The organism is Streptomyces sp. DT190 (assembly GCF_049846985.1).
In the GTDB taxonomy this organism is placed as follows: domain Bacteria; phylum Actinomycetota; class Actinomycetes; order Streptomycetales; family Streptomycetaceae; genus Streptomyces.
On the sequence record NZ_JBNCNM010000012.1, the window covers coordinates 1 to 55,051 of the forward strand.

Below are 55,051 nucleotides of genomic sequence, written 5' to 3' on the forward strand. Positions count from 1 at the left end.
GGACGCGCCCACCCCCCGGCACGGCCCCGACCCACACTCGGCGTCGGGCGCTACGACACCAGCCACGCGTCCACCCCGCCGCGCAGGCGAGGACGCGCCCACCCCCCGGCACGGCCCCGACCCACACTCGGCGTCGGGCGCTACGACACCAGCCACGCGTCCACCCCCGCCGCGCAGGCGAGGACGCGCCCACCCCCCGGCGCGGCCCCGACCCACACTCGGCGTCGGGCGCTACGACACCAGCCACGCGTCCACCCCCGCCAGCAGCTTCTCCTTCACCCCCTCCGGTGCCGCCGACCCCCGGACCGACTGCCGGGCCAGCTCCGCCAGTTCCGCGTCCGTGAACGCGTGATGGACCCGCGCGATCTCGTACTGCGCCGCCAGCCGGGACCCGAACAGCAGCGGGTCGTCCGCGCCCAGGGCCAGCGGAACCCCCGCCTCGAACAGCGTCCGCAGCGGCACGTCCTCCGGCTTCTCGTACACCCCCAGCGCCACGTTCGACGCCGGGCACACCTCGCACGTCACCTGCCGGTCCGCCAGCCGCTTCATCAGCCGGGGATCCTCCGCCGCCCGCACGCCGTGCCCCAGCCGGTTCGCGCCCAGGTCGTCCAGACAGTCCCGCACCGACGCCGGCCCGTTCAGCTCGCCCCCGTGCGGCGCCGACAGCAGCCCCGCCTCACGCGCGATCGCGAACGCCCGGTCGAAGTCCCGGGCCATGCCCCGCCGCTCGTCGTTGGACAGCCCGAACCCCACCACGCCCCGGTCCGCGTACCGCACCGCCAGCCGCGCCAGCGTCCGCGCGTCCAGCGGATGCTTCATCCGGTTCGCCGCGACCAGCACCCGCATCCCGAGCCCGGTCTCCCGTGACGTCGTCTCCACCGCGTCCAGGATGATCTCCAGCGCCGGGATCAGCCCGCCCAGCCGCGGCGCGTACGACGTCGGGTCGACCTGGATCTCCAGCCACCCCGAGCCGTCCCGCAGATCCTCCTCCGCGGCCTCCCGCACCAGCCGCTGTATGTCCTCCGGCTCCCGCAGGCACGAGCGCGCGGCGTCGTACAGCCGCTGGAAGCGGAACCAGCCGCGCTCGTCGGTGGCCCGCAGGCTCGGTGGTTCCCCGCTGGTCAGCGCCTCGCTCAGCGCGTCGGGCAGCCGGACGCCGTACTTGTCGGCCAGTTCCAGCACGGTCGAGGGCCGCATCGACCCGGTGAAGTGCAGGTGCAGATGGGCTTTCGGCAGCTCAGAGACATCACGTACACGCTCCATCCCAGGATCCTGCCGCACGCCTCAGCCGTCCCGGTAGCTGTTTCCCCGAACGTGGTCTTGCTCGCACGGGCACACGAAGAAGCGGGCCGCTCCCCGCAAGGGGAACGGCCCGCCACCGCCTCGCGTGAGGCACAGGTCAGTCCCTGGCCTCCGCCAGCAGCTTCTGGATCCGGCTCACGCCCTCCACGAGGTCCTCGTCACCCAGCGCGTACGACAGCCGCAGGTACCCCGGCGTGCCGAACGCCTCACCCGGGACGACCGCGACCTCGACCTCCTCCAGGATCAGCGCGGCCAGCTCGACCGTGTCCTTGGGCCGCTTGCCCCGGATCTCCTTGCCGACCAGCGCCTTCACCGACGGGTAGGCGTAGAACGCGCCCTCCGGCTCCGGGCACACCACGCCGTCGATCTCGTTCAGCATCCGCACGATCGTCCTGCGGCGCCGGTCGAACGCCTCGCGCATCGTCGCCACGGCGTCCAGGTCACCGGAGACGGCGGCCAGCGCCGCGGCCTGGGCGACGTTGGAGACGTTGGACGTGGCGTGCGACTGCAGGTTCGTCGCGGCCTTGACCACGTCCTTCGGGCCGATGATCCACCCCACGCGCCAGCCGGTCATCGCGTACGTCTTCGCGACACCGTTCACCACGATGCACTTGTCGCGCAGCTCGGGCAGCACCGCCGGCAGCGACACCGCGGAGGCGTCGCCGTAGACGAGGTGCTCGTAGATCTCGTCGGTCAGCACCCACAGGCCGTGCTCGACGGCCCAGCGGCCGATCGCCTCGGTCTCCTGCTCGCTGTAGACCGCGCCGGTCGGGTTCGACGGGGAGACGAAGAGCACGACCTTCGTCTTCTCCGTACGGGCCGCCTCCAGCTGCTCGACGGTCACCCGGTAGCCGGTGGTCTCGTCCGCGACGACCTCCACCGGGACACCCCCGGCCAGCCGGATCGACTCCGGGTACGTCGTCCAGTACGGCGCGGGCACGATGACCTCGTCGCCCGGGTCGAGGATCGCGGCGAAGGCCTCGTAGATGGCCTGCTTGCCGCCGTTGGTGACGAGGATCTGCGAGGCGTCGACCTCGTAGCCGGAGTCGCGCAGCGTCTTCGCGGCGATGGCGGCCTTCAGCTCGGGCAGGCCGCCGGCCGGCGTGTAGCGGTGGAACTTCGGGTTCTTGCAGGCCTCGATCGCGGCCTCGACGATGTAGTCCGGGGTCGGGAAGTCGGGTTCACCGGCGCCGAAGCCGATCACCGGCCGCCCGGCGGCCTTGAGGGCCTTGGCCTTGGCGTCCACGGCGAGGGTGGCGGACTCGGAGATCGCGCCGACTCGGGCGGAGACCCGGCGCTCGGTGGGAGGGGTTGCAGCGCTCATGGGCCCCATCGTTTCAGACCGGAAACGTGCGCGGCACGGGGGTTTCACAGACTGAACAACGCCGGGCAAAGCCCTGAACAACAGTGCGGACCCCCCGCGCGGCCTGGGCGATCTTCGGCCGGGGGCCCCGCGCCCGGACCCCCGCGAACCGGCGATCTTCCGCCAACCAGCCCGTTGTGCGGCCCTATCTGTTCGACGCCCGGCCCCGGACCACGTACACTCTCACCTCGTTGGCCTCCCGCAGGCCGCGCCCGCCCGGTGCACACCAAGCATCCGGATGGATGCGGTACGTTGGGGGACACACAAAGGGTCGTAGCTCAATTGGTAGAGCACTGGTCTCCAAAACCAGCGGTTGGGGGTTCAAGTCCCTCCGGCCCTGCTACACACACCTTCGCCAGGATGTGTGCGCATGTACGTACAGCAATGCACCGCCGTGCGGCTCAGACCGGGCGCGGCACGGCCACGACCCGGAATCAGGTGAGGACGAGTGACGGACGCCGTGGGCTCCATCGACATGCCTGATGCCCAGGACGAGGCGCCGGAGTCCAAGAAGGGCCGCAAGGGCGGCAAGCGCGGCAAGAAGGGCCCGCTGAAGCGGCTCGCCCTCTTCTACCGCCAGATCGTCGCGGAGCTGCGCAAGGTCGTCTGGCCGAGCCGCAACCAGCTCACGACGTACACGACCGTGGTGATCATCTTCGTCGTCATCATGATCGGCCTGGTCACCGTGATTGACTATGGGCTCAGCCACGCCGCCAAGTACGTGTTCGGCTGAGCAGTCCGCGAAGAGCGCCGAGGTACCCGGCGCTCCTTTCGCATGTTCCACCCCTATGTATCCAGGAAGAAGCAGCCACCGTGTCTGACCCGAACGTGAACGACGCCATCGAGCCTGTCGAGTCCGTCGAGGACGAGCTCGACACCGTCGAGGGCGCGGACAGCGAGGACACCGAGACCTCCGCCGAGGTCGAGGCTGCCGACGCCGTCGCGGACGACGAAGCCGCCGAGGCGGAGACCGAGGCCGGCGAAGAGGCCGAAGACGTCGCGGACGAGGCCGAGGAAGAGCCCGAGGACGACCGCGACCCGATCGAGAAGCTCCGCGAGGAGCTGCGGGTCCTGCCGGGCGAGTGGTACGTCATCCACACCTACGCCGGCTACGAGAACCGCGTGAAGACCAACCTGGAGCAGCGCGCCGTCTCGCTGAACGTCGAGGACTACATCTTCCAGGCCGAGGTGCCGCAGGAAGAGGTCGTCCAGATCAAGAACGGCGACCGCAAGACGATCAAGCAGAACAAGCTCCCGGGTTACGTCCTGGTCCGCATGGACCTGACGAACGAGTCCTGGGGCGTCGTCCGCAACACCCCCGGCGTGACCGGCTTCGTGGGCAACGCCTACGACCCGTACCCGCTGACGCTGGACGAGATCGTCAAGATGCTCGCCCCGGAGGCCGAGGAGAAGGCCGCCCGCGAGGCCGCCGAGGCCGAGGGCAAGCCGGCTCCGCAGCGCAAGGTCGAGGTCCAGGTGCTGGACTTCGAGGTCGGCGACTCGGTCACCGTCACCGACGGCCCGTTCGCCACGCTGCAGGCGACCATCAACGAGATCAACCCGGACTCCAAGAAGGTCAAGGGCCTCGTCGAGATCTTCGGCCGTGAGACGCCGGTCGAGCTCTCCTTCGACCAGATCCAGAAGAACTAGTTTTCTTCCGGACCCACCGCTTCCGCGCAGGTCAGGCGATCGCTCCGGCGCTTGCCTGACCTGCGCGGTTTTTGGCCGCGCATCCATACCCGTTATCGTTGTGCGGTATGCCTGCATCCGGGTGGTCCCCGGGGGTGGGCAGGACCCGAATCGAAAGGACCCGGAGAGCTATGCCTCCCAAGAAGAAGAAGGTCACGGGGCTCATCAAGCTCCAGATCCAGGCCGGTGCCGCCAACCCGGCCCCGCCGGTCGGCCCCGCGCTGGGTCAGCACGGCGTCAACATCATGGAGTTCTGCAAGGCCTACAACGCCGCGACCGAGTCGCAGCGTGGCTGGGTCATCCCGGTGGAGATCACGGTCTACGAGGACCGCTCCTTCACCTTCATCACGAAGACCCCGCCGGCCGCGAAGATGATCCTCAAGGCCGCGGGCGTGGAGAAGGGCTCCGGCGAGCCGCACAAGACCAAGGTCGCCAAGATCACCCAGGCGCAGGTCCGCGAGATCGCCGAGACCAAGATGCCCGACCTCAACGCCAACGACCTGGACGCCGCGTCGAAGATCATCGCCGGCACCGCCCGTTCCATGGGCATCACGGTCGAGGGCTGAGAACCCACCTCGTAGACACGCAGTAGTGGCAGGGCCTGCTCGGCCCGGACCACAACTCCTAAGAATCCCCAGGAGCAGTAGTGAGCAAGCGCAGCAAGTCCCTTCGCGCTGCGGACGCCAAGGTCGACCGGGAGAAGCTCTACGCCCCGCTCGAGGCCGTCCGTCTCGCCAAGGAGACCTCCACGACCAAGTTCGACGGCACCGTCGAGGTCGCCTTCCGTCTGGGTGTCGACCCGCGCAAGGCCGACCAGATGGTCCGTGGCACCGTGAACCTCCCGCACGGCACCGGCAAGACCGCCCGGGTCCTGGTCTTCGCGACCGGTGACCGTGCCGAGGCCGCGCGTGCCGCGGGCGCCGACATCGTCGGCGCCGACGAGCTGATCGACGAGGTGTCGAAGGGCCGTCTGGACTTCGACGCCGTCGTCGCCACCCCGGACCTCATGGGCAAGGTCGGCCGCCTCGGCCGCGTGCTCGGTCCGCGTGGTCTGATGCCGAACCCGAAGACCGGCACCGTCACCCCCGACACCGCCAAGGCCGTCACCGAGATCAAGGGCGGCAAGATCGAGTTCCGCGTCGACAAGCACTCGAACCTGCACTTCATCATCGGCAAGACGTCGTTCGACGACAGCAAGCTGGTGGAGAACTACGGCGCCGCGCTGGAGGAGATCCTCCGTCTGAAGCCGTCCGCCGCCAAGGGTCGCTACATCAAGAAGGCCGCCATCACCACCACGATGGGCCCCGGCATTCCGGTCGACCCGAACCGCACCCGCAACCTCCTCGTCGAGGAGGACCCGGCCGCGGTCTGAGCCTGACGGCTCACGCAACCGGTCACGGGCCCCGCACCTCTTCCAGGTGCGGGGCCCGTTCCCTTTTCCGGTACGCGCGTCCCCTGCCTGGGTTAACGTGCGGGAACCGGACGGGAACGGGGGACGTATGCAGGGCACGACCGTGCGCCGAGCGGGCCGGGTGCTCGCGGCGGCGACCGCGCTGGCGGCGCTGTCCGCCTGCACCTCCCCGGGCCCCGCGCACCGCCCCGGCGACGACGACCGCGCCCCGCGCGGCAGCACCCTGGCCGCCCTGCGCGCAGCCGAGCGCGCCACCGAGCGGGCCGGATCCGCCCGCGTCGAGTCCACGACGACCATGGGCTCGCTGATGTCCATGACCGCCGACGGCACCCTCGGGTGGCGCGACGGCATCACCGGCACCCTGACCATCACCTACACCGGCGGCACCATCGCCGACACCATGCGCCGGCTCGGCACCCCCTCCATGGAGGCCCGCTACCTGCCCGACGCCTACTACGCGCGCATGGGCGACCAGTTCGCCGAGAAGACCGGCGGCAGACACTGGATCCGGTACGGCTACGACGACCTCGAAGCCCTCGCCGGCGGCTCCGGCGCCCACCTGGGCGACCAGATGCGCTCCACCACGCCGAACCGGTCCGTCGGGCTGCTGCTGTCCTCGGGGGACGTCCGCAAGGCCGGGCGGGAGACCGTGCGCGGCCGGACCGCCACCCACTGGTCGGGCACCGTGGACACGGCCGACGTCGCGGACGCCGGCCTGAGGAAGCAGCTGACCGAGGCCGGAGTCACCTCCGAGACCGTCGACATCTGGGTCGACGAGCGCGACCTCCTGGTCAAGAAGGTGGAGAAGGCGCGGACGGCCGACGGCCCGATGACCCAGACCGCGCACTACGGCGACTACGGCGTGGCGGTCCGCGCCGAGCGGCCCCCGCGGTCCGACACCGGGGACTTCGAGGACCTCGTGGGGCGGCGGACCGGCAGGCCCTGAGGCCCCGAATCCGGATAGATCACTTGTGCCCCTCTGGGATAGGCTCGCGGCCTTGCTGTGCAGCAAGCATGCATTCCTTGGGGGGAATCAATGAACAAGTCCATACCTGCCGCCGGTCTCGGTGTCCTGCTGCTCGCCGCCGGCGCGGTCGGCTGCGGATCCGAGGAGGCCTCGCCGGAGATGACCCCGGCGGCCGCCGTCGCCAAGGCGGCGAAGAACACGGAGGACATCACGTCCCTCCACTACCGCATGAGCGGTACGGCGCCGGAGTCCGGCAAGGTCAAGGGCGAGGCGTCCATGCGCCTGAAGCCCACGATCGCCATGAGCATGAAGGTCACGGCGTCCGGCCAGGCGGCCGCCGCCGGGGAGACGGAGATCCGCCTCGTCGACAAGGCCATGTACATCGGTGGGGGAGCCGAGATGGCCAAGGAGATGGACGGCAAGACCTGGATGAAGTTCGACCTGTCCGGTTCCGACGCCGGCAAGGAGCTGGACCAGCTGGGCTCCCCCGGCCAGGCCGAGCAGAACCCGGCGGCGGAGTCCACCTTCCTCACGGGCGCCAAGGACGTGAAGAAGGTCGGCACCGAGAAGGTCGACGGCGTCGAGACGACCCACTACTCGGGCACGGTCACCCTCGCCGACCTGCGCGCCTCCCTCAAGAAGGAGGACGCGGAGACCCGCGAGCGCCGCGAGAAGAGCATCAAGCAGTACGAGAAGATGGGCGTCGACAAGCTCACGATGGACATGTGGATCGACGGTGACGACCACACCAAGCAGTTCCGCACCAAGGGCGACACCGACAAGGGCCCGCTCGACATGACCATCACCTTCCTCGACTACAACGAGCCGGTGGAGATCAAGGCCCCGCCCGCCAAGGACGTCGCCGACCTCGCCGACCTGTTCAAGGACCTCGACGCGAGCTGACCCGTCCGGTCCGCTGATCCGTCGTACGGGCGGATTTGCTTGACAGCGACCCGTTCCCGTACGCTCCTACAGAAGCCAAAGACCGCTGGTCGTTACCGCGCGCTCGTATGAGGGCGCGGTGGCCGAAGGATCCGCTGAACGGCGGACGACCCGCGCAGGTGACACTGGAGAAGCTCCCGGAGTCCGCCGCCCCGTGCGTGTGTGAATCCGGTCGAGCTACGCCCCGTGCGCTTGCGCCGGGGCGTTTCGTTTTCCCCAGTCCTCCTTCGGGTCCGCGCGGTCCGAATCACCCGGAAGGAGGCCGAGGCTCTATGGCGAGGCCCGACAAGGCTGCCGCGGTTGCCGAGCTGACGGACAAGTTCCGCAGCTCCAACGCCGCTGTGCTGACCGAGTACCGCGGTCTCACCGTGGCGCAGCTCAAGACGCTGCGTCGTTCGCTCGGTGAGAACGCCCAGTACGCCGTGGTGAAGAACACGCTGACCAAGATTGCGGCCAACGAGGCCGGGATCACGCTCGACGACCAGCTCTTCGCTGGTCCGACGGCCGTCGCCTTCGTCACCGGTGACCCGGTGGAGTCGGCGAAGGGTCTTCGTGACTTCGCCAAGGACAACCCGAATCTCGTCATCAAGGGCGGTGTCCTTGACGGCAAGGCGCTGTCCGCCGACGAGATCAAGAAGCTTGCGGACCTCGAGTCCCGCGAGGTTCTGCTCTCCAAGCTGGCCGGTGCCATGAAGGGCAAGCAGTCCCAGGCTGCCTCTGTCTTCCAGGCGCTGCCGTCGAAGCTCGTCCGCACCGTGGACGCGCTCCGTGCCAAGCAGGACGAGCAGGGCGGTGCCGAGTAACTCGGCTCGCATCCCGGTTGCCGCTGCCTGAACGCGGCGACCGTAGCGGGCCAGTAGTACGCCCGCCTCACATGTACATCCGGCACCTGCCGATTTAGTGGAAGGACCGCCATCATGGCGAAGCTCAGCCAGGAAGACCTGCTCGCGCAGTTCGAGGAGATGACCCTCATCGAGCTCTCCGAGTTCGTGAAGGCGTTCGAGGAGAAGTTCGACGTCACCGCCGCCGCGGCCGCCCCGGTCGTCGTCGCCGGTGGTGCCGCTGGTGGCGCCGCCGCCGAGGCCGCCGAGGAGAAGGACGAGTTCGACGTCATCCTCACGGGTGCCGGCGACAAGAAGATCCAGGTCATCAAGGTCGTGCGCGAGCTCACCTCCCTGGGCCTGAAGGAGGCCAAGGACCTGGTCGACGGTGCGCCGAAGCCGGTTCTGGAGAAGGTCAACAAGGAGGCCGCCGACAAGGCCAAGGAGTCCCTCGAGGGCGCCGGTGCCTCCGTCGAGGTCAAGTAAGACCTCCCGGATCCGCCAGGATCCACAACGCGTCCGTCAGGACGTGTAACGCGTAAGCGCCGAGGAGCGATCATCCATCCGGGTGGTCGCTCTTCGGCGTTCCGGGGGTGCGGCCACGGTTGCCTTGCAGCCTCCGTGGCGGGGGGTATGGTGATCTTCGTCGTGTCCCTGGGCGGCCCCAGGTTCGGCCAAGGGGGGCCTTGACGAACCGCACGCAGCGCGCAATTCTCAGGACGCGTCGTCACAAGGATCCGAATCCGAGGCATGGATCGGCGACGAAGAGGGCAGTATCAACGTGCGTTGAGGGCAGCGCCGTGTCGCAGGAGTGGAACAACGAGGGTGAACACGGGTTCCAGAACCCGCACTGGACATCAGTGTGCCAAGTGGCTACACTGACCCTTTGCGCTGCCTGTTAGCTGTCCCCTGCCCGTCACCAGGGGTCTGCCCTCGCCCGAGCATCGACGACAAGATATGCCTGACCTGGCCTTTCGGCCCAGTGGGCACAGCTTGTCTCCGTGTACGGGAGAGGGGCCGGTACGCGCGTAGTGAGTCCGAGCCCTCGGAAGGACCCCCTCTTGGCCGCCTCGCGCAACGCCTCGACCGCGAATACGAACAACGCCGCCAGCACTGCCCCGCTGCGCATCTCTTTTGCAAAGATCAAGGAGCCTCTCGAGGTTCCGAACCTGCTCGCGCTGCAGACCGAGAGCTTCGACTGGCTGCTCGGCAACACCGCCTGGCAGAGTCGGGTCGAGGAGGCTCTCGAGAACGGTCAGGACGTCCCCACCAAGTCCGGGCTCGAGGAGATCTTCGAGGAGATCTCCCCGATCGAGGACTTCAGCGGGTCGATGTCGCTGACCTTCCGCGACCACCGCTTCGAGCCGCCGAAGAACTCCATCGACGAGTGCAAGGAGCGCGACTTCACGTACGCGGCCCCGCTCTTCGTCACCGCCGAGTTCACCAACAACGAGACCGGCGAGATCAAGTCCCAGACGGTCTTCATGGGCGACTTCCCGCTCATGACGAACAAGGGCACCTTCGTCATCAACGGCACCGAGCGTGTCGTGGTGTCGCAGCTCGTCCGTTCCCCCGGTGTCTACTTCGACTCCTCCATCGACAAGACGTCCGACAAGGACATCTTCTCCGCCAAGATCATCCCGTCCCGGGGTGCCTGGCTGGAGATGGAGATCGACAAGCGCGACATGGTCGGTGTCCGCATCGACCGCAAGCGCAAGCAGTCCGTCACCGTCCTCCTGAAGGCGCTCGGCTGGACCACCGAGCAGATCCTCGAGGAGTTCGGCGAGTACGAGTCCATGCGCGCCACCCTGGAGAAGGACCACACCCAGGGCCAGGACGACGCGCTGCTCGACATCTACCGCAAGCTGCGTCCGGGCGAGCCCCCCACGCGTGAGGCCGCGCAGACGCTGCTCGAGAACCTCTACTTCAACCCCAAGCGCTACGACCTGGCCAAGGTCGGCCGCTACAAGGTCAACAAGAAGCTGGGCACGGACACCCCGCTGGACGCCGGGATCCTGACCGTCGAGGACATCATCGCGACGATCAAGTACCTGGTGAAGCTGCACGCCGGCGAGACCGAGACGGTCGGTGACAACGGCACCTCCGTGGTCGTCGAGACCGACGACATCGACCACTTCGGCAACCGCCGCCTGCGCAGCGTCGGCGAGCTCATCCAGAACCAGGTCCGCACGGGTCTGGCGCGTATGGAGCGAGTCGTCCGCGAGCGGATGACGACCCAGGACGTCGAGGCGATCACGCCGCAGACCCTGATCAACATCCGGCCGGTCGTCGCCTCCATCAAGGAGTTCTTCGGCACCAGCCAGCTGTCGCAGTTCATGGACCAGAACAACCCGCTGTCGGGTCTGACGCACAAGCGGCGTCTTTCCGCGCTCGGCCCGGGTGGTCTGTCCCGTGAGCGGGCCGGCTTCGAGGTCCGTGACGTGCACCCCTCGCACTACGGCCGCATGTGCCCGATCGAGACGCCGGAAGGCCCGAACATCGGCCTGATCGGCTCGCTCGCCTCCTACGGCCGGGTCAACGCGTTCGGTTTCGTGGAGACCCCGTACCGCAAGGTGTTCGAGGGCCAGGTCACCGACGAGGTCGACTACCTGACCGCCGACGAGGAGGACCGCTTCGTCATCGCGCAGGCCAACGCGCAGCTGACGGACGACCTCCGCTTCGCCGAGGCCCGGGTGCTGGTCCGCCGTAAGGGCGGCGAGGTCGACTACGTCACCGGCGAGGACGTCGACTACATGGACGTCTCGCCGCGCCAGATGGTGTCGGTCGCGACGGCCATGATCCCCTTCCTGGAGCACGACGACGCCAACCGTGCCCTCATGGGCGCGAACATGATGCGTCAGGCCGTGCCGCTGATTAAGTCCGAGGCACCGCTCGTCGGCACCGGCATGGAGTACCGCTCCGCGGTCGACGCCGGCGACGTGGTCAAGGCCGAGAAGCCCGGTGTGGTCCAGGAGGTCTCCGCGGACTACATCACCACCGCCAACGACGACGGCACGTACATCACGTACCGCCTGGCCAAGTTCGCCCGCTCCAACCAGGGCACCTCGGTCAACCAGAAGGTCATCGTCAACGAGGGCGACCGGATCATCGAGGGCCAGGTCCTGGCCGACGGTCCGGCCACCCAGAACGGCGAGATGGCGCTGGGCAAGAACCTGCTCGTGGCGTTCATGCCGTGGGAGGGTCACAACTACGAGGACGCGATCATCCTGTCGCAGCGCCTCGTGCAGGACGACGTCCTCTCCTCGATCCACATCGAGGAGCACGAGGTCGACGCCCGTGACACCAAGCTCGGCCCCGAGGAGATCACCCGGGACATCCCGAACGTCTCCGAGGAGGTCCTCGCCGACCTCGACGAGCGCGGCATCATCCGGATCGGTGCCGAGGTCATCGCCGGCGACATCCTCGTCGGCAAGGTGACCCCCAAGGGTGAGACCGAGCTGACCCCCGAGGAGCGCCTGCTGCGCGCGATCTTCGGTGAGAAGGCCCGTGAGGTCCGTGACACCTCGCTGAAGGTGCCGCACGGCGAGACCGGCAAGGTCATCGGCGTCCGCGTCTTCGACCGCGAGGAGGGCGACGAGCTTCCCCCCGGTGTGAACCAGCTGGTGCGCGTCTACGTCGCGCAGAAGCGCAAGATCACCGACGGTGACAAGCTCGCCGGCCGTCACGGCAACAAGGGCGTCATCTCGAAGATCCTGCCGATCGAGGACATGCCGTTCCTGGAGGACGGCACCCCGGTCGACATCATCCTCAACCCGCTGGGTGTGCCGTCCCGAATGAACCCGGGACAGGTCCTGGAGATCCACCTCGGCTGGCTCGCCAGCCGCGGCTGGGACGTCTCCGGCCTCGCGGAGGAGTGGGCGCAGCGTCTGCAGGCCATCGGCGCCGACCAGGTCGCGCCCGGCACCAACGTCGCGACCCCGGTCTTCGACGGTGCCCGCGAGGACGAGCTGGCCGGTCTGCTGAACCACACCATCCCGAACCGGGACGGCGAGCGCATGGTGCTCCCGACCGGTAAGGCGCGACTGTTCGACGGCCGCTCCGGTGAGCCGTTCCCGGACCCGATCTCGGTCGGGTACATGTACATCCTCAAGCTGCACCACCTGGTCGACGACAAGCTGCACGCCCGCTCGACCGGTCCGTACTCGATGATCACCCAGCAGCCGCTGGGTGGTAAGGCCCAGTTCGGTGGCCAGCGGTTCGGCGAGATGGAGGTGTGGGCACTCGAGGCGTACGGCGCCGCCTACGCGCTCCAGGAGCTGCTGACCATCAAGTCCGACGACGTGACCGGCCGCGTGAAGGTCTACGAGGCCATCGTCAAGGGCGAGAACATCCCCGAGCCCGGCATCCCCGAGTCCTTCAAGGTGCTCATCAAGGAGATGCAGTCCCTGTGCCTCAACGTGGAGGTGCTGTCCTCGGACGGCATGTCCATCGAGATGCGCGACACCGACGAGGACGTCTTCCGCGCTGCGGAGGAGCTTGGCATCGACCTGTCCCGGCGTGAGCCGAGCAGCGTCGAAGAGGTCTGACGGGAGTTCGGAGGCCTTCGTCATGAAGGCCTCCGGCCCCAGGACCCCCGTATCAGACCCCATGACTTACAACCCTGAGAGGGATTGACGCATAGTGCTCGACGTCAACTTCTTCGACGAGCTCCGGATCGGTCTGGCTACCGCTGACGACATCCGTCAGTGGAGCCACGGCGAGGTCAAGAAGCCCGAGACCATCAACTACCGCACCCTCAAGCCCGAAAAGGACGGACTCTTCTGCGAGAAGATCTTCGGTCCGACCCGGGACTGGGAGTGCTACTGCGGCAAGTACAAGCGCGTCCGCTTCAAGGGCATCATCTGTGAGCGCTGCGGCGTCGAGGTCACTCGCGCCAAGGTGCGCCGTGAGCGGATGGGCCACATCGAGCTGGCCGCCCCGGTCACGCACATCTGGTACTTCAAGGGTGTTCCGTCGCGGCTGGGCTACCTGCTCGACCTGGCGCCAAAGGACCTCGAGAAGGTCATCTACTTCGCTGCGTACATGATCACGTACGTCGACGAGGAGCGCCGCACCCGCGACCTGCCCTCGCTGGAGGCCCACGTCTCCGTCGAGCGCCAGCAGATCGAGCAGCGCCGCGACGCCGACCTGGAGGCCCGCGCCAAGAAGCTCGAGACCGACCTGGCCGAGCTGGAGGCCGAGGGCGCCAAGGCCGACGTGCGCCGCAAGGTGCGCGAGGGTGCCGAGCGTGAGATGAAGCAGCTGCGCGACCGCGCGCAGCGCGAGATCGACCGTCTCGACGAGGTGTGGAACCGGTTCAAGAACCTCAAGGTCCAGGACCTGGAGGGCGACGAGCTGCTCTACCGCGAGCTGCGCGACCGCTTCGGCACGTACTTCGACGGCTCGATGGGTGCCGCGGCGCTGCAGAAGCGCCTGGAGTCCTTCGACCTCGAGGAGGAGGCCGAGAAGCTCCGCGAGATCATCCGCACCGGCAAGGGCCAGAAGAAGACCCGTGCGCTCAAGCGCCTGAAGGTCGTCTCCGCGTTCCTGCAGACCAGCAACAGCCCCAAGGGCATGGTGCTGGACTGCGTGCCGGTCATCCCGCCGGACCTGCGTCCGATGGTGCAGCTGGACGGTGGCCGCTTCGCGACCTCCGACCTGAACGACCTGTACCGCCGTGTGATCAACCGCAACAACCGCCTGAAGCGCCTTCTCGACCTCGGTGCGCCCGAGATCATCGTGAACAACGAGAAGCGCATGCTCCAGGAGGCCGTGGACGCGCTGTTCGACAACGGCCGTCGCGGCCGCCCGGTCACCGGCCCCGGCAACCGCCCGCTGAAGTCCCTCAGCGACATGCTGAAGGGCAAGCAGGGCCGCTTCCGCCAGAACCTGCTCGGCAAGCGCGTGGACTACTCCGCGCGTTCCGTGATCGTCGTCGGTCCGCAGCTGAAGCTGCACCAGTGCGGTCTGCCCAAGGCGATGGCGCTGGAGCTGTTCAAGCCGTTCGTGATGAAGCGCCTGGTCGACCTGAACCACGCGCAGAACATCAAGAGCGCCAAGCGCATGGTCGAGCGCGGCCGCACGGTCGTGTACGACGTGCTGGAGGAGGTCATCGCGGAGCACCCGGTTCTGCTGAACCGTGCGCCCACGCTGCACCGCCTCGGTATCCAGGCCTTCGAGCCGCAGCTGGTCGAGGGCAAGGCCATCCAGATCCACCCGCTCGTGTGCACCGCGTTCAACGCGGACTTCGACGGTGACCAGATGGCCGTGCACCTGCCGCTCTCCGCGGAGGCGCAGGCCGAGGCCCGCATCCTGATGCTGTCCTCGAACAACATCCTCAAGCCGGCCGACGGCCGCCCGGTGACGATGCCGACCCAGGACATGGTCCTCGGTCTGTTCTTCCTCACCACCGACGGCGAGATGCGCGAGCTCAAGGGCGAGGGCCGTTCCTTCGCCTCCGTCGCCGAGGCGATCATGGCCTTCGACGCGGGCGAGCTGTCGCTCCAGTCGAGGATCGACGTCCGCTTCCCGGTCGGCACCATCCCGCCGCGCGGCTGGACCCCGCCGGCGCGCGAGGAGGGTGAGCCCGAGTGGCAGCAGGGTGACAGCTTCCGGCTGAACACCACCCTGGGCCGCGCGCTCTTCAACGAGCTGCTGCCCGAGGACTACCCGTTCGTCGACTACGAGGTCGGCAAGAAGCAGCTCTCCGAGATCGTCAACGACCTCGCCGAGCGCTACCCGAAGGTCATCGTGGCGGCGACGCTCGACAACCTGAAGGCGTCCGGCTTCTACTGGGCCACCCGTTCCGGCGTGACCGTGGCCATCTCCGACGTCGTCGTTCCCGAGGCGAAGAAGGAGATCGTCAAGGGCTACGAGGCGCAGGACGAGAAGGTCCAGAAGCAGTACGAGCGCGGTCTGATCACCAAGGACGAGCGCACGCAGGAGCTCATCGCGATCTGGACCAAGGCGACCAACGAGGTCGCCGAGGCGATGAACGACAACTTCCCGAAGACCAACCCGATCTTCATGATGGTGAACTCGGGTGCACGAGGCAACATGATGCAGATGCGTCAGATCGCCGGTATGCGTGGTCTGGTGTCGAACGCGAAGAACGAGACGATCCCGCGTCCGATCAAGGCGTCGTTCCGTGAGGGCCTGTCCGTGCTGGAGTACTTCATCTCCACGCACGGTGCCCGTAAGGGTCTGGCGGACACCGCTCTGCGTACCGCCGACTCGGGTTACCTCACGCGTCGTCTGGTCGACGTCTCCCAGGACGTCATCATCCGCGAGGAGGACTGCGGCACCGAGCGCGGTCTGCGTCTGAAGATCGCCGACCGGAACGCCGAGGGCACGCTGATCAAGGCGGAGGACGTCGAGACGTCCGTGTACGCGCGCTGCCTGGCCGAGGACATCGTGGTCGACGGGCAGGTGCTGGCCCCGGCCGGTACCGACCTGGGCGACGTCCTCATCGAGGAGCTCGTCTCCCGCGGCGTCGAGGAGGTCAAGACCCGCTCGGTCCTGACCTGCGAGTCCGCCGTCGGCACCTGCGCGATGTGCTACGGCCGTTCGCTGGCCACCGGCAAGCTGGTCGACATCGGTGAGGCGGTCGGCATCATCGCCGCCCAGTCCATCGGTGAGCCCGGCACCCAGCTGACGATGCGTACCTTCCACACCGGTGGTGTGGCCGGTGACGACATCACCCAGGGTCTGCCGCGTGTCGTCGAGCTCTTCGAGGCCCGTACCCCGAAGGGTGTCGCCCCGATCTCCGAGGCCTCCGGCCGCGTGCGGATCGAGGAGACCGAGAAGACCAAGAAGATCGTCATCACGCCGGACGACGGCAGCGACGAGACGGCGTACCCGATCTCGAAGCGCGCCCGTCTCCTGGTCAGCGAGGGCGAGCACGTCGAGGTGGGCCAGAAGCTCACCGTGGGTGCCACCAACCCGCACGACGTGCTGCGCATCCTGGGCCAGCGTGCCGTCCAGGTCCACTTGGTCGGCGAGGTCCAGAAGGTCTACAACTCGCAGGGTGTGTCGATCCACGACAAGCACATCGAGATCATCATCCGGCAGATGCTGCGCCGCGTGACGATCATCGAGTCCGGCGACGCCGAGCTGCTGCCCGGCGAGCTGGTCGAGCGCTCGAAGTTCGAGCACGAGAACCGTCGTGTGGTCCAGGAGGGCGGTCACCCGGCCTCCGGTCGTCCGCAGCTGATGGGTATCACCAAGGCCTCGCTGGCGACGGAATCCTGGCTGTCGGCCGCCTCCTTCCAGGAGACGACCCGAGTCCTGACGGACGCGGCGATCAACGCCAAGTCCGACAGCCTCATCGGCCTCAAGGAGAACGTCATCATCGGTAAGCTCATCCCGGCCGGTACGGGTCTGTCCCGCTACCGCAACATCCGGGTCGAGCCGACCGAGGAGGCCAAGGCCGCGATGTACTCGGCCGTCGGCTACGACGACATCGACTACTCGCCGTTCGGCACGGGCTCCGGCCAGGCCGTTCCGCTGGAGGACTACGACTACGGTCCGTACAACCAGTAAGCGAGTCGCTTGAACGGAGGGCGGTCATCCTTGGGGGTGGCCGCCCTCCGGCGTGTCCACGGGGGGTGGGGCGCGGCCCCTGAGCCCTCTGGAGGGGCCGTGGGAGCCCTCCCGGGCGCCGGCCGCCCTGGCCGACACGCCGGGCCCGTTCGGGACGCCCCGGTGCCGGAAAGCGTGCTTCGGCGCATCATGGAAGGACTCCGGCTCCGGGGAGGTGCTCCGTGTCGCAGCCGCCCTATCCGTCCTGGCAACCCTGGCAGGGTCACAGCGTTCCGTCGATGCTGGCCTCGCACGCCGATCGGGAACGTGCCGTCGACGTGCTCAGAGCGGGGTACGGGGAGGGACGGATGGAGCACGGGGAGTTCGAGAAGCGGGTGGCGCGGGCGTACGCGGCGCGGACCGTGGGGGAGCTGGCGCTGCTCGTCGCCGATCTGCCGCAGGGGCCGGTGCCGCACTCCGTGCCGGCCGTGGCCGTGCCGCCGGCGTTCCTGCCGGTGCCGCGGCCGCAGACCAACGGCAAGGCGGTCGCCGCCGCCGTGTGCGGGCTGCTGTGCGTGCCGACGATGGGGCTGACCGGCATTCCGGCCGTCGTGCTGGGCCACATCGCGCGCTCTGAGATCCGCAGCCGGGGCGATCTGGGGGACGGGCTGGCCCTGACCGGGCTCGTGCTCGGGTGGCTGTCCACGGCCGGCTGGGCACTCGTGCTGGTGCTGCTGACCCTGGTGTCGATCGCCGCCGGGTGACGCCCGGCCGCTGCCGCCGGGTAATGTAGGCAAATCGGACAGCTTCCGCTGAAATGAAGATCGACGACGCCCGAGGGTCTTGACATGTCCCGCATACCGATGCGGGCGGTGCCCATTTGTTTTGACCGCAGCGAATGCGATAGGTACGCTCAGACCTTGTGCCTGGGGTGTGCCCTGGCTCTCGTGCGTGCCATCAACCGCACGTCGAGCCGTAAGCGGCCACCGCAATCTGCGCTTAATTCTGCCTGGCGGCGGGAGTCCGCGGGATTCGACACACCCGACCGCGTGGGTCGGCGATGTTCCAGGTTAGCTGTACCCATCGGCACACAGAAACCGGAGAAGTAGTGCCTACGATCCAGCAGCTGGTCCGCAAGGGCCGGCAGGACAAGGTCGAGAAGAACAAGACGCCCGCACTCGAGGGTTCGCCCCAGCGTCGTGGCGTCTGCACGCGTGTGTTCACGACCACCCCGAAGAAGCCGAACTCGGCCCTCCGTAAGGTCGCGCGTGTGCGTCTGACCAGCGGCATCGAGGTCACGGCCTACATTCCGGGTGAGGGACACAACCTGCAGGAGCACTCGATCGTGCTCGTGCGCGGCGGCCGTGTGAAGGACCTGCCGGGTGTTCGCTACAAGATCATCCGCGGTTCCCTCGACACCCAGGGTGTCAAGAACCGCAAGCAGGCTCGCAGCCGTTACGGCGCCAAGAAGGAGAAGTAAGAATGCCTCGTAAGGGCCCCGCCCCGAAGCGCCCGGTCATCATCGACCCGGTCTACGGTTCTCCTCTGGTGACCTCCCTGATCAACAAGGTGCTGCTGAACGGCAAGCGCTCCACCGCCGAGCGCATCGTCTACGGCGCCATGGAGGGCCTGCGCGAGAAGACCGGCAACGACCCGGTCATCACGCTGAAGCGCGCTCTCGAGAACATCAAGCCGACCCTCGAGGTCAAGTCCCGCCGTGTCGGTGGTGCCACCTACCAGGTCCCGGTCGAGGTCAAGCCCGGCCGTGCCAACACCCTGGCGCTGCGCTGGCTCGTCGGTTACTCCCGCGCCCGTCGCGAGAAGACCATGACCGAGCGTCTGCTCAACGAGCTCCTCGACGCCAGCAACGGCCTGGGTGCCGCTGTGAAGAAGCGCGAGGACACGCACAAGATGGCCGAGTCCAACAAGGCCTTCGCGCACTACCGCTGGTAGTCGCAGACCCCATCGAGACCGAGAGAAGACTGAAGCCTTATGGCTACCACTTCGCTTGACCTGGCCAGGGTCCGCAACATCGGGATCATGGCCCACATCGACGCGGGCAAGACGACCACCACCGAGCGGATCCTGTTCTACACCGGCGTTTCGTACAAGATCGGTGAGGTCCACGACGGCGCTGCCACCATGGACTGGATGGAGCAGGAGCAGGAGCGTGGCATCACGATCACCTCTGCTGCCACCACCTGCCACTGGCCGCTGGAGGACGTCGACCACACCATCAACATCATCGACACGCCGGGCCACGTCGACTTCACCGTCGAGGTGGAGCGTTCCCTGCGCGTGCTCGACGGTGCCGTGACGGTGTTCGACGGCGTCGCCGGTGTCGAGCCGCAGTCCGAGACGGTGTGGCGTCAGGCGGACCGCTACGGCGTTCCGCGTATCTGCTTCGTCAACAAGCTGGACCGGACCGGTGCCGAGTTCCACCGCTGCGTGGACATGATCTCGGACCGCCTGGGCGCGCAGCCGCTGGTCATGCAGCTGCCGATCGGTGCCGAGGCGGACTTCAAGGGTGTCATCGACCTCGTGACGATGAAGGCCCTGGTCTGGTCGGCCGAGGCGACCAAGGGTGAGATGTACGACACCGTCGACATCCCGGACACCCACCTCGAGGCTGCCGAGGAGTACCGCGGCAAGCTGCTCGAGGCCGTCGCCGAGAACGACGAAGAGCTGATGGAGCTGTACCTGGAGGGCACCGAGCCCACCGTGGAGCAGCTCTACGCCGCGATCCGTCGCATCACCATCGCGTCCGGCAAGGGCGGCGGCACCACCGTCACCCCCGTGTTCTGCGGCACCGCGTTCAAGAACAAGGGCGTGCAGCCTCTGCTCGACGCCGTCGTGCGCTACCTGCCGTCGCCGGTCGACATCGAGGCCATCGAGGGCCACGACGTCAAGGACCCGGAGAAGGTCATCGCGCGGAAGCCGTCGGACGAGGAGCCCCTCGCCGCGCTGGCGTTCAAGATCATGAGCGACCCGCACCTCGGCAAGCTCACCTTCGTCCGGGTCTACTCGGGCCGCCTGGAGTCCGGCACCTCGGTGCTCAACTCCGTCAAGGGCAAGAAGGAGCGCATCGGCAAGATCTACCGCATGCACGCGAACAAGCGTGAGGAGATCGACTCGGTGGGCGCCGGCGACATCGTCGCCGTCATGGGCCTGAAGCAGACCACCACCGGTGAGACGCTGTCCGACGACAAGAACCCGGTCATCCTGGAGTCCATGGACTTCCCGGCGCCGGTCATCCAGGTCGCCATCGAGCCCAAGTCGAAGGGCGACCAGGAGAAGCTCGGCGTCGCGATCCAGCGCCTGGCCGAGGAGGACCCGTCCTTCCAGGTCCACTCGGACGAGGAGACGGGCCAGACCATCATCGGTGGTATGGGCGAGCTGCACCTCGAGGTGCTGGTCGACCGTATGCGCCGTGAGTTCAAGGTCGAGGCCAACGTCGGCAAGCCGCAGGTCGCCTACCGCGAGACGATCCGCAAGGCCGTCGAGAAGGTCGAGTTCACCCACAAGAAGCAGACGGGTGGTACCGGCCAGTTCGCCCGCGTCATCATCGCGATCGAGCCGATCGAGGGCGGCGACGCCTCGTACGAGTTCATCAACAAGGTGACCGGTGGCCGTGTGCCGAAGGAGTACATCCCTTCGGTGGACGCCGGCGCGCAGGAGGCCATGCAGTTCGGCATCCTCGCCGGTTACGAGATGACCGGTGTCCGCGTGACGCTGCTCGACGGTGCCTACCACGAGGTCGACTCCTCCGAGCTCGCGTTCAAGATCGCCGGTTCGCAGGCCTTCAAGGAGGCCGCGCGCAAGGCCAGCCCCGTACTCCTTGAGCCGATGATGGCCGTCGAGGTCACCACGCCCGAGGACTACATGGGTGAGGTCATCGGTGACATCAACTCCCGCCGTGGCCAGATCCAGGCCATGGAGGAGCGGGCCGGTGCCCGCGTCGTGAAGGGCCTCGTGCCCCTCTCGGAGATGTTCGGCTACGTCGGCGACCTGCGCAGCAAGACGTCCGGCCGTGCGAGCTACTCCATGCAGTTCGACTCCTACGCCGAGGTTCCGCGGAACGTCGCCGAGGAGATCATCGCGAAGGCCAAGGGCGAGTAACGCACCGCGTCTACACGCCGTAGGCTTGACTCCGGAGCCTTGAGGGGCATTCCACCGCAATCGTGGTGAGAGTGCCCCGGGGCCCGGGCTTTCCAGCAAAGATCACCTGGCGCCGATGAAGTAAGGCGTACCAGAACCACTCCCAGGAGGACCCCAGTGGCGAAGGCGAAGTTCGAGCGGACTAAGCCGCACGTCAACATCGGCACCATCGGTCACATCGACCACGGTAAGACGACCCTCACGGCCGCCATTACCAAGGTGCTGCACGACGCGTACCCGGACATCAACGAGGCCTCGGCCTTCGACCAGATCGACAAGGCTCCTGAGGAGCGCCAGCGCGGTATCACCATCTCCATCGCGCACGTCGAGTACCAGACCGAGACGCGTCACTACGCCCACGTCGACTGCCCCGGTCACGCGGACTACATCAAGAACATGATCACGGGTGCGGCGCAGATGGACGGCGCCATCCTCGTGGTCGCCGCCACCGACGGCCCGATGCCGCAGACCAAGGAGCACGTGCTCCTGGCCCGCCAGGTCGGCGTTCCGTACATCGTCGTCGCGCTGAACAAGGCCGACATGGTGGACGACGAGGAGATCCTGGAGCTCGTCGAGCTCGAGGTCCGTGAGCTCCTCTCCGAGTACGAGTTCCCGGGCGACGACGTTCCCGTCGTCAAGGTCTCCGCTCTGAAGGCCCTCGAGGGCGACAAGGAGTGGGGCAACTCCGTCCTCGAGCTCATGAACGCCGTCGACACCGCGATCCCGGAGCCGGAGCGCGACGTCGACAAGCCGTTCCTCATGCCGATCGAGGACGTCTTCACGATCACCGGTCGCGGTACGGTCGTCACCGGCCGTATCGAGCGTGGTGTCCTGAAGGTCAACGAGACCGTCGACATCATCGGCATCAAGACCGAGAAGACCACCACCACGGTCACCGGCATCGAGATGTTCCGGAAGCTCCTCGACGAGGGCCAGGCCGGTGAGAACGTCGGTCTGCTCCTCCGTGGCATCAAGCGCGAGGACGTCGAGCGCGGCCAGGTCATCATCAAGCCGGGCTCGGTCACGCCGCACACGGAGTTCGAGGCGCAGGCCTACATCCTGTCCAAGGACGAGGGTGGCCGCCACACGCCGTTCTTCAACAACTACCGCCCGCAGTTCTACTTCCGTACGACGGACGTGACCGGCGTGGTGACCCTCCCCGAGGGCACCGAGATGGTCATGCCGGGTGACAACACCGAGATGAAGGTGGAGCTCATCCAGCCCGTCGCCATGGAGGAGGGCCTGAAGTTCGCCATCCGTGAGGGTGGCCGGACCGTGGGCGCCGGCCAGGTCACCAAGATCACCAAGTGAGTCCTCGGACTGGCTTGACGGTCGATTGACCTGAGTGGCTCGAAGGGGCCCGTACGACTTCGGTCGTACGGGCCCCTTTGCCGTGTCCGGCGGTGTCGGCGCGTCAGGAGGTCAGCCGAGCGTCCACTTCTGGTTGGCCGCGCCGGTGCACGTCCAGATCTGCAGCGGGGTGCCGTCGGCGGAGGAGTTGCCCTTGGCGTCCAGGCACTTGTCCGCGCCGACGTTGACCAGGTCGCGGGCCGCGGTGTGCACCCACTGCTGGGCCCTGGTGCCGTTGCAGGTGTAGAGCTGCACCGCTGCTCCGTCGGCGGTGGACCCGCCGCGCACGTCCAGGCACTTGCCGAGGGCGCGTACGGTGCCGTCGGCGCCGAGCGTCCACTTCTGGGCGTCGACACCCGTGCAGTTGTGCAGCTGGATGGGCGTGCCGTCGGCCGTCGAGGCGCCGGCGACGTCGGCGCACATGCCGCCGATGCCCTTGATGGCGCCGGTGGTGCCGCCGGAGCCGCCGCCGTCGGTGGTGGAGACGCGGACGTAGTCCACGGTCATCGTCTGCGGGAACCGCGTGTTCCCGTCCGGGCTGCCGGGCCAGTTGCCGCCCACGGCGAGGTTGAGGATCAGGAAGAAGGGGTGGTCGTAGACCCACTTCCTGCCGCCCAGGTCGGCCGGGGTGCGGGTCTGGTACGTCTGCCCGTCGACGGACCAGGTGATCTTCTCGGGGGTCCAGTCGACGGCGAAGACGTGGAAGTCGTCGGCGAAGGCCCGGCCGCCGGAGAGGGTGTAGGCCGCGCCGATGCCGCCGCTGCCGGAGTAGCCGGGGCCGTGCAGGGTGCCGTGGACGGTGCCGGGCTCGTAGCCGACGTTCTCCATGATGTCGATCTCGCCGCTGTTGGGCCATCCGACGCTGCCCAGGTCGTTGCCGAGCATCCAGAACGCGGGCCACATGCCCTGGCCGCGCGGCACCTTGATCCGGGCCTCGAAGTGGCCGTACGCCTGCGTGAACGTCCGGGCCGTGTTGAGCCGGGCGGAGGTGTACTGGCAGGTGCCGTACCAGCACTGGAGGCCCGGGTCGGTGTTCTTGCGGGCGGTGATGACCAGGTTGCCGTTGCCGTCGAGGGCAACGTTGTCTCTGCTGTTCGTGTAGTACTGCAGCTCGTTGTTGCCGTTGCCGGAACCGCCGGTCTCCACGGTCCACTTGGCCGGGTCCGGGGCGGTGCCGGCGGCGCCGTCGAACTCGTCGGACCAGGTCGCGGCGGCGGCGGTGGTGCCGGCGGTGTTCGCCTGTGCGGTGGCGTCGGCCTGTGCGGCGGACGGGCCGAGGGCGGTCAGGGTGAGCGCGGCGGCGGCGGAGGCGCAGACCAGCGGGACGAGTCTGCCGAGTGTCCGTCGGCGTGTGCGATGAGCAGCCATGGCTGTACACACCTTGTCTGTGGGGGATGGGGGGAGTGGGCCGACGCTGGTCGGCCGTGGGGGGATGGTACGAACGGTTCACCACGCAACCAACTGCCCGATTGGTCCGTCAACCCCTCTTGAAATGCGCTGAGTTGGAGCCGACCGGCTGACCTCCACTTCGCTTAAAGCCCGCTTAAGGCGGCGTTAAGGAGGGGCGGAGCCGAGGCCGGCCTCAGAGGTCGATCTCGGCCCAGACGGTCTTGCGGGGCGAAAGGCCCCGGGTGACGCCCCAGCGGTCGGCGAGCGCGTCGACGAGCAGCAGGCCGCGGCCGGACTCGGCGTCGGGGGAGGGGCACCGGGGGGCCGGGTGCCGGTCGTCGCGGGTGTCGGTCACCTCGATGCGCAGGGTGCCGCCGACCACGTAGAGGAGCAGGCGGAAGTCGCGGCCCGGGACGCGGCCGTGGGTGACGGCGTTGGCGGACAGTTCCGCCACGACCTGGGCCGCCCGGTCCGACGGCAGCCCCCAGGAACGCAGTTGCTCGACGACGAGGAGCCGGGCGAGGCGGGCGCCGCGGGCGGTGGGGGAGAGCCGGACGCTGAAGTTGCGGACCCGGAGGGCGGGTTCGGGTCCGGTCTCGGTGGGGGAGTTCTGCTTCACGTCACCCAGCGTGGCTGGGTGCGCCTACCGTGAACAGTGACTCAGCGAGTGCGTACGGTGACTGTCCGGAGCTTGTCCGGTCGTGTCCGGGCTGTCGGTGCCGGGCGTACGGGTAGGGCGCTGAGGCAGGGGCGTACGACGGAAGGGTGCGGGATGACGGCCGAGGCGGCGGAGACGGGACGGCTCAGGAGCGAGGCGGACGAGCCGGGGTGGGAGGTGGACCCCGACGACGAGTGGGGTGTCGCCGTCATCGCGACGGTGGGGCGGCAGCTGAAGCTGCGGCGGGAGGCGGTGGGGCTGCGGGCCGCGGAGTTCGGGACGGCGGTGGGGTACGGGGAGGACCTGGTCTACAAGATCGAGGGCGGGAAGCGGATTCCCCGCCAGGAGTACCTCGCGGCGGCGGACCGGGTGCTGGGGGCGGGTGGGCTCATCGCGGCGACGTGGGAGGACGTGAAGAGGGTCCGCTATCCCAAGAAGGTGCGGGAACTCGCCCAGTTGGAGGGGCGGGCGGTGGAGATCGGGGTGTACGAGTGCAACAGCGTGCATGGGCTGTTGCAGACTCCGGCGCATGCGCGGGCGTTGTTCGAGTCATGGCAGCCGGCCTACTCGCCGGACGAGGTCGACCAGCTCGTGGCCGCGCGCATGGCTCGCCGGTCCGTCTTCGAGCGGTCGCCTGCTCCTTCGCTCAGTTTCGTCCAGGAGGAGGCCACGCTGCGGCGCCCGGTCGGGGGCACAATGGTCTGGCGTCAGCAGCTTGAGCGCCTGCTGGAGGTGGGCCGGTTGCGCAACGTCAGGCTCCAGGTGATGCCGACGAGCAGTGAGGCCCATCCCGGTCTGAACGGGAGGATCGAGGTGCTGAAGTTCGGGGACGGCACCGCGGTGGGCCGGTCCGACGGCGCCTTCAGCGGCCGGCCGACCACCGACCCGAAGCAGATCCAGATCCTCGAACTGCGGTATGGCACCATCCGGGCTCAGGCCCTCCCCCCACGGGAGTCGCTGACCTACATCGAGGAACTGCGGGGAGAGACATGATCCGCAACGCTGAACTGACGTGGTTCAAAAGCAGCTACAGCAGTGGCCCGGACGGCAACTCCTGCGTCGAGATCGCGATAGCCCCGGACACCGCGACGGTCCACGTCCGGGACTCCAAGCAGACACAGGGCGCTCGGCTGGCGGTGTCGCCCGGGGCGTGGGCAGGCTTCGTATCCGGGCTTCCCGCTGCCTAGTGGCACGATGTGCGCACGGAACAAGGATCGATTGATCGTCTGAACGTGCGAACGGGGAGGCCGGCGTCATGGCCCGCTACATGGAGGCAGTGACCGTCGAGCGGGGCGGTTTCCGGATCAAGGTGCCGGAGTCGTGGTGGGAGTTCGACGTCCGGCCGGAGTCGCGGGACGACTCGATCCGTCGGATGGTGACCGAGCGGGTGCGGCAGCGGCCGGAGCTGGAGCAGTACCGGGACACGTACGTCGACTTCCTGCGCAAGGCCGCGGCGGACGCCTGGAAGTCGGGCGCGCTGTACTGCGGCTGCATGGCGGAGAACTTCGGCGGCGACACCCCCATCACGGGGTCCGTGACCGTCTCCCTGGTCGGCGGCCGCGACGAGCGCGGTGAGCCGCTGTCGAACGACCCGGCGGCCGTCGCGGGCCAGCTCGCGGTGAAGGAGGCCAGGCGGGAGGGCGACTCCTGGCGCAAGGTGACCACGGTCGACATCCCGGGCGCCGGCCCGGCGGCGCGCACGTACGGCGTCGAGGACATCGCCGTACCGGGCGATGAGCTCAACCGCACGGTCCGGGCCGTGCTGATGCAGACGTACATCCCGGTGCCGGGCCAGGAGGGCAAGGTCGCCCTGGTCGCGGGCAGCAGCCAGGTCCTGGACCTCGCGGACTCGTTCTTCGACATCTTCGACGCGATCACGTCGACGTTCCGGTTCACGGCCTGATGCCTCCCGGGTGGGACTGGGCGAGTGGGCAGGGCTTGCTGGGCCTGGACGACCCGGAGGAGTGGGACGCGGCGTTCGAGCGGGGCGAGGCCGGTCTCGGGACGGCCGTGATCGGTCTGGCCTTCCACTGCACGCCGGCGGAGGTGTCGCCGCGGATCATCAGGGCGATGCGCTTGCCGGACGCCGGCCAGCGGGGGTTCGCCTTCACGGCGGCGGGCCACGCGGCGCGGCTGAACGGGGAGTTGACCCCGGAGCTGTACGCGGCCCTGCGCGCCGAGGGCCCCGGCGGCGTCGCCGAGCACCCCATCAGGGATGTCCTGACCTTCGTACCGCTGCGGAGGCTGCCGTGGTGGTTCAGGTGGCGGTGGGCGTACGCGGCGGTGCGGGACGGGCTGGAAGCCTGGTGGATCCGGCTCGTGCACGCCGTCGAGGATGCCTGGCGGATCGTGCGATAAGTTCACTCCCGCATACGGCTGTTGACGTAGGTGCGGGCGTGACGGGGGTTGCGGTATGGCGGGTCACAGGCCGACGGACTGGCATGTCCTGGATCTGGACAAGGACCCGACCCCGGGCGATCCGCAGCGCGTGCGCACACTCGCGAAGCAACTGCACGACTTCGCCGACGACGTCTCCGACGCGCTGCGTCTGGTCAAGGGCATGGCGGGCGAGGGGACGCTGCTGGAGTGGGCGGGCAAGTCGGCGGACGTCTTCAAGGAGGACTTCGCCGACGTCCCGAAGAACCTCAGGAAGCTGAAGAAGTCCTAGGAGATGTGCGGGGACGCGCTGGCGGACTTCTGGCCGAAGCTGGAGCGCGCGCAGTCCCTGGCGGACAAGGCCCTGCGCAAGGGCCGGGAGGCCCGCGACAACCTCTCCTCCGCGCAGTCCCGCCTCGCCTCCGCCGACTCGTGGGTGACGCGGGCCGGCAAGGAGGCGGACAAGTACAAGGACGACCCGACCGGCAGCACGTCCGACGCGGACAAGCCGGACGAGGCGAAGGTGCGGGCCGCGACGCGGGACGTGCAGCACGCGAAGTCCGCCCAGACCAGGGCCCAGTCGGACGTCTCCGACGCGCAGGACGCGCTCGCCGCGGCGAAGAAGATGGCCGAGGACGCCCGCAGGATGCGCGAGGAGGCCGCGCGGGAGGCCAAGTCGAAGATCGACGAGGCCTCGGACGCCGGCATCCGGAACCGGTCCTGGTGGGAGGAGGTCGGCGACTGGTTCGTCGACAACTGGGACACCATCGTCGCGGTGTGCAAGGTCGTCGTGGCCGTGGTCGGCATCGTCGCGATGATCATCGGTGGGCCGATCCTGGGCGCGATCGTGCTGATCGCGGCGGCGGTCGTGCTCGCCGACACGCTCTACAAATACAGCAAGGGCCGAGCGTCCCTGTGGGACGTGGGGCTGGCGGCTCTGGACTGCATCCCGGGCATGAAGGGCCTGACGACCCTCGGAGGGTTGGCCAAGGGCATGAAGGCCTTCGGGAAGGTCGGCCTCAAGGGCATGGCGCAGGGCGTCAAGGGGCTGGGCAGGTCCTTGAGGGGCGGTGCGGGCGACCTCGTCAAACGGGCCAAGGCGCTTGCCGGGCGCTGCCCCGGCGGTGACCCCATCGACATGGTCACCGGCGAGATGCTGATGTACGACACCGATGTCGAGCTTCCCGGGATCCTGTCGCTGGTGCTGAAGCGCACGCACATCTCCACGTACCGGGAGGGACGGTGGTTCGGCCGGTCGTGGGCGTCCACGCTGGACGAGCGGGTGGAACTCGACGGGCAGGGGGTGCTGTTCGCAGCGGAGGACGGCATGATCCTCGCCTATCCCGTGCCTCGCCCCGGCGAGCCGACCATGCCGCTGGAAGGCCCGCGATGGCCGCTGGAATGGGACGGACCGCAACACGGCACCCTGCGCATCCACGACCCGGCCCTCGGCGTCACCCGTCACTTCACGGCGGTCGCCCAACCGCTGCCGGACATGCCGTACACCCTGGCGCTCACCGCGATCACCGACCGGAACGACAACCGCATCGACATCGACAGGGACCCGGATGGCGCGCCGGGCACGATCCGGCACTCGGGCGGCTACCACATCGAGGTCGAGACGACGGACGGCCTGGTGACGTGCCTGCGTCTGAGGGACACAGCCGCTGACGACGGCGCCACGACGCTGCTGCGCTACGGGTACTCGTCCGACCGCAACCTCGCAGAGATCTACAACTCCTCCGGCCTGCCCTTCCGGCTCGAGTACGACGACCGCGCGCGCATCGTCTCCTGGACCGATCGCAACGGCAGCTGGTACCGGTTCACCTACGACGGCGATGACCGCTGCGTAGCGGGACGGGGCGCCGACGGGTTCCTGGACTGCGTCATCGACCACGACCCCGGGCAGCGTCGCACGACGTACACGAACTCCCTCGGCCACTCCCTCCGGTACGAGTACAACCAGCTCCTGCAGCTCGTCCGGGTGACCGACCCCCTCGGGCGGCAGGAATCGCTCTCATGGGACCGCCACGGACGATTGCTCAAGCAGATCGACCCACTGGGACGTGAGACGGCGTACACGTACGACGAAGCCGGCAACGTCACGTCGATCACGGGTCCCGACGGCCGCCGGGCCACCGCCGAGTACAACCAGTGGCATCTCCCCGTCCGGACCGTCGGTGGTGACGGAGCCGTGCGGACCTACCGCTACGACGAGCGCGGCAACCGTACGTCGGTGGTGGAACCGCAGGGCGCGGAGACCCGCTTCGGTTACGGCCCCGGCGGGGCCCTCACCACGATCACCGACGCCCTGGGTGCGACCGTGTCGATGGTCACCGACGCCGCGGGGCTTCCGGTGCGTGTCACGAGCGCCACGGGTGCGGTCGTCGAGTACTCCCGGGACGCCTTCGGCCGCATCGAGACCGTGACGGACCCGCTGGGGGGAGTCACCCGGATCCTCTGGACGACGGAGGGCCAAAGAAGCAAGAGGATCGCAGCCGACGGCAGCACGGAGTCCTGGACCTGGGACGCAGAGGGGAACCTCCTCGCGTACACGGACCCCGCGGGGGCGACGACCCTGTCGACGTACACGCACTTCGACCTGCTGGCGAGCAGGACCGACCCCGTCGGCGGGACTCTCCGCTTCGACCGCGACACCGAGCTGCGGCTCACCACCGTCACCAACCCCTTGGGGCTGACCTGGAACTACACCTATTGACGCGGCGGGCCGACTCGTCGCCGAGGAGGACTTCGACGGACGTTCGCTGACGTACGTCCACGACGAGGTGGGGCGTCTGGTCCGGCAGGTCAACGGCGCCGGCGAAACCATCGAGTTCGTACGCGACGTGGTCGGCAACGTCCTGGAGAAACGGGTCGGAGACACGACCACCGTCTTCCGCTATGACGATGCCGGGCTGCTGAAGGAAGCGCTGGCGCCCGGGACCCGCCTTGCCTACCGCCATGACGAGTACGGCCGTGTCACGGAGGAGACCGTCAACGGCCGGACCAGCACCTTCCGCTACGACCTGGCCGGTCGGCGCACCACCCGACTGACCCCCTCCGGAGCAGCCAGCCACTGGTCCTACACCCCGGACGGGCTGCCTGAGGAACTGGCGGCCTTCGACCACTCCCTGCGCTTCGCGCATGACGCCGCGGGCAGGGAGACGGAGGTGCGGCTGGACGAAGCCCTGTCGGTGCGGCAGGAGTGGGACGCGATGCACCGGCTGCGCAGGCAGACGGTTCTCCCGGTCGGCACGGCGGACCACGCCGTCCCGGAGGCAGCCTTCGCGGACCGCCGGTACGTCCATTCCGCGCGCGGCCCCGTCGAGACCGTCGACGCCCGGACCGGCGGGAAGCGCTACGAGCTGGACGCGAAGGGCCGGGCCACCGGTGTCCGCGCGCAGTCCTGGACCGAGGGCTACGCGTACGACTCCGGGGGACGGCTGATCTCCTCCCGGCGGGAGCAGGGCGACGGCACCGGGGACACACCTGCCCAGCGGTACACGTACACCGGAAACCGCCTGACGAGAGCCGGCCGCACCCGCTACGCGTACGACGCCCAGGGCAGGGTGGTCCGGCGGACGCGGAGATCCCTCTCAGGCGTCCGCAAGACCTGGACCTACACGTGGAACGCCGAGGACCGGCTGATCGGTCTCGTCACCCCGGACGGGACGACCTGGCGCTACACCTACGATCCGCTGGGACGCCGCATATCCAAGGAACGCCTGGACTCCGCCGGCGAAACAGCCGAGGCCGTGTATTTCGTCTGGGACGGCACACGCCTGGCGGAGGAGATACGCGACTCGGGGTCCGGCAACCGCACCACCCTCACCTATGAGTACGCGCCCGACAGCCACCGTGCGATAGCCCAGAGCCGTCGCGAGTGGCTTCGGGATGCGCCGCAGGACGAGGTCGACCGCAGGTTCCGGCTCATCGTGAGCGATCTCGCGGGAAGCCCGCTGGAACTGCTCTCGCCGCACGGCAGGACCACGTGGAAAAGCAGAGCAGGTCTGTGGGGTGCACAAGAAGGCGTGCGCCCGGCGGAGGAAGACTTCCGCCTTCGGTTTCCCGGTCAATACTTCGACGCGGAGAGTGAGCTCCACTACAACTGCTTCCGCTATTACGACGCGCACTCGGCCCGATACATCTCACCCGACCCGCTGGGTCTCGCGGCCGGACCCGACCACTACGCGTACGTGGTCAACCCGATGGTCTGGTCGGACCCGCTGGGGCTCCAGTCCTGCCCCACCTTCAAGGGACTCGCCTGGATGACCGACAAGATGCTGAAGCGTCCTTCGTTCAGGTACCAGCGTGTCGTGTCCGGCGTGGACTACGAACAGATCTGGAAGCTCTCCGACGGCCGGGCGGTGCACATGGACGGCGGCCCGACCAACGGCTGGATCATGGAAGCGAAGTTCACCGGGGGCCGGGAAAGCGAATGGGCCAAGTCCGCCTATAATCCCGAGAGCTCGCTCTACAACGAGAAGAAAATCACCGACCAGGCCGCCAAGCTATTGCAGATGAACGAGGAGCTGGGTGGAAAGGGGGTGCGCTATGCCATTTCGAACCAGGCGGGCGCGGCTCATTTCCGAGAGGTGCTCGGCACTCATTTCCCGGAAGCAATGGCGAATGGTACGCTGGCGGTCTTTCATGTGCCCGGCAATGGTATGAGTGGAATGAGTAAATGGTTGACGTAAGTTTCGAATTGGGTCAGCTGTCCGAACTCGACGAACTCACGGGCCCGGCGGCGGCCGCCGTTCTCGACGCCACCGGCTGGGACGGCGAACGCCGGAATCCCGCAAAGGCCTGGGCCACGACCTGGCGCCGGGGCGACGCGCGCGCCTGGATCCAGGGCGACGGTCCGGTGGAGGTGGAGTTCACGCTCTGGTACCGGGAGGTCGAGGACGAACGGCCGGACCCGGACACCTACATCGACGACCTGTACGACGCCGCTTCCGCCGAACTTCCCACTGTGGTGGCCCAGTTGGAGTCCGGAGCGCTCGGCGGGCGGCTGGAGGCCGCCGACGAGGACCTCACCGGCGGGGTGGACTACGTCGACCACACCGCGTGGCGGCTCGCGGACAAGGTGGTCCTGGCCGGCGTCAGGCACGACGACACCGAGGCGCCCGTCCAGCTGGTGGTCGTGATCCGCGACCACGGCGCCGGCGAGCAGGACGACGAGGGGGAGTGGCTCTGACGCCCGGCGGGGGTGTTGCTGCCCGGCGACGGCCCCGCGCGCCCCTGGTTTGACCTTCGTCACCCCCGGGGTATTCTCTCCGGCTCGATTGGCGTCGAGGATGCCCCGTATGGCAGACTGTCCGAGTTGCTCGGTCGAGTGTTGATGCTGCGCGCCTCCCGCCGGGAGGACCGGAAGCGAGTCCCACAGTACTCGTCGTCCTAACTGCCACACGGCAGCGCTGGGGCGGACGTACGGGAATCTTTCGGGAAGCAAGGTGCGGCACCGGCCAGGCACCCGGTGGGCCTTCCGCCCCCGGCTCGCGGTTCCGGAAGGGCCGTGTGCAATCCCGCAGGGATGTTCGAACAAGGGACATCTGTGTCAGCGGGAGCGCGACACGCCCGACCGCGTGGGTCGGAGGAACGAAGGCAGCAGAAGGAATCCACCGGGTTCCAGAGCGTAAGAGAGACAGGACTACTGAGTAGCCATGGCGGGACAGAAGATCCGCATCCGGCTCAAGGCCTACGACCACGAGGTCATCGACAGCTCGGCGAAGAAGATCGTCGAGACGGTGACGCGTACTGGTGCGTCGGTCGCGGGCCCGGTGCCGCTGCCCACTGAGAAGAACGTGTACTGCGTCATCAAGTCGCCGCACAAGTACAAGGACTCGCGCGAGCACTTCGAGATGCGCACGCACAAGCGCCTGATCGACATCCTCGACCCCACCCCCAAGACCGTTGACTCTCTGATGCGACTCGACCTCCCGGCCGGTGTCGACATCGAGATCAAGCTCTGAGGCCGGTGATCTGAGAGATGGCTAAGCAGATCAAGGGCATCCTGGGCGAGAAGCTCGGCATGACGCAGGTGTGGGACGCGAACAACCGCGTCGTCCCGGTCACCGTCGTCAAGGCCGGCCCCAACGTCGTCACCCAGGTCCGCACGAACGATGTCGACGGCTACGAGTCCGTCCAGATCGCCTTCGGCGAGATCGACCCGCGCAAGGTGAACAAGCCCCTCAAGGGCCACTTCGCCAAGGCCGACGTCACTCCCCGTCGCCACCTCGTCGAGATCCGCACCGCGGACGCCTCCGAGTACACGCTGGGCCAGGAGATCACCGCTGAGGTGTTCGAGGCCGGCGTGAAGGTCGACGTGACCGGCAAGAGCAAGGGCAAGGGCTTCGCCGGTGTCATGAAGCGCCACAACTTCCGTGGCCTCGGCGCCGGACACGGCACCCAGCGCAAGCACCGCTCTCCCGGTTCCATCGGTGGCTGCGCCACCCCGGGCCGTGTGTTCAAGGGCCTCCGCATGGCGGGTCGCATGGGCAACGAGCGGGTCACCACCCAGAACCTGACCGTCCACGCCGTTGACGCGGAGAAGGGTCTGCTGCTCATCAAGGGCGCGGTTCCCGGTCCGAACGGCGGCCTCGTCCTGGTCCGCACCGCGGCCAAGGGGGCCTGAGGTAATGAGCACTGTTGACATCCTTTCGCCGGCGGGCGACAAGGCCGGTTCCGTCGAGCTCCCCGCGGAGATCTTCGGCGTTGAGAAGGTCAGCATCCCGCTGATCCACCAGGTCGTCGTCGCGCAGCTGGCCGCGGCCCGTCAGGGCACGCACAAGACCAAGACCCGTGGCGAAGTCCGCGGCGGTGGCAAGAAGCCGTACCGCCAGAAGGGCACCGGTCGCGCCCGTCAGGGCTCGACCCGCGCGCCGCAGTTCGCCGGTGGTGGCGTCGTGCACGGTCCCGTGCCGCGTGACTACTCGCAGCGGACCCCGAAGAAGATGAAGGCTGCCGCTCTGCGTCACGCCCTCACCGACCGGGCCCGCCACAACCGCATCCACGTCGTCTCCGGCGTCGTCGAGGGCGAGAACCCGTCGACGAAGGCCGCCCGGACGCTGTTCGGCAAGATCTCGGAGCGCAAGAACCTGCTCCTGGTCGTCGACCGCGCCGACGAGGCCGCGTGGCTGTCCGCCCGCAACCTGCCCCAGGTCCACATCCTGGAGCCGGGCCAGCTGAACACGTACGACGTTCTCGTCTCGGACGACGTGGTCTTCACCAAGGCCGCTTTCGAGTCCTTCGTGTCGGGCCCGAAGGCCAATGACACCGAAGGGAGCGAGGTCTGATGGCCATCCGTCACCCCGCTATCGCCTCGAAGGCTGCCAAGAAGGCCAAGGAGGCCCGCCTCAAGAAGGCGCGCCGCCACGCCACCGAGGGCAAGAACACCGTCGAGACCCCGCTGAGCAAGTCCTTCACGGACCCCCGTGACGTGCTGCTCAAGCCGGTCGTTTCGGAGAAGAGCTACGCGCTCCTCGACGAGGGCAAGTACACGTTCATCGTCGACCCGAGCGCCAACAAGACCCAGATCAAGCAGGCCGTCCAGGCGGTCTTCTCGGTCAAGGTCACCGGGGTCAACACGATCAACCGCCAGGGCAAGCGCAAGCGGACCCGCACCGGCTTCGGCCAGCGTGCGTCCACCAAGCGCGCGATCGTGACCCTCGCCGAGGGCGACCGTATCGACATCTTCGGCGGTCCGACCGCCTGAGGGCGGTCCGGATCGTCCGATATCGGACGAGGACTGAGAAATGGGAATCCGCAAGTACAAGCCGACTACGCCGGGCCGTCGCGGCTCCAGCGTCGCCGACTTCGTCGAGGTCACGCGGTCCACGCCGGAGAAGTCGTTGGTCCGCCCCCTGCACAGCAAGGGTGGCCGTAACAACTCCGGTCGTGTGACCGTCCGCCACCAGGGTGGTGGCCACAAGCGCGCCTACCGCGTGATCGACTTCCGTCGTCACGACAAGGACGGCGTGCCGGCGAAGGTCGCGCACATCGAGTACGACCCCAACCGCACCGCGCGCATCGCGCTCCTGCACTACGCGGACGGCGAGAAGCGCTACATCCTCGCGCCGCGTGGCCTGAACCAGGGCGACCGCGTCGAGAACGGTCCCGGGGCCGACATCAAGCCGGGCAACAACCTGGCCCTGCGCAACATCCCGGTCGGTACCACGCTGCACGCCATCGAGCTGCGTCCGGGCGGCGGCGCGAAGTTCGCCCGCTCCGCCGGCGCCTCGGTGCAGCTGCTCGCGAAGGAGGGCCAGATGGCCCACCTGCGCATGCCGTCCGGTGAGATCCGCCTGGTCGACGTCCGCTGCCGCGCCACCGTCGGCGAGGTCGGCAACGCCGAGCAGAGCAACATCAACTGGGGCAAGGCGGGCCGTAAGCGGTGGCTGGGCGTTCGCCCGACCGTCCGTGGTGTGGTCATGAACCCGGTTGACCACCCGCACGGTGGTGGTGAGGGCCGGACCTCCGGTGGTCGCCACCCTGTGTCCCCGTGGGGCAAGAAGGAAGGCCGTACTCGTTCGCCCAAGAAGGCGTCGAACAAGTACATCGTCCGCCGCCGCAAGACGAACAAGAAGCGCTAAGGACGGGTTGAGATGCCTCGTAGCTTGAAGAAGGGGCCCTTCGTCGACGACCACCTGATGAAGAAGGTGGACGCCCAGAACGAAGCGGGCACCAAGAACGTCATCAAGACCTGGTCCCGTCGCTCGATGATCGTGCCGGCCATGCTCGGCCACACGCTCGCGGTGCACAACGGCAAGACCCACATCCCGGTGTTTGTCACCGAGTCGATGGTCGGCCACAAGCTCGGCGAGTTCTCGCCGACCCGCACCTTCCGGGGCCACGTCAAGGACGACCGGAAGTCGAAGCGCCGCTAGTCGGCGGGGTGCAATCGACCATGACAGACACTGAAGGGACAACCATGGAAGCCAGGGCCCAGGCGCGGTACATCCGCGTCACGCCCATGAAGGCCCGCCGCGTGGTGGACCTCATCCGTGGCATGGACGCCACGGAGGCTCAGGCGGTCCTGCGTTTCGCCCCGCAGGCCGCGAGCGTGCCGGTCGGCAAGGTGCTGGACAGCGCCATCGCCAACGCCGCGCACAACTACGACCACACCGATGTCGACAGCCTCTTCATTTCCGAGGCCTACGTCGACGAGGGTCCGACCCTGAAGCGGTTCCGGCCGCGCGCCCAGGGCCGTGCCTACCGGATCCGCAAGCGGACCAGCCACATCACCGTGGTCGTCAGCAGCAAGGAAGGAACCCGGTAATGGGCCAGAAGGTAAACCCGCACGGGTTCCGGCTCGGTGTCACCACCGACTTCAAGTCGCGTTGGTACGCCGACAAGCTGTACAAGGACTACGTCAAGGAAGACGTCGCCATCCGTCGGATGATGACGTCCGGCATGGAGCGCGCCGGCATCTCCAAGGTCGAGATCGAGCGCACCCGTGACCGCGTGCGTGTGGACATCCACACCGCTCGTCCGGGCATCGTCATCGGCCGCCGCGGCGCCGAGGCCGACCGCATCCGCGGTGACCTCGAGAAGCTCACCGGCAAGCAGGTCCAGCTGAACATCCTCGAGGTCAAGAACCCCGAGACCGATGCCCAGCTGGTCGCCCAGGCCGTCGCCGAGCAGCTCTCCTCCCGCGTCTCCTTCCGCCGTGCCATGCGCAAGAGCATGCAGTCGGCGATGAAGGCCGGCGCCAAGGGCATCAAGATCCAGTGCGGTGGCCGCCTCGGCGGCGCCGAGATGTCCCGCTCGGAGTTCTACCGCGAGGGCCGCGTGCCCCTGCACACGCTCCGCGCGAACGTGGACTACGGCTTCTTCGAGGCCAAGACGACCTTCGGCCGCATCGGTGTGAAGGTCTGGATCTACAAGGGCGACGTCAAGAACATCGCCGAGGTCCGCGCCGAGAACGCCGCTGCCCGCGCCGGCAACCGCCCGGCCCGTGGTGGCAACGACCGCCCGGCCCGTGGTGGCCGCGGTGGCGAGCGTGGCGGGCGCGGTCGCAAGCCGCAGCAGGCTGCCGGCGCCGAGGCCCCCAAGGCCGAGGCTCCCGCCGCCGCTCCGGCTGAGAGCACCGGAACGGAGGCCTGACCGTCATGCTGATCCCCCGTAGGGTCAAGCACCGCAAGCAGCACCACCCCAAGCGCAACGGCATGTCCAAGGGTGGCACGCAGGTTGCGTTCGGCGAGTACGGCATCCAGGCGCTGACCCCGGCCTACGTGACGAACCGCCAGATCGAGGCGGCCCGTATCGCGATGACCCGCCACATCAAGCGTGGCGGCAAGGTCTGGATCAACATCTACCCGGACCGCCCCCTCACCAAGAAGCCCGCCGAGACCCGCATGGGTTCCGGTAAGGGTTCTCCTGAGTGGTGGATCGCCAACGTCAAGCCCGGACGTGTGATGTTCGAGCTGTCGTACCCCAACGAGAAGATCGCGCGCGAGGCCCTGACCCGTGCGGCTCACAAGCTGCCGATGAAGTGCAAGATCGTCAAGCGCGAGGCAGGTGAAGCGTGATGTCGGCCGGTACCAAGGCGTCGGAGCTGCGCGAGCTGGGCAACGAGGAGCTTCTCGCGAAGCTCCGCGAGGCCAAGGAAGAGCTGTTCAACCTCCGCTTCCAGGCGGCGACGGGCCAGCTCGAGAACCACGGTCGGCTCAAGGCCGTCCGTAAGGACATCGCGCGGATCTACACCCTGATGCGTGAGCGCGAGCTGGGCATCGAGACGGTGGAGAGCGCATGAGCGAGAGCAACGTGACTGAAGAGACCAAGACGGACCGCGGTTTCCGCAAGACCCGTGAGGGTCTGGTCGTCAGCGACAAGATGGACAAGACCGTCGTCGTCGCCGTCGAGGACCGCGTCAAGCACGCGCTGTACGGCAAGGTCATCCGTCGTACGAACAAGCTCAAGGCCCACGACGAGCAGAACGCCGCGGGTGTCGGCGACCGCGTCCTCCTCATGGAGACCCGGCCGCTGTCCGCGACCAAGCGCTGGCGCGTCGTCGAGATCCTCGAGAAGGCCAAGTAATTCCTGCGGGGCAAACCCGCAGGACAGTTCCGCCAGGCTCCGGGGGCTGCTCGGTGAGCGGCCCCCGGGGAACCGGCAGACAAACAGGAGATAGACGTGATCCAGCAGGAGTCGCGACTGCGTGTCGCCGACAACACGGGTGCGAAGGAGATCCTCTGCATCCGTGTGCTCGGCGGCTCCGGTCGCCGCTACGCGGGTATCGGTGACGTCATCGTCGCCACCGTCAAGGACGCGATCCCCGGTGGCAACGTGAAGAAGGGTGACGTCGTCAAGGCGGTCATCGTTCGCACCGTCAAGGAGCGCCGCCGTCCGGACGGCTCGTACATCCGCTTCGACGAGAACGCCGCTGTCATTCTCAAGAACGACGGCGACCCTCGTGGCACCCGTATCTTCGGCCCGGTCGGCCGTGAGCTGCGCGAGAAGAAGTTCATGAAGATCATCTCCCTCGCGCCGGAGGTGCTGTGAGCATGAAGATCAAGAAGGGCGACCTGGTCCAGGTCATCACCGGTAAGGACAAGGGCAAGCAGGGCAAGGTCATCGCGGCCTTCCCCCGTGAGGACCGTGTCCTGGTCGAGGGTGTCAACCGGGTCAAGAAGCACACCAAGGCCGGTCCGACGGCTCGCGGTTCGCAGGCCGGCGGCATCGTCACCACCGAGGCGCCGATCCACGTCTCCAACGTCCAGCTGGTCGTGGAGAAGGACGGCAAGAAGGTCGTGACCCGCGTCGGTTACCGCTTCGACGACGAAGGCAACAAGATCCGCGTTGCCAAGCGGACGGGTGAGGACATCTGATGGCTACCACCACCACTCCGCGTCTGAAGCAGAAGTACCGCGAGGAGATCGCGGGCAAGCTGCGTGACGAGTTCAAGTACGAGAACGTCATGCAGATCCCCGGCCTCGTCAAGATCGTGGTCAACATGGGTGTGGGCGACGCCGCCCGCGACTCCAAGCTGATCGAGGGCGCCATCCGCGACCTCACCACGATCACCGGTCAGAAGCCGGCCGTCACCAAGGCCCGCAAGTCCATCGCGCAGTTCAAGCTGCGTGAGGGCCAGCCGATCGGTGCCCACGTCACGCTTCGTGGCGACCGCATGTGGGAGTTCCTGGACCGCACCCTGTCGCTGGCGCTCCCGCGCATCCGCGACTTCCGCGGCCTGTCCCCCAAGCAGTTCGACGGCCGTGGCAACTACACCTTCGGTCTCACGGAGCAGGTCATGTTCCACGAGATCGACCAGGACAAGATCGACCGCACCCGGGGTATGGACATCACCGTGGTGACCACGGCGACCAACGACGCTGAGGGCCGCGCGCTCCTTCGTCACCTCGGCTTCCCCTTCAAGGAGGCGTGAGCGAGATGGCGAAGAAGGCTCTGATCGCGAAGGCTGCCCGCAAGCCCAAGTTCGGTGTGCGCGCGTACACCCGCTGCCAGCGCTGCGGTCGTCCGCACTCCGTGTACCGCAAGTTCGGCCTGTGCCGCGTGTGCCTTCGTGAGATGGCTCACCGTGGCGAGCTGCCGGGCGTGACCAAGAGCTCCTGGTAATCCCCACTTCAGGGATTCCGGAAGACTCTCGGTAAGCATCTGGGTGGACAGGGGCCCTCCCCGCATGGCTTAGGCTTGTGGGGTTGGGCGCCTGTCACGCCCGTACGACTTACTACGCCGTAGGTCCACCGCGCCGCACCCGTCCCGTCTCGGATCGGGGAGAGGGATGGCGCACCAGGAAACCCCGGCGAGAGAGGCCGAAGGCCAATTCATGACCATGACTGATCCGATCGCAGACATGCTTACGCGTCTGCGGAACGCGAACTCGGCGTACCACGACTCGGTGTCGATGCCGCACTCCAAGATCAAGTCTCACATCGCGGAGATCCTCCAGCAGGAGGGCTTCATCACGGGCTGGAAGGTCGAGGACGCCGAGGTCGGCAAGAACCTCGTCCTGGAGCTGAAGTTCGGCCCCAACCGTGAGCGCTCCATCGCGGGCATCAAGCGGATCTCCAAGCCCGGTCTGCGGGTTTACGCGAAGTCCACCAACCTGCCGAAGGTGCTCGGCGGCCTCGGCGTGGCGATCATCTCCACGTCCCACGGGCTCCTCACCGACAAGCAGGCCGGCAAGAAGGGCGTGGGTGGGGAAGTCCTCGCCTACGTCTGGTAGCGGAAGGGAACGGAGGAAACAGCTATGTCGCGCATCGGCAAGCTCCCCATCGCGGTTCCCGCCGGCGTGGACGTCACCATCGACGGCCAGACGGTCTCGGTCAAGGGCCCCAAGGGCACGCTGACCCACACCGTCGTGGCGCCGATCGAGATCGCCAAGGGCGAGGACGGCGTGCTCAACGTCACCCGCCCCAACGACGAGCGTCAGAACAAGGCCCTGCACGGCCTGTCCCGCACGCTGGTGGCGAACATGATCACCGGCGTGACCGAGGGTTACGTGAAGAAGCTCGAAATCAGCGGTGTCGGTTACCGCGTTGTCGCCAAGGGTTCGAACCTGGAGTTCTCCCTCGGTTACAGCCACCCGATCCTGATCGAGGCGCCCGAGGGCATCACCTTCAAGGTGGAGGCCCCCACCCGCTTCTCGGTCGAGGGCATCGACAAGCAGAAGGTCGGCGAGGTTGCGGCCAACATCCGCAAGCTGCGCAAGCCCGACCCGTACAAGGCCAAGGGCGTCAAGTACGAGGGCGAAGTCATCCGCCGCAAGGTCGGAAAGGCGGGTAAGTAAGCCATGGCATACGGGCAGAAGATCCTCAAGGGCGACGCCTACAAGCGCGCCGCGATCAAGCGCCGTCACATCCGGATCCGCAAGCGGATCAACGGTACGGCGGAGCGTCCCCGTCTGGTCGTGACCCGCTCCAACCGCCACATCGTGGCGCAGGTGATCGACGACCTGAAGGGCCACACCCTGGCGTCGGCGTCCACCCTGGACAGCTCGATCCGCGGTGGCGAGGGCGACAAGTCCGCGCAGGCCAAGCAGGTCGGCGCCCTGGTCGCCGAGCGCGCCAAGGCCGCCGGTGTCGAGGCTGTCGTGTTCGACCGTGGTGGCAACCAGTACGCCGGGCGCATCGCCGCCCTGGCGGACGCCGCCCGCGAAGCCGGGCTCAAGTTCTGAGCCGCTTGTAGCTAGCGGAAAGAGAGAGGTAATCCAATGGCTGGACCCCAGCGCCGCGGAAGCGGTGCCGGTGGCGGCGAGCGGCGGGACCGGAAGGGCCGTGACGGCGGCGCTGCTGCCGCCGAGAAGACCGCGTACGTTGAGCGCGTAGTCGCGATCAACCGCGTCGCCAAGGTTGTGAAGGGTGGTCGTCGCTTCAGCTTCACCGCGCTGGTCGTGGTGGGCGACGGTGACGGCACCGTGGGTGTCGGCTACGGCAAGGCCAAGGAGGTGCCGGCCGCCATCGCCAAGGGCGTTGAGGAGGCCAAGAAGCACTTCTTCAAGGTCCCCCGTATCCAGGGCACCATCCCGCACCCCATCCAGGGTGAGAAGGCTGCCGGCGTCGTGCTGCTCAAGCCCGCGTCCCCGGGTACCGGCGTGATCGCCGGTGGTCCGGTGCGTGCCGTGCTCGAGTGCGCCGGTATCCACGACGTGCTGTCGAAGTCGCTCGGCTCCGACAACGCGATCAACATCGTGCACGCGACCGTGGAGGCCCTGAAGGGTCTGCAGCGTCCCGAGGAGATCGCGGCCCGCCGTGGTCTGCCCCTGGAGGACGTCGCCCCCGCGGCTCTGCTGCGCGCTCGTGCCGGGGCGGGTGTGTGATCATGGCGCAGCTCAAGATCACGCAGGTCAAGTCCTACATCGGCAGCAAGCAGAACCACCGTGACACCCTGCGTTCCCTTGGTCTCAAGGGGATCAACACGCAGGTCGTCAAGGAGGACCGCCCCGAGTTCCGCGGCATGGTGCACACCGTCCGCCACCTCGTGACGGTCGAGGAGGTCGACTGATCATGGCGGAGCAGAACCCGCTCAAGATCCACAACCTCCGTCCCGCCCCGGGCGCCAAGACCGCCAAGACCCGTGTCGGTCGTGGTGAGGCGTCGAAGGGTAAGACGGCCGGTCGTGGTACCAAGGGCACCAAGGCCCGTTACCAGGTTCCGGAGCGCTTCGAGGGTGGGCAGATGCCCCTCCACATGCGCCTCCCGAAGCTGAAGGGCTTCAAGAACCCGTTCAAGACCGAGTACCAGGTCGTGAACCTCGACAAGCTCGCCGCGCTCTACCCCGAGGGTGGCGAGGTCACCGTCGAGGGTCTGGTGGCCAAGGGTGCCGTTCGCAAGAACGCGCTCGTCAAGGTCCTCGGCCAGGGCGAGATCTCCGTGGCGCTGCAGGTGACGGTCGATGCCGTCTCCGGCTCCGCCAAGGAGAAGATCACCGCCGCCGGCGGTTCCGTCACCGAGCTCGTCTGAATTCCACAGGCGTCTCGATGACCTGAGCGATCCCGACCGGGGATACCCCAACAAATGGGGTATCCCCGGTTGGTCGTTCCTAGGGCGGCAGTCTCGCCGGTAAGGTGGCCTGCACTGCCCTCTTTACACAGGGTGCTGCACTTCCGGCACTCTGAGCGGCAGTTGACCGTTACCTATTCGTCGAACCTCAAGACCGTCACCCTTGACGCAGTTGCGCGGGGGTCGCAGGAGGCACCGTGCTCACCGCGTTCGCCCGGGCGTTCAAGACGCCCGACCTGCGCAAGAAGCTGCTCTTCACGCTCGGCATCATCGTGGTCTACCGGGTCGGTACGCACATCCCGATCCCAGGCGTCGACTACCGGAACGTCCAGACCTGTATCGACAACGCCCAGGCCAACCAGGGCCTCTTCGGCCTGGTCAACATGTTCAGCGGCGGCGCGCTGCTGCAGATCACGATCTTCGCCCTGGGCATCATGCCGTACATCACGGCGAGCATCATTCTGCAGCTGCTGACCGTGGTGATCCCGCGCCTGGAAGCCCTGAAGAAGGAGGGCCAGGCCGGTACGGCGAAGATCACGCAGTACACCCGTTATCTGACGATCGCGCTCGCCATCCTCCAGGGCACCGGCCTCGTCGCCACCGCCCGCAGCGGCGCGCTGTTCCAGGGCTGCCCGGTGGCCAGCCAGATCGTCCCGGACCAGTCGATCTTCGTCACCATCACCATGGTCATCACGATGACCGCCGGTACGGCCGCCGTCATGTGGCTCGGTGAGCTCATCACCGACCGCGGCATCGGCAACGGCATGTCGATCCTGATGTTCATCTCGATCGCCGCCACGTTCCCGTCCGCCCTGTGGGCCATCAAGGAGCAGGGCTCCCTGGCCGACGGCTGGATCGAGTTCGGCACCGTCATCGCGGTCGGCCTCGTCATGGTCGGCCTGGTGGTCTTCGTCGAGCAGGCCCAGCGCCGTATCCCGGTGCAGTACGCCAAGCGCATGATCGGCCGCCGTTCCTACGGCGGTACGTCGACCTACATCCCGCTGAAGGTGAACCAGGCGGGTGTGATCCCCGTCATCTTCGCCTCGTCGCTCCTCTACATCCCCGCGCTGATCGCGCAGTTCGCCGGAGGCAACTCGGGCTGGAAGACCTGGATCGAGCAACACTTCGTCAAGGGCGACCACCCGTACTACATCATCACGTACTTCCTGCTGATCGTTTTCTTCGCGTTCTTCTATGTGGCGATCTCCTTCAACCCCGAGGAAGTCGCCGACAACATGAAGAAGTATGGTGGCTTCATCCCGGGCATCCGGGCTGGCCGACCGACCGCTGAGTACCTGAGCTACGTGCTCAACCGGATCACCTGGCCGGGTTCGCTGTACCTGGGTCTGATCGCTCTTGTGCCGACGATGGCGTTGGTTGGTTTCGGGGCAAACCAGAACTTCCCGTTCGGCGGGACCAGCATCCTGATCATCGTGGGTGTCGGTCTCGAGACCGTGAAGCAGATCGAGAGCCAGCTCCAGCAGCGCAATTACGAAGGGTTCCTCCGCTGATGCGTATCGTCCTCGTCGGGCCGCCGGGTGCCGGTAAGGGAACGCAGGCCGCGTTCCTGGCCAAGAACCTGTCGATCCCGCACATCTCCACGGGCGACCTGTTCCGGGCCAACATCAGCCGGCAGACGGAACTCGGCAAACTGGCGAAGTCCTACATGGACGCGGGCAATCTCGTGCCCGACGAGGTCACCATCGCCATGGCGAAGGACCGCATGGAGCAGCCGGACGCCGAGAAGGGCTTCCTGCTGGACGGCTTCCCGCGCAACGTCTCGCAGGCCGAGGCGCTCGACGAGCTGCTGGAGAGCGAGAGCATGCAGCTCGACGCGGTGCTCGACCTGGAGGTCCCCGAGGACGAGGTCGTCAAGCGGATCGCCGGCCGCCGCATCTGCCGCAACGACTCCTCGCACGTCTTCCACGTGACGTACAAGCAGCCGGCCAAGGAAGGCGTCTGCGACGTCTGCGGCGGCGAGCTCTACCAGCGGGACGACGACTCCGAGGAGACGGTCCGCACGCGGCTGGAGGTCTACCACACCCAGACCGAGCCGATCATCGACTACTACAAGGCCCAGGGCCTGGTGGTCACGATCTCGGCGCTCGGCAAGGTGGAGGACGTCACGACGCGCGCCATGGAGGCGCTCAAGCGTGGCGAGGACGGCAAGTAGCCGTCCGTACGCAGCTACGGCCGCGGTCCCCTCGGGGGCCGCGGCCGCTGTGTGGGCGGGGCCCTCGCCCGGCCCCGTATCGTTGAAGGCGTTCACCGTCGCCGAAGGTCCAGAAAGGCCGTAGCCCCCATGGTGCAGATCAAGAGCCCCGAGCAGATCGCCAAGATGCGTGAGGCGGGGCTGGTCGTCGCCGCCATTCACGCGGCGACCCGTGAGGCCGCCGTCCCCGGGGCCACCACCAAGGATCTGGACCAGGTCGCGCGCAAGGTGCTCGCCGAGCACAACGCCAAGCCGAACTTCCTCGGCTACGGCGGCTTCCCCGCGACCATCTGCACCTCGGTGAACGAGGTCGTGGTCCACGGCATCCCCTCCGACGACGTCGTCCTCAAGGACGGGGACGTCATCTCCATCGACTGCGGCGCGATCATCGACGGCTGGCACGGCGACGCGGCCTACACGGCCTTCGTCGGCTCCGGTCACGCCCCGGAGCTGATCGAGCTCTCCCGGGTGACCGAGGAGTCGATGTGGGCCGGCATCGCGGCCATGAAGCAGGGCAACCGGCTGGTCGACGTCTCCCGGGCCATCGAGACGTACATCCGCCGCCAGCCCAAGCCGGGCGGCGGCAAGTACGGGATCATCGAGGACTACGGCGGCCACGGCATCGGCACCGAGATGCACATGGACCCGCACCTGCTGAACTACGTCGACCGGCGCCGCGGCAAGGGCCCGAAGCTGGTGCCCGGGTTCTGCCTCGCGATCGAGCCGATGGTGTCGCTGGGGACGCCGCGGACGGAGGTCCTGGAGGACGACTGGACGGTCGTCACCACGGACGGCACGTGGTCCTCGCACTGGGAGCACTCCGTCGCCCTCACCGAGCAGGGGCCGCTGGTGCTGACGGCTCCCGACGGGGGCAAGGCGAAGCTCGCCGAGCTGGGTGTCCAGGCCGCGCCGGATCCGCTGGGCTGAGCGCCGTCCGCGACCGCGCGCCGGTGGGGCCGTTCACGCAGTTCCCCGCGCCCCTTCGGGGCGCGCTTAAAGCTCTTGCGGTACGGGCAGACTCTCTCGATTCGTGTTTCCGAGGGGCCTGACGTAGACTGACTCGTCGGCTCTTGTGTACCCGCATGTCTGCATGCGGGCCGCACTGAGTCGATCAAGGTAGTCGATTCGAAGGGCGAAGCGTGGCCAAGAAGCAAGGTGCCATCGAGATCGAGGGCACTGTCGTCGAGTCTCTTCCGAACGCCATGTTCAAGGTCGAGCTCCAGAACGGCCACCAGGTCCTGGCACACATCAGCGGCAAGATGCGTATGCACTACATCCGCATCCTCCCTGACGACCGGGTCGTGGTGGAGCTGTCTCCGTACGACCTGACGCGTGGCCGGATCGTCTACCGCTACAAGTAGATCTTGCCTGTGTCCCGGCGCCTCGTGCGCTCGGGCTGCCGGCACTGACCCGGAGAACCTCACCAATGAAGGTCAAGCCGAGCGTCAAGAAGATCTGCGACAAGTGCAGGGTGATCCGCCGTCACGGCCGGGTCATGGTCATCTGCGAGAACCCGCGCCACAAGCAGCGCCAGGGCTGACGCACGACCGATCCCTCTGCACCCATCGCAGAGATTCGCGCGACGCAAGCTGAATAGTTCATACGCAGGACCCAGACGGGCACCGATCCGTCTGACACCCCCGGTCGGAGGCCGGGGACCCAGTTCGTACCTGGTACGGCGGCTGGGATCCGGTTCTGCGGAAGACCTCCGTCAAGTAACTGGAGCCATTGAATGGCACGCGTTTCCGGTGTTGACATCCCGCGCGACAAGCGCGTGGAGATCGCCCTCACCTACGTGTTCGGCATCGGCCGGACCCTCTCGCAGCAGACGCTGGCCGCCACCGGCGTCGACCCGAACACCCGCGTTCGCGACCTCTCCGAGGAGCAGCTCGTCGCGATCCGCGAGTACGTCGACAACAACATCAAGACCGAGGGTGACCTCCGTCGCGAGGTCCAGGCCGACATCCGCCGCAAGGTCGAGATCGGCACCTACCAGGGTCTGCGTCACCGTCGTGGCCTGCCCGTCCGCGGTCAGCGCACCAGCACCAACGCGCGTACCCGCAAGGGCCCGCGTCGCGCCATCGCCGGTAAGAAGAAGCCGGGCAAGAAGTAGTCCACAGCGGACGCCTGTCCACGGTCTTCGCTGTAGGACCGACCACCTCCCGTAGGAGTAATAGATGCCCCCCAAGGGTCGTCAGGGCGCTGCCAAGAAGGTGCGCCGCAAGGAAAAGAAGAACGTCGCTCACGGCCACGCGCACATCAAGAGCACGTTCAACAACACGATCGTCTCGATCACGGACCCGTCCGGCAACGTGATCTCCTGGGCCTCCGCCGGCCACGTCGGCTTCAAGGGCTCCCGGAAGTCCACGCCGTTCGCCGCGCAGATGGCCGCCGAGTCGGCTGCGCGCCGCGCCCAGGAGCACGGCATGCGCAAGGTCGACGTGTTCGTCAAGGGCCCGGGCTCCGGTCGTGAGACCGCGATCCGCTCCCTGCAGGCCACGGGCCTCGAGGTCGGCTCCATCCAGGACGTCACCCCGACCCCGCACAACGGCTGCCGTCCGCCGAAGCGCCGCCGCGTCTGACGCGTCGCGCCGCTTCGCGGGCTGGGATTTCGGGCGGTACGGCTCCTTCGGGTCGTATCGCCCGTACCCTTGTCACTATCAGGGCGTCAAATAGCGGGCGCCCCTGACTGAAGGATCTGATCCACACATGCTGATCGCTCAGCGTCCCTCGTTGACCGAAGAGGTCGTCGACGAATTCCGCTCCCGGTTCGTGATCGAGCCGCTGGAGCCGGGCTTCGGTTACACCCTCGGCAACTCCCTGCGCCGGACCCTCCTCTCCTCGATCCCGGGTGCGGCGGTCACGTCCATCCGCATCGACGGCGTGCTGCACGAGTTCACCACCGTGCCGGGCGTCAAGGAGGACGTCACCGACCTGATCCTCAACATCAAGCAGCTGGTCGTCTCCTCGGAGCACGACGAGCCGGTCGTGATGTACCTGCGCAAGCAGGGCCCGGGTCTGGTCACCGCCGCCGACATCGCGCCCCCGGCCGGTGTCGAGGTGCACAACCCCGACCTCGTCCTCGCCACGCTCAACGGCAAGGGCAAGCTGGAGATGGAGCTGACGGTCGAGCGCGGCCGCGGTTACGTCTCCGCCGTGCAGAACAAGCAGGTCGGCCAGGAGATCGGCCGGATCCCGGTCGACTCGATCTACTCGCCGGTGCTCAAGGTCACGTACAAGGTCGAGGCCACGCGTGTCGAGCAGCGGACCGACTTCGACAAGCTGATCGTCGACGTCGAGACCAAGCAGGCGATGCGTCCCCGTGACGCCATGGCGTCGGCCGGCAAGACCCTGGTCGAGCTGTTCGGTCTCGCCCGCGAGCTGAACATCGACGCCGAGGGCATCGACATGGGCCCGTCCCCCACGGACGCCGCCCTGGCCGCCGATCTGGCGCTGCCGATCGAGGAGCTGGAGCTCACCGTTCGGTCGTACAACTGCCTCAAGCGCGAGGGCATCCACTCCGTGGGTGAGCTCGTGGCGCGGTCCGAGGCGGACCTGCTCGACATCCGCAACTTCGGTGCGAAGTCGATCGACGAGGTCAAGGCGAAGCTGGCCGGCATGGGCCTGGCCCTGAAGGACAGCCCGCCCGGATTCGACCCGACCGCCGCCGCGGACGCCTTCGGTGCGGACGACGACGCGGACGCCGGTTTCGTGGAGACCGAGCAGTACTGAGAGCTCGGGCCTTGCGGTCCGTACTCGGGTGCGGGTGCGCTGTGCCTGATCGCGCAGTTCCCCGCGCCCCTTCCGGGAGCGCCCCCTCGGGGTGGCTCCCGGATCTCTGACAGGCAACCGTCTGCTCAGATACTGACCCCGGTACCTGATACGGCCGGGGCAGACACCTAGGAGAAACACCATGCCGAAGCCCACCAAGGGTGCCCGTATGGGCGGCAGCGCCGCGCACGAGAAGCTGCTCCTCGCGAACCTCGCGAAGTCGCTCTTCGAGCACGGTCGCATCACCACCACCGAGGCGAAGGCGCGCAAGCTGCGTCCGTACGCCGAGCGTCTGGTCACCAAGGCGAAGAAGGGCGACCTTCACAACCGCCGTCAGGTGCTCCAGGTGATCACGGACAAGAGCATCGTCCACACGCTCTTCACCGAGATCGGCCCGCGCTACGAGAACCGTCCGGGTGGCTACACCCGCATCACCAAGATCGGTAACCGCCGTGGCGACAACGCGCCCATGGCCGTCATCGAGCTGGTCGAGGCGCTGACGGTGGCGCAGGAGGCGACCGGCGAGGCCGAGGCCGCGACCAAGCGTGCCGCGAAGGACGCCGAGGCTGCCGAGGCTCAGGTCGACACGACCAAGGCCGAGGACACCGAGGAGTCCAAGGACGCGTAAGCGTCTGCCGGGGACCGACGGTCGGCGGCTTGCGGTTCGCCGTGGTCGTTCGCGCAGTTCCCCGCGCCCCTGAAGGGCGTCATGGGCGGGTCCGTTCCCTTTCGAGGGGGCGGGCCCGTCTTCGTGTGGGTGAGAGGATCCTGGGGTGAGTGAGGAAGTAGCACCCGGTCACGTCCGGGTACGGCTCGACCTGTCCTACGACGGCACCGAGTTCTCCGGGTGGGCCAGGCAGGCCGGGGGACGGCGGACCGTGCAGGGGGAGATCGAGGACGCCCTGCGCACCGTCACACGGTCCGGGGACACCACGTACGAGCTGACCGTCGCCGGCCGTACGGACGCCGGTGTGCACGCCCGGGGGCAGGTCGCCCATGTGGACCTGCCGGAGAGCGTGTGGCGCGAGCACCACGAGAAGCTGCTGAAAAGGCTCGCCGGGCGGCTGCCCAGGGACGTGCGGGTGTGGGCGCTGAGGGAGGCGCCCAGCGGGTTCAACGCCCGTTTCTCGGCGGTGTGGAGGCGGTACGCGTACCGGGTCACGGACAACCCCGGGGGCGTCGACCCGCTGCTGCGCAACCACGTGCTGTGGCACGACTGGCCCCTGGACGTGGACGCCATGAACGAGGCCGCCCGCGGGCTGCTGGGCGAGCACGACTTCGCCGCCTACTGCAAGAAGCGGGAGGGGGCCACCACCATCCGCACGCTGCAGGAGCTGAGCCTGGTGCGCGGTGCGGACGGGATCGTCACGGCCACCGTGCGGGCCGACGCCTTCTGCCACAACATGGTGCGCTCGCTCATCGGGGCGCTGCTGTTCGTGGGCGACGGGCACCGGCCGCCGGACTGGCCCGCCAAGGTGCTGGCGGCCGGTGTGCGGGACTCGGCCGTGCACGTCGTACGGCCGCACGGGCTGACGCTGGAGGAAGTCGGTTACCCGGCCGACGAGTTGCTCGCCGCGCGCAGCAAGGAGGCGCGGAACAAGCGGTCGTTGCCGTCGGCCGGGTGCTGCTGAGCGCCGGCTACTCGTTCGCCGCGGCCGAGGCCTGGGCCTCGCCGCGGCGGCGGATCTGGTTGAACGTGAACTGCTGGAGGTCGTCGCTGGTGCGGAACACCGCGGTGTCCTTCGTGGTGACGTCCTTGCCGCTGGTGAAGCCCGCGTTGGCGAAGTAGGCGTAGCGGCCGAAGGAGTTGCTCGTCGTGTTGCAGATGGCGGACTCGCAGAAGCCCTTCACGCCGCCGCCGGAGAGCGACTTCACGAAGCTCTTCTTGTCGGTCTGGCTCTTGGCCTTGAGCGCCTGCGCCTCGGTGTCGAAGACGGCCACGCCCATCGTGACCGCGATGCCGTCCTTGACGTAGGTCACGCGTATCAGACGTGTGCAGTCGTTGGCGGTGAGGACCTTGGGGAGGGTGCCGCCGGCGGCCGAGGCGCAGTTCCTCGTGTCGGCGGTGGGGCCCTTCTTGTAGACGGTGTCGCCCATGGTCAGCTGGGTGCCCGGGAAGAGCGTCTCGGGGCTGAGCGGCGCCTTGTCCTTCTTCGCGCTGGAGACGAAGTCCTTCGGGTCCAGCGGGGGAGGGGCGCTGGTCGGGGCGAACGACGGGGCCGAGGCGGTGCCGCTGGGGATGTCCGCCGAGGGCAGGGAGGCCGGGCTGTTCGTCCCGCCGTCGCCGCCCGCCGAGACCACGGCCACCGCGACGGCGGTGCCGATCGCGACCGTGGCGAGCGCGCCGCCGCCGACGAGCAGCAGCCGGCGCCGCTTGTTGCGGGCCTCGGAGGCTTCAGCGAGCGCGGCCCAGTCCGGGGACTGGCCGCCCCCGCTGTTCCAGGGCTGCTGCGACTGCGGTTTCCAGGGATCCCACTGGGACTGAGGTCCCCCCTGCCCAAAGCTCATGGGCCGCATCTTAGACGGGACATGGGGCGTGCTGGTCCGCCTGCGCGGGCCCCGCAGCCCCTAGCGTTCCTCCCATGCGCACGGGCAAAGGCGACATCTGCGGGTGGTTGGGGCGACTGCTGCCGGCCGTGCTGGTGCTGGTCTGCCTGGCGGTGGGGCCGGCCGCCGCGCTCGGGGTGTGGCCGTCCGTCGTGGTCGCGGCGGTGCAGGCCTGCCGCCGGGCGCGTGGGGGCGGCTGCGCCCTGCGGTGGTGCGCCGGGGTGGTGGCCGATGTGGTGTTCTCGTCGGTGTTCCCGTACGCGCGTCCGGTCCGGCGCGCGACGCTGCGCAGGGCCGTGACGCTGTGTGCCGCGCTGTGCACACCGAGGGGCGGACGGGGGCGGTGATCCCGCGTTTTGACCCTTGTCGAACACCCCGGTATTCTGCTTGTTCGTTGTGTATTGGCTTGCTCATTCTCACGGGACGGGCCCTTACACCGGTCCACCGGGCCGATGACCAGCGACCAGCACGCGGTTTGCGTCACCGCAGTGCGGTCAAGGCTGTCGTGATCGTTTCGGTGACCTGTTCAGGACCATTCACTCGAAGCGAAGGCTACGAACCGTGCGTACGTACAGCCCCAAGCCCGGCGATGTGACGCGCCAGTGGCACGTCATTGACGCTCAGGACGTCGTCCTGGGCCGTCTCGCCTCCACCGCAGCGACCCTTCTCCGGGGCAAGCACAAGCCGATCTACGCGCCGCACGTCGACGCTGGTGACTTCGTCATCATCATCAACGCCGACAAGGTGCACCTCTCCGGCAACAAGCGGACCCAGAAGATGGCGTACCGCCACTCCGGCTACCCGGGTGGTCTGCGCTCCGTCCGTTACGACGAGCTGCTCGACAAGAACCCCGAGAAGGCCATCGAGAAGGCCGTCAAGGGCATGCTCCCCAAGAACACTCTGGGCCGTCAGATGCTCTCGAAGCTGAAGGTCTACAAGGGTGACCAGCACCCGCACGGCGCGCAGCAGCCGCAGCCGTACGAGATCACCCAGGTCGCGCAGTAAGTCCGGCCACCCCCTAAGACTGAACAGAATCTGAGGAGAATCGTGGCCGAGACCACTGCCGAGCAGCCGCTCGAAGAGCTTGACATCGACAGCTACACCACCGAGTCCGAGGTGCCCGTCGAGGGCGAGTACACCTCGGAGTCCATGGCGTCCCGCTTCGGCGAGCCCCAGCCGGCCGCCGGCCTGGGCCGTCGCAAGAACGCCATCGCCCGCGTCCGGATCGTCCCGGGCACCGGCAAGTGGAAGATCAACGGTCGCACCCTCGAGGACTACTTCCCGAACAAGGTGCACCAGCAGGAAGTCAACGAGCCGTTCAAGGTCCTCGAGCTCGAGGGCCGCTACGACGTCATCGCCCGTATCGCCGGTGGCGGTGTCTCCGGCCAGGCCGGTGCGCTCCGTCTCGGTGTCGCCCGCGCGCTGAACGAGGCCGACGTCGACAACAACCGCGGTCCGCTGAAGAAGGCCGGCTTCCTCCGCCGCGACGACCGTGCGGTCGAGCGCAAGAAGGCCGGTCTGAAGAAGGCCCGCAAGGCTCCGCAGTACAGCAAGCGCTAATCGCGTCGCCCGTCCTCGCGACTGGCTTCGCCTCGATCGCCCCGGCGGCACGGTTGTGCTGCCGGGGCGGTTCGTTTACACAACCCGTACCGGCCCCCGACTGTCTCAGGGGATGTACCTGGGAATGTGAGCCGCATTCTCTTCAGCAATACGGAGGACACCACAGTGGGACGACTCTTCGGCACGGACGGCGTGCGCGGTGTCGCCAACGCGGATCTCACGGCGGAGATGGCCCTGGGCCTGTCCGTGGCCGCGGCGCACGTACTGGCCGAGGCGGGCACGTTCGAGGGGCACCGGCCCACCGCGATCGTCGGACGTGACCCCCGCGCCTCCGGGGAGTTCCTGGAAGCCGCCGTGGTCGCGGGCCTGGCCAGCGCCGGTGTGGACGTCCTGCGTGTCGGTGTGCTGCCGACGCCCGCGGTGGCGTTCCTGACCGGGTCGCTCGGCGCCGACCTCGGTGTGATGCTCTCCGCGAGCCACAACGCCATGCCCGACAACGGCATCAAGTTCTTCGCCCGCGGCGGCCACAAGCTCGCCGACGAGCTGGAGGACCGCATCGAGTCCGTGTACGAGGAGCACCGCACCGGCGCGCCGTGGGACCGGCCGACCGGCGCCGGCGTGGGCCGGGTGCGCGAGTACGGCGAGGGCTACGACCGGTACGTCGAGCATCTGCTGGGTGTCCTGCCGAACCGGCTCGACGGGCTGAAGGTCGTCCTCGACGAGGCGCACGGCGCCGCCGCCCGGGTCTCGCCCGAGGCGTTCCAGCGGGCCGGTGCCGAGGTCGTCACGATCGGCGCCGAGCCGGACGGGCTCAACATCAACGACGGGTGCGGCTCGACGCACCTGGACAAGCTCAAGGCCGCCGTGATCGAGCACGGGGCCGATCTGGGCATCGCGCACGACGGCGACGCCGACCGGTGCCTCGCCGTGGACCACACCGGCGAGGAGGTGGACGGCGACCAGATCCTCGCCGTGCTCGCCCTGGCCATGCGGGAGCAGTCCACGCTGCGGTCCGAGACGGTCGTGGCCACCGTGATGTCGAACCTCGGGTTCAAGCTCGCCATGGAGCGGGAGGGCATCCGGCTGGTGCAGACCGCGGTGGGCGACCGGTACGTGCTGGAGGAGATGAAGGAGCACGGGTTCGCGCTCGGCGGCGAGCAGTCCGGGCACGTGATCGTCCTCGACCACGCGACGACCGGGGACGGGACGCTGACCGGGCTGATGCTGGCGGCGCGGGTCGCCGGCAGCGGGCGCCCGCTGCGGGAGCTGGCCTCCGTGATGGAGCGGCTGCCGCAGGTGCTGATCAACGTGCCGGATGTGGACAGGTCCCGGGTGAAGACGTCCGCGGAGCTGGCGGCGGCCGTCGCCGACGCGGAGCGGGAGCTGGGGGTCACCGGGCGGGTGCTGCTGCGTCCCTCCGGGACCGAGCCGTTGGTGCGGGTGATGGTCGAGGCGGCAGATATCGAGCAGGCTCGGTCGGTGGCGGGGCGGCTGGCCGATGTGGTGAAGTCGGCGTTGGGTTAGCCGGCTGTTCCGGGTTCGGGGCGGGGGCTGCGGGTCTCTGCGGGCTGCCGGTTGCGTGTGGCTTGTCGCGCAGTTCCCCGCGCCCCTGGCGGCGATGTCCCTCAGGGTGTGGCTTTGCGCTGCCTGGCCCAGAGCCACTTCTGGAGGGCGAGTGTCGCCGTGCCCGCGAGGATGATGCCCAGCAGGTTGAGCAGGAGTTGTTCCGTGGAGCCCCAGGTCTGCTTCATGTCGCCGTAGCTGAGGGCCACCGCCGCGTTGGCGGCGGCCGGGACCGTGGTCACCGAGATCGCGACGCCGACCAGGGCGCCGGACTTGGCGGAGGTCAGGGAGAGCGTGCCCGCGGCGCCGGCGAGGACCGCCACGACGAAGGAGAACCAGTCGGGGGCGTAGATGAAGCCGGTGTTGGGGCGTTCGCTCTCCAGCTTCGCCTCGGTGAACAGGTTCACCGCGTCCATGAAGTGGCTGAAGCCGACCGTCACCGCCATCGCCACGGCGAAGCCCACCAGCAGGGCGGTCAGCGAGCGCAGCGCCAGTCGGGGCGCGCGCTGCACCACCGCCGTGCAGATGCCGGCGAGCGGGCCGAACTCCGGGCCCACCGCCATCGCGCCCACGATCAGGATGGCGTTGTCCAGCACCACACCGCAGGCCGCGATCATGGTGGCCAGCGTGAGGAACGCCAGGTAGGTGACCGACAGCGTCGATTCCTCGTGGGTGGCGTCGGTCAGGTGCTCCCACAGCACCGCGTCCGCGCCCTCGCCGGGCGCGTCGGCCTCCGCCTTGTCGGCCCGCTTCGACAGCGACAGGTCGATGTTCTCGACGGCGATCGAGCCGCAGTCCTCCAGGTCCAGGTCCCGCAGGCGGCCCAGGAGTTCGTCGCCCGCCTCCCGGGCCACGTCGCACATCACGACGTCGCCGTCGGGATCGCGGGCCGCGCCCGGCAGCACGACGAGATGCGTGGTACCGACCGTCCCCTCGATCAGACGGACCACGTCACCCGTCTTCTCGGACGGCGTGATCAGGCGCAGATGCA

Annotated in this window: 64 protein-coding genes and 1 tRNA gene (1 of these 65 cut by a window edge); 59 read left to right on the forward strand and 6 right to left on the reverse strand. The window is 68.0% G+C overall.

What is annotated here, in order from left to right; genetic code table 11:
* Window positions 1-231: 231 nt before the first annotated feature.
* Together ACPXCS_RS21215 and ACPXCS_RS21220 are read right to left on the reverse strand one after the other, a co-directional pair.
* Entirely contained in the window at window positions 232-1,263 is a 1,032-nt protein-coding gene (locus ACPXCS_RS21215; RefSeq protein WP_425948573.1) for an adenosine deaminase, read from the reverse strand.
* A gap of 136 nt (window positions 1,264-1,399) precedes the next feature.
* Window positions 1,400-2,626, reverse strand: a complete 1,227-nt coding sequence (locus tag ACPXCS_RS21220; protein WP_425948572.1) for a pyridoxal phosphate-dependent aminotransferase — start codon at window positions 2,624-2,626, stop codon at window positions 1,400-1,402.
* A 306-nt stretch (window positions 2,627-2,932) separates the two neighbouring features.
* On the opposite strand from ACPXCS_RS21220, the gene ACPXCS_RS21225 reads away from it, so the two are divergent.
* The 16 genes from ACPXCS_RS21225 (at window position 2,933) to tuf (ending at window position 22,484) form a co-directional block, all read left to right on the forward strand.
* Window positions 2,933-3,005 (forward strand) — tRNA-Trp (locus ACPXCS_RS21225).
* A 108-nt stretch (window positions 3,006-3,113) separates the two neighbouring features.
* The gene (gene secE / locus ACPXCS_RS21230; RefSeq protein WP_425948570.1) at window positions 3,114-3,398 is read left to right on the forward strand and encodes a preprotein translocase subunit SecE; all 285 of its coding nucleotides are present in this window, start codon (window positions 3,114-3,116) and stop codon (window positions 3,396-3,398) included.
* Between the two features lie 80 nt (window positions 3,399-3,478).
* Entirely contained in the window at window positions 3,479-4,315 is an 837-nt protein-coding gene (gene nusG, locus ACPXCS_RS21235; protein WP_425948569.1) for a transcription termination/antitermination protein NusG, read from the forward strand.
* A 170-nt stretch (window positions 4,316-4,485) separates the two neighbouring features.
* A complete protein-coding gene (gene rplK, locus ACPXCS_RS21240) occupies window positions 4,486-4,920 on the forward strand; it encodes a 50S ribosomal protein L11 (protein ID WP_093613725.1) in 435 nt (144 codons plus the stop codon).
* 80 nt (window positions 4,921-5,000) lie between these two features.
* A complete protein-coding gene (rplA, locus tag ACPXCS_RS21245) occupies window positions 5,001-5,726 on the forward strand; it encodes a 50S ribosomal protein L1 (RefSeq protein ID WP_030233947.1) in 726 nt (241 codons plus the stop codon).
* Between the two features lie 127 nt (window positions 5,727-5,853).
* Window positions 5,854-6,711 (forward strand): hypothetical protein, encoded by an 858-nt coding sequence (locus tag ACPXCS_RS21250; protein WP_425948567.1) that lies wholly within the window; start codon window positions 5,854-5,856, stop codon window positions 6,709-6,711.
* Between the two features lie 90 nt (window positions 6,712-6,801).
* Entirely contained in the window at window positions 6,802-7,635 is an 834-nt protein-coding gene (locus ACPXCS_RS21255; RefSeq protein WP_425948565.1) for a DUF1396 domain-containing protein, read from the forward strand.
* Between the two features lie 311 nt (window positions 7,636-7,946).
* Window positions 7,947-8,477 (forward strand): 50S ribosomal protein L10, encoded by a 531-nt coding sequence (gene rplJ / locus ACPXCS_RS21260; protein WP_142193707.1) that lies wholly within the window; start codon window positions 7,947-7,949, stop codon window positions 8,475-8,477.
* Window positions 8,478-8,591: 114 nt separating this feature from the next.
* Window positions 8,592-8,981 carry a 50S ribosomal protein L7/L12 gene (gene rplL / locus ACPXCS_RS21265; RefSeq protein ID WP_003998852.1) on the forward strand — a complete coding sequence of 130 codons (390 nt, stop codon included), beginning with the start codon at window positions 8,592-8,594 and terminating at the stop codon, window positions 8,979-8,981.
* A 575-nt stretch (window positions 8,982-9,556) separates the two neighbouring features.
* The gene (rpoB, locus tag ACPXCS_RS21270; RefSeq protein ID WP_425948563.1) at window positions 9,557-13,042 is read left to right on the forward strand and encodes a DNA-directed RNA polymerase subunit beta; all 3,486 of its coding nucleotides are present in this window, start codon (window positions 9,557-9,559) and stop codon (window positions 13,040-13,042) included.
* 94 nt (window positions 13,043-13,136) lie between these two features.
* The gene (locus tag ACPXCS_RS21275) at window positions 13,137-17,036 is read left to right on the forward strand and encodes a DNA-directed RNA polymerase subunit beta' (RefSeq protein WP_425948562.1); all 3,900 of its coding nucleotides are present in this window, start codon (window positions 13,137-13,139) and stop codon (window positions 17,034-17,036) included.
* Between the two features lie 278 nt (window positions 17,037-17,314).
* Window positions 17,315-17,779, forward strand: a complete 465-nt coding sequence (locus ACPXCS_RS21280; protein WP_425948590.1) for a DUF1707 and DUF4190 domain-containing protein — start codon at window positions 17,315-17,317, stop codon at window positions 17,777-17,779.
* A 344-nt stretch (window positions 17,780-18,123) separates the two neighbouring features.
* Entirely contained in the window at window positions 18,124-18,495 is a 372-nt protein-coding gene (gene rpsL / locus ACPXCS_RS21285; RefSeq protein WP_003948652.1) for a 30S ribosomal protein S12, read from the forward strand.
* A gap of 2 nt (window positions 18,496-18,497) precedes the next feature.
* Complete coding sequence (rpsG, locus tag ACPXCS_RS21290) at window positions 18,498-18,968, forward strand: 30S ribosomal protein S7 (protein ID WP_003998848.1); 471 nt, start codon at window positions 18,498-18,500, stop codon at window positions 18,966-18,968.
* Window positions 18,969-19,007: 39 nt separating this feature from the next.
* Entirely contained in the window at window positions 19,008-21,134 is a 2,127-nt protein-coding gene (gene fusA / locus ACPXCS_RS21295; protein WP_425948560.1) for an elongation factor G, read from the forward strand.
* A 156-nt stretch (window positions 21,135-21,290) separates the two neighbouring features.
* Window positions 21,291-22,484 (forward strand): elongation factor Tu, encoded by a 1,194-nt coding sequence (tuf, locus tag ACPXCS_RS21300; protein WP_351356012.1) that lies wholly within the window; start codon window positions 21,291-21,293, stop codon window positions 22,482-22,484.
* A 111-nt stretch (window positions 22,485-22,595) separates the two neighbouring features.
* Here the strand turns inward: tuf and ACPXCS_RS21305 are convergent, their stop codons facing one another.
* A complete protein-coding gene (locus tag ACPXCS_RS21305) occupies window positions 22,596-23,891 on the reverse strand; it encodes a family 16 glycosylhydrolase (protein ID WP_425948559.1) in 1,296 nt (431 codons plus the stop codon).
* 214 nt (window positions 23,892-24,105) lie between these two features.
* On the reverse strand, window positions 24,106-24,540 hold the full coding sequence (locus ACPXCS_RS21310) for an ATP-binding protein (protein ID WP_425948588.1): 435 nt from the start codon (window positions 24,538-24,540) through the stop codon (window positions 24,106-24,108).
* A gap of 144 nt (window positions 24,541-24,684) precedes the next feature.
* Between ACPXCS_RS21310 and ACPXCS_RS21315 the strand changes: the two genes are divergently transcribed.
* The 39 genes from ACPXCS_RS21315 to truA all read left to right on the forward strand — a co-directional run bounded on the left by ACPXCS_RS21315 (window position 24,685) and on the right by truA (window position 50,021).
* A complete protein-coding gene (locus ACPXCS_RS21315) occupies window positions 24,685-25,563 on the forward strand; it encodes a helix-turn-helix domain-containing protein (RefSeq protein ID WP_425948557.1) in 879 nt (292 codons plus the stop codon).
* Window positions 25,560-25,757 (forward strand): DUF397 domain-containing protein, encoded by a 198-nt coding sequence (locus ACPXCS_RS21320; protein ID WP_425948556.1) that lies wholly within the window; start codon window positions 25,560-25,562, stop codon window positions 25,755-25,757. Before ACPXCS_RS21315 ends, ACPXCS_RS21320 begins: the two co-directional genes overlap by 4 nt.
* A gap of 68 nt (window positions 25,758-25,825) precedes the next feature.
* Window positions 25,826-26,473 (forward strand): hypothetical protein, encoded by a 648-nt coding sequence (locus ACPXCS_RS21325; RefSeq protein WP_425948554.1) that lies wholly within the window; start codon window positions 25,826-25,828, stop codon window positions 26,471-26,473.
* Window positions 26,473-26,928 carry a hypothetical protein gene (locus ACPXCS_RS21330; protein ID WP_425948552.1) on the forward strand — a complete coding sequence of 152 codons (456 nt, stop codon included), beginning with the start codon at window positions 26,473-26,475 and terminating at the stop codon, window positions 26,926-26,928. The genes ACPXCS_RS21325 and ACPXCS_RS21330 overlap by 1 nt, the downstream gene beginning before the upstream one ends.
* A gap of 55 nt (window positions 26,929-26,983) precedes the next feature.
* Window positions 26,984-27,238: a hypothetical protein gene (locus ACPXCS_RS21335; RefSeq protein WP_425948550.1), complete on the forward strand. Its 255-nt coding sequence runs from the start codon at window positions 26,984-26,986 to the stop codon at window positions 27,236-27,238.
* 3 nt (window positions 27,239-27,241) lie between these two features.
* A complete protein-coding gene (locus tag ACPXCS_RS21340; RefSeq protein ID WP_425948548.1) occupies window positions 27,242-29,665 on the forward strand; it encodes a DUF6531 domain-containing protein in 2,424 nt (807 codons plus the stop codon).
* A gap of 67 nt (window positions 29,666-29,732) precedes the next feature.
* Window positions 29,733-31,643 (forward strand): RHS repeat domain-containing protein, encoded by a 1,911-nt coding sequence (locus ACPXCS_RS21345; RefSeq protein ID WP_425948546.1) that lies wholly within the window; start codon window positions 29,733-29,735, stop codon window positions 31,641-31,643.
* Window positions 31,631-32,143 (forward strand): hypothetical protein, encoded by a 513-nt coding sequence (locus ACPXCS_RS21350; RefSeq protein ID WP_425948545.1) that lies wholly within the window; start codon window positions 31,631-31,633, stop codon window positions 32,141-32,143. The genes ACPXCS_RS21345 and ACPXCS_RS21350 overlap by 13 nt, the downstream gene beginning before the upstream one ends.
* A gap of 466 nt (window positions 32,144-32,609) precedes the next feature.
* Window positions 32,610-32,918, forward strand: coding sequence for a 30S ribosomal protein S10 (gene rpsJ, locus ACPXCS_RS21355; RefSeq protein WP_003948644.1), 309 nt, complete (start codon window positions 32,610-32,612; stop codon window positions 32,916-32,918).
* Window positions 32,919-32,935: 17 nt separating this feature from the next.
* Entirely contained in the window at window positions 32,936-33,580 is a 645-nt protein-coding gene (rplC, locus tag ACPXCS_RS21360) for a 50S ribosomal protein L3 (RefSeq protein ID WP_010036739.1), read from the forward strand.
* Window positions 33,581-33,584: 4 nt separating this feature from the next.
* Window positions 33,585-34,241 carry a 50S ribosomal protein L4 gene (gene rplD, locus ACPXCS_RS21365; RefSeq protein ID WP_190195939.1) on the forward strand — a complete coding sequence of 219 codons (657 nt, stop codon included), beginning with the start codon at window positions 33,585-33,587 and terminating at the stop codon, window positions 34,239-34,241.
* Window positions 34,241-34,660 (forward strand): 50S ribosomal protein L23, encoded by a 420-nt coding sequence (gene rplW, locus ACPXCS_RS21370; RefSeq protein WP_425948542.1) that lies wholly within the window; start codon window positions 34,241-34,243, stop codon window positions 34,658-34,660. Before rplD ends, rplW begins: the two co-directional genes overlap by 1 nt.
* A gap of 40 nt (window positions 34,661-34,700) precedes the next feature.
* Window positions 34,701-35,537 carry a 50S ribosomal protein L2 gene (rplB, locus tag ACPXCS_RS21375; RefSeq protein ID WP_142193687.1) on the forward strand — a complete coding sequence of 279 codons (837 nt, stop codon included), beginning with the start codon at window positions 34,701-34,703 and terminating at the stop codon, window positions 35,535-35,537.
* A gap of 12 nt (window positions 35,538-35,549) precedes the next feature.
* On the forward strand, window positions 35,550-35,831 hold the full coding sequence (gene rpsS / locus ACPXCS_RS21380) for a 30S ribosomal protein S19 (RefSeq protein ID WP_053759516.1): 282 nt from the start codon (window positions 35,550-35,552) through the stop codon (window positions 35,829-35,831).
* A 44-nt stretch (window positions 35,832-35,875) separates the two neighbouring features.
* The gene (rplV, locus tag ACPXCS_RS21385; protein WP_006130776.1) at window positions 35,876-36,223 is read left to right on the forward strand and encodes a 50S ribosomal protein L22; all 348 of its coding nucleotides are present in this window, start codon (window positions 35,876-35,878) and stop codon (window positions 36,221-36,223) included.
* Window positions 36,223-37,050, forward strand: coding sequence for a 30S ribosomal protein S3 (gene rpsC, locus ACPXCS_RS21390; protein WP_311680329.1), 828 nt, complete (start codon window positions 36,223-36,225; stop codon window positions 37,048-37,050). The genes rplV and rpsC overlap by 1 nt, the downstream gene beginning before the upstream one ends.
* Window positions 37,051-37,055: 5 nt before the next feature.
* The gene (gene rplP / locus ACPXCS_RS21395) at window positions 37,056-37,475 is read left to right on the forward strand and encodes a 50S ribosomal protein L16 (RefSeq protein WP_003992362.1); all 420 of its coding nucleotides are present in this window, start codon (window positions 37,056-37,058) and stop codon (window positions 37,473-37,475) included.
* A complete protein-coding gene (rpmC, locus tag ACPXCS_RS21400; protein WP_003974259.1) occupies window positions 37,475-37,699 on the forward strand; it encodes a 50S ribosomal protein L29 in 225 nt (74 codons plus the stop codon). The genes rplP and rpmC overlap by 1 nt, the downstream gene beginning before the upstream one ends.
* Window positions 37,696-37,983: a 30S ribosomal protein S17 gene (gene rpsQ / locus ACPXCS_RS21405; RefSeq protein WP_010036717.1), complete on the forward strand. Its 288-nt coding sequence runs from the start codon at window positions 37,696-37,698 to the stop codon at window positions 37,981-37,983. Before rpmC ends, rpsQ begins: the two co-directional genes overlap by 4 nt.
* Window positions 37,984-38,079: 96 nt before the next feature.
* A complete protein-coding gene (gene rplN, locus ACPXCS_RS21410; protein ID WP_003998823.1) occupies window positions 38,080-38,448 on the forward strand; it encodes a 50S ribosomal protein L14 in 369 nt (122 codons plus the stop codon).
* Between the two features lie 2 nt (window positions 38,449-38,450).
* Window positions 38,451-38,774 (forward strand): 50S ribosomal protein L24, encoded by a 324-nt coding sequence (gene rplX, locus ACPXCS_RS21415; RefSeq protein ID WP_010036713.1) that lies wholly within the window; start codon window positions 38,451-38,453, stop codon window positions 38,772-38,774.
* Entirely contained in the window at window positions 38,774-39,331 is a 558-nt protein-coding gene (rplE, locus tag ACPXCS_RS21420) for a 50S ribosomal protein L5 (RefSeq protein WP_023547375.1), read from the forward strand. Before rplX ends, rplE begins: the two co-directional genes overlap by 1 nt.
* Before the next feature lie 5 nt (window positions 39,332-39,336).
* Entirely contained in the window at window positions 39,337-39,522 is a 186-nt protein-coding gene (locus tag ACPXCS_RS21425) for a type Z 30S ribosomal protein S14 (RefSeq protein ID WP_003956452.1), read from the forward strand.
* A gap of 211 nt (window positions 39,523-39,733) precedes the next feature.
* Entirely contained in the window at window positions 39,734-40,132 is a 399-nt protein-coding gene (gene rpsH / locus ACPXCS_RS21430) for a 30S ribosomal protein S8 (protein WP_014674378.1), read from the forward strand.
* A 24-nt stretch (window positions 40,133-40,156) separates the two neighbouring features.
* On the forward strand, window positions 40,157-40,696 hold the full coding sequence (gene rplF, locus ACPXCS_RS21435) for a 50S ribosomal protein L6 (protein WP_386349685.1): 540 nt from the start codon (window positions 40,157-40,159) through the stop codon (window positions 40,694-40,696).
* A 3-nt stretch (window positions 40,697-40,699) separates the two neighbouring features.
* Window positions 40,700-41,083, forward strand: coding sequence for a 50S ribosomal protein L18 (gene rplR, locus ACPXCS_RS21440; protein WP_010036704.1), 384 nt, complete (start codon window positions 40,700-40,702; stop codon window positions 41,081-41,083).
* Between the two features lie 36 nt (window positions 41,084-41,119).
* Window positions 41,120-41,725 carry a 30S ribosomal protein S5 gene (gene rpsE, locus ACPXCS_RS21445; protein WP_058923758.1) on the forward strand — a complete coding sequence of 202 codons (606 nt, stop codon included), beginning with the start codon at window positions 41,120-41,122 and terminating at the stop codon, window positions 41,723-41,725.
* Between the two features lie 2 nt (window positions 41,726-41,727).
* Entirely contained in the window at window positions 41,728-41,910 is a 183-nt protein-coding gene (gene rpmD, locus ACPXCS_RS21450) for a 50S ribosomal protein L30 (protein ID WP_003974250.1), read from the forward strand.
* A gap of 2 nt (window positions 41,911-41,912) precedes the next feature.
* Window positions 41,913-42,368: a 50S ribosomal protein L15 gene (gene rplO, locus ACPXCS_RS21455; protein WP_094054456.1), complete on the forward strand. Its 456-nt coding sequence runs from the start codon at window positions 41,913-41,915 to the stop codon at window positions 42,366-42,368.
* A 236-nt stretch (window positions 42,369-42,604) separates the two neighbouring features.
* Window positions 42,605-43,918, forward strand: coding sequence for a preprotein translocase subunit SecY (gene secY, locus ACPXCS_RS21460; RefSeq protein ID WP_309095769.1), 1,314 nt, complete (start codon window positions 42,605-42,607; stop codon window positions 43,916-43,918).
* Entirely contained in the window at window positions 43,918-44,580 is a 663-nt protein-coding gene (locus ACPXCS_RS21465) for an adenylate kinase (protein ID WP_425948536.1), read from the forward strand. Before secY ends, ACPXCS_RS21465 begins: the two co-directional genes overlap by 1 nt.
* Window positions 44,581-44,709: 129 nt before the next feature.
* A complete protein-coding gene (gene map, locus ACPXCS_RS21470; protein ID WP_425948534.1) occupies window positions 44,710-45,546 on the forward strand; it encodes a type I methionyl aminopeptidase in 837 nt (278 codons plus the stop codon).
* Window positions 45,547-45,758: 212 nt separating this feature from the next.
* Window positions 45,759-45,980 (forward strand): translation initiation factor IF-1, encoded by a 222-nt coding sequence (gene infA, locus ACPXCS_RS21475; protein WP_003948620.1) that lies wholly within the window; start codon window positions 45,759-45,761, stop codon window positions 45,978-45,980.
* Window positions 45,981-46,045: 65 nt separating this feature from the next.
* The gene (gene rpmJ / locus ACPXCS_RS21480) at window positions 46,046-46,159 is read left to right on the forward strand and encodes a 50S ribosomal protein L36 (RefSeq protein WP_003998809.1); all 114 of its coding nucleotides are present in this window, start codon (window positions 46,046-46,048) and stop codon (window positions 46,157-46,159) included.
* Window positions 46,160-46,351: 192 nt separating this feature from the next.
* On the forward strand, window positions 46,352-46,732 hold the full coding sequence (rpsM, locus tag ACPXCS_RS21485; protein WP_386349700.1) for a 30S ribosomal protein S13: 381 nt from the start codon (window positions 46,352-46,354) through the stop codon (window positions 46,730-46,732).
* 64 nt (window positions 46,733-46,796) lie between these two features.
* Window positions 46,797-47,201: a 30S ribosomal protein S11 gene (gene rpsK, locus ACPXCS_RS21490; RefSeq protein WP_003956432.1), complete on the forward strand. Its 405-nt coding sequence runs from the start codon at window positions 46,797-46,799 to the stop codon at window positions 47,199-47,201.
* A gap of 127 nt (window positions 47,202-47,328) precedes the next feature.
* Complete coding sequence (locus ACPXCS_RS21495; RefSeq protein ID WP_003966937.1) at window positions 47,329-48,351, forward strand: DNA-directed RNA polymerase subunit alpha; 1,023 nt, start codon at window positions 47,329-47,331, stop codon at window positions 48,349-48,351.
* Window positions 48,352-48,532: 181 nt separating this feature from the next.
* A complete protein-coding gene (gene rplQ, locus ACPXCS_RS21500; protein ID WP_425948532.1) occupies window positions 48,533-49,018 on the forward strand; it encodes a 50S ribosomal protein L17 in 486 nt (161 codons plus the stop codon).
* 145 nt (window positions 49,019-49,163) lie between these two features.
* On the forward strand, window positions 49,164-50,021 hold the full coding sequence (truA, locus tag ACPXCS_RS21505) for a tRNA pseudouridine(38-40) synthase TruA (RefSeq protein ID WP_425948530.1): 858 nt from the start codon (window positions 49,164-49,166) through the stop codon (window positions 50,019-50,021).
* Window positions 50,022-50,028: 7 nt separating this feature from the next.
* Here truA and ACPXCS_RS21510 read toward each other — a convergent pair whose 3' ends face one another.
* Window positions 50,029-50,898: a hypothetical protein gene (locus ACPXCS_RS21510; RefSeq protein ID WP_425948528.1), complete on the reverse strand. Its 870-nt coding sequence runs from the start codon at window positions 50,896-50,898 to the stop codon at window positions 50,029-50,031.
* 74 nt (window positions 50,899-50,972) lie between these two features.
* Between ACPXCS_RS21510 and ACPXCS_RS21515 the strand changes: the two genes are divergently transcribed.
* The 4 genes from ACPXCS_RS21515 (at window position 50,973) to glmM (ending at window position 54,021) form a co-directional block, all read left to right on the forward strand.
* Window positions 50,973-51,284 (forward strand): hypothetical protein, encoded by a 312-nt coding sequence (locus ACPXCS_RS21515; protein ID WP_425948527.1) that lies wholly within the window; start codon window positions 50,973-50,975, stop codon window positions 51,282-51,284.
* Between the two features lie 214 nt (window positions 51,285-51,498).
* Window positions 51,499-51,942, forward strand: coding sequence for a 50S ribosomal protein L13 (rplM, locus tag ACPXCS_RS21520; protein ID WP_019754543.1), 444 nt, complete (start codon window positions 51,499-51,501; stop codon window positions 51,940-51,942).
* Window positions 51,943-51,984: 42 nt separating this feature from the next.
* Window positions 51,985-52,497, forward strand: a complete 513-nt coding sequence (gene rpsI, locus ACPXCS_RS21525; protein ID WP_019526966.1) for a 30S ribosomal protein S9 — start codon at window positions 51,985-51,987, stop codon at window positions 52,495-52,497.
* Between the two features lie 165 nt (window positions 52,498-52,662).
* Window positions 52,663-54,021, forward strand: coding sequence for a phosphoglucosamine mutase (gene glmM / locus ACPXCS_RS21530; RefSeq protein ID WP_425948524.1), 1,359 nt, complete (start codon window positions 52,663-52,665; stop codon window positions 54,019-54,021).
* Between the two features lie 101 nt (window positions 54,022-54,122).
* Here glmM and ACPXCS_RS21535 read toward each other — a convergent pair whose 3' ends face one another.
* On the reverse strand, window positions 54,123-55,051 hold the 3' portion of the coding sequence (locus ACPXCS_RS21535; RefSeq protein WP_425948523.1) for a DUF389 domain-containing protein. It continues 4 nt past the right edge of the window; the window shows 929 of its 933 coding nt (coding positions 5-933); its start codon lies beyond the right edge, outside the window; it ends in the stop codon at window positions 54,123-54,125.

Bases quoted from the DNA above. Each gene is read 5' to 3' on its own strand.
- ACPXCS_RS21215 (WP_425948573.1), bottom strand. From the start codon at position 1,263: ATGGAGCGTGTACGTGATGTCTCTGAGCTGCCGAAAGCCCATCTGCAC.
- ACPXCS_RS21220 (WP_425948572.1), bottom strand. From the start codon at position 2,626: ATGAGCGCTGCAACCCCTCCCACCGAGCGCCGGGTCTCCGCCCGAGTC.
- rplK (WP_093613725.1), top strand. From the start codon at position 4,486: ATGCCTCCCAAGAAGAAGAAGGTCACGGGGCTCATCAAGCTCCAGATC.
- ACPXCS_RS21250 (WP_425948567.1), top strand. From the start codon at position 5,854: ATGCAGGGCACGACCGTGCGCCGAGCGGGCCGGGTGCTCGCGGCGGCG.
- ACPXCS_RS21255 (WP_425948565.1), top strand. From the start codon at position 6,802: ATGAACAAGTCCATACCTGCCGCCGGTCTCGGTGTCCTGCTGCTCGCC.
- rplJ (WP_142193707.1), top strand. From the start codon at position 7,947: ATGGCGAGGCCCGACAAGGCTGCCGCGGTTGCCGAGCTGACGGACAAG.
- rplL (WP_003998852.1), top strand. From the start codon at position 8,592: ATGGCGAAGCTCAGCCAGGAAGACCTGCTCGCGCAGTTCGAGGAGATG.
- ACPXCS_RS21280 (WP_425948590.1), top strand. From the start codon at position 17,315: ATGCTGGCCTCGCACGCCGATCGGGAACGTGCCGTCGACGTGCTCAGA.
- rpsG (WP_003998848.1), top strand. From the start codon at position 18,498: ATGCCTCGTAAGGGCCCCGCCCCGAAGCGCCCGGTCATCATCGACCCG.
- fusA (WP_425948560.1), top strand. From the start codon at position 19,008: ATGGCTACCACTTCGCTTGACCTGGCCAGGGTCCGCAACATCGGGATC.
- ACPXCS_RS21305 (WP_425948559.1), bottom strand. From the start codon at position 23,891: ATGGCTGCTCATCGCACACGCCGACGGACACTCGGCAGACTCGTCCCG.
- ACPXCS_RS21315 (WP_425948557.1), top strand. From the start codon at position 24,685: ATGACGGCCGAGGCGGCGGAGACGGGACGGCTCAGGAGCGAGGCGGAC.
- ACPXCS_RS21320 (WP_425948556.1), top strand. From the start codon at position 25,560: ATGATCCGCAACGCTGAACTGACGTGGTTCAAAAGCAGCTACAGCAGT.
- ACPXCS_RS21325 (WP_425948554.1), top strand. From the start codon at position 25,826: ATGGCCCGCTACATGGAGGCAGTGACCGTCGAGCGGGGCGGTTTCCGG.
- ACPXCS_RS21330 (WP_425948552.1), top strand. From the start codon at position 26,473: ATGCCTCCCGGGTGGGACTGGGCGAGTGGGCAGGGCTTGCTGGGCCTG.
- ACPXCS_RS21335 (WP_425948550.1), top strand. From the start codon at position 26,984: ATGGCGGGTCACAGGCCGACGGACTGGCATGTCCTGGATCTGGACAAG.
- ACPXCS_RS21340 (WP_425948548.1), top strand. From the start codon at position 27,242: ATGTGCGGGGACGCGCTGGCGGACTTCTGGCCGAAGCTGGAGCGCGCG.
- ACPXCS_RS21350 (WP_425948545.1), top strand. From the start codon at position 31,631: ATGGTTGACGTAAGTTTCGAATTGGGTCAGCTGTCCGAACTCGACGAA.
- rpsJ (WP_003948644.1), top strand. From the start codon at position 32,610: ATGGCGGGACAGAAGATCCGCATCCGGCTCAAGGCCTACGACCACGAG.
- rplC (WP_010036739.1), top strand. From the start codon at position 32,936: ATGGCTAAGCAGATCAAGGGCATCCTGGGCGAGAAGCTCGGCATGACG.
- rplD (WP_190195939.1), top strand. From the start codon at position 33,585: ATGAGCACTGTTGACATCCTTTCGCCGGCGGGCGACAAGGCCGGTTCC.
- rplW (WP_425948542.1), top strand. From the start codon at position 34,241: ATGGCCATCCGTCACCCCGCTATCGCCTCGAAGGCTGCCAAGAAGGCC.
- rplB (WP_142193687.1), top strand. From the start codon at position 34,701: ATGGGAATCCGCAAGTACAAGCCGACTACGCCGGGCCGTCGCGGCTCC.
- rpsS (WP_053759516.1), top strand. From the start codon at position 35,550: ATGCCTCGTAGCTTGAAGAAGGGGCCCTTCGTCGACGACCACCTGATG.
- rplV (WP_006130776.1), top strand. From the start codon at position 35,876: ATGGAAGCCAGGGCCCAGGCGCGGTACATCCGCGTCACGCCCATGAAG.
- rpsC (WP_311680329.1), top strand. From the start codon at position 36,223: ATGGGCCAGAAGGTAAACCCGCACGGGTTCCGGCTCGGTGTCACCACC.
- rplP (WP_003992362.1), top strand. From the start codon at position 37,056: ATGCTGATCCCCCGTAGGGTCAAGCACCGCAAGCAGCACCACCCCAAG.
- rpmC (WP_003974259.1), top strand. From the start codon at position 37,475: ATGTCGGCCGGTACCAAGGCGTCGGAGCTGCGCGAGCTGGGCAACGAG.
- rpsQ (WP_010036717.1), top strand. From the start codon at position 37,696: ATGAGCGAGAGCAACGTGACTGAAGAGACCAAGACGGACCGCGGTTTC.
- rplX (WP_010036713.1), top strand. From the start codon at position 38,451: ATGAAGATCAAGAAGGGCGACCTGGTCCAGGTCATCACCGGTAAGGAC.
- rplE (WP_023547375.1), top strand. From the start codon at position 38,774: ATGGCTACCACCACCACTCCGCGTCTGAAGCAGAAGTACCGCGAGGAG.
- ACPXCS_RS21425 (WP_003956452.1), top strand. From the start codon at position 39,337: ATGGCGAAGAAGGCTCTGATCGCGAAGGCTGCCCGCAAGCCCAAGTTC.
- rpsH (WP_014674378.1), top strand. From the start codon at position 39,734: ATGACCATGACTGATCCGATCGCAGACATGCTTACGCGTCTGCGGAAC.
- rplF (WP_386349685.1), top strand. From the start codon at position 40,157: ATGTCGCGCATCGGCAAGCTCCCCATCGCGGTTCCCGCCGGCGTGGAC.
- rplR (WP_010036704.1), top strand. From the start codon at position 40,700: ATGGCATACGGGCAGAAGATCCTCAAGGGCGACGCCTACAAGCGCGCC.
- rpsE (WP_058923758.1), top strand. From the start codon at position 41,120: ATGGCTGGACCCCAGCGCCGCGGAAGCGGTGCCGGTGGCGGCGAGCGG.
- rpmD (WP_003974250.1), top strand. From the start codon at position 41,728: ATGGCGCAGCTCAAGATCACGCAGGTCAAGTCCTACATCGGCAGCAAG.
- rplO (WP_094054456.1), top strand. From the start codon at position 41,913: ATGGCGGAGCAGAACCCGCTCAAGATCCACAACCTCCGTCCCGCCCCG.
- ACPXCS_RS21465 (WP_425948536.1), top strand. From the start codon at position 43,918: ATGCGTATCGTCCTCGTCGGGCCGCCGGGTGCCGGTAAGGGAACGCAG.
- map (WP_425948534.1), top strand. From the start codon at position 44,710: ATGGTGCAGATCAAGAGCCCCGAGCAGATCGCCAAGATGCGTGAGGCG.
- rpmJ (WP_003998809.1), top strand. From the start codon at position 46,046: ATGAAGGTCAAGCCGAGCGTCAAGAAGATCTGCGACAAGTGCAGGGTG.
- rpsM (WP_386349700.1), top strand. From the start codon at position 46,352: ATGGCACGCGTTTCCGGTGTTGACATCCCGCGCGACAAGCGCGTGGAG.
- rpsK (WP_003956432.1), top strand. From the start codon at position 46,797: ATGCCCCCCAAGGGTCGTCAGGGCGCTGCCAAGAAGGTGCGCCGCAAG.
- ACPXCS_RS21495 (WP_003966937.1), top strand. From the start codon at position 47,329: ATGCTGATCGCTCAGCGTCCCTCGTTGACCGAAGAGGTCGTCGACGAA.
- rplQ (WP_425948532.1), top strand. From the start codon at position 48,533: ATGCCGAAGCCCACCAAGGGTGCCCGTATGGGCGGCAGCGCCGCGCAC.
- ACPXCS_RS21510 (WP_425948528.1), bottom strand. From the start codon at position 50,898: ATGAGCTTTGGGCAGGGGGGACCTCAGTCCCAGTGGGATCCCTGGAAA.
- ACPXCS_RS21515 (WP_425948527.1), top strand. From the start codon at position 50,973: ATGCGCACGGGCAAAGGCGACATCTGCGGGTGGTTGGGGCGACTGCTG.